Annotated in this window: 50 protein-coding genes, 1 tRNA gene, 1 pseudogene and 1 riboswitch; of the genes and pseudogenes, 17 read left to right on the top strand and 35 right to left on the bottom strand. The window is 45.1% G+C overall.

Annotated features, from left to right (window positions below):
• The coding region (locus Q4519_RS14600; RefSeq protein ID WP_303513452.1) for a hypothetical protein at nt 1-402 on the top strand (402 nt) is incomplete at its 5' end.
• A gap of 281 nt (nt 403-683) precedes the next feature.
• On the opposite strand, the pseudogene Q4519_RS14595 reads toward Q4519_RS14600, so the two are convergent.
• From Q4519_RS14595 to Q4519_RS14565, 6 genes and pseudogenes are all read right to left on the bottom strand, one after another.
• A pseudogene (locus tag Q4519_RS14595) lies at nt 684-821 on the bottom strand (IS982 family transposase); the annotation flags it as partial.
• A 21-nt stretch (nt 822-842) separates the two neighbouring features.
• Entirely contained in the window at nt 843-2,714 is a 1,872-nt protein-coding gene (locus tag Q4519_RS14590; RefSeq protein WP_303513449.1) for a diguanylate cyclase, read from the bottom strand.
• Between the two features lie 217 nt (nt 2,715-2,931).
• Nucleotides 2,932-4,248 carry an MATE family efflux transporter gene (locus tag Q4519_RS14585; protein ID WP_303513446.1) on the bottom strand — a complete coding sequence of 439 codons (1,317 nt, stop codon included), beginning with the start codon at nt 4,246-4,248 and terminating at the stop codon, nt 2,932-2,934.
• 79 nt (nt 4,249-4,327) lie between these two features.
• Nucleotides 4,328-5,242 carry an AraC family transcriptional regulator gene (locus tag Q4519_RS14580; RefSeq protein ID WP_303513443.1) on the bottom strand — a complete coding sequence of 305 codons (915 nt, stop codon included), beginning with the start codon at nt 5,240-5,242 and terminating at the stop codon, nt 4,328-4,330.
• A gap of 442 nt (nt 5,243-5,684) precedes the next feature.
• The gene (locus Q4519_RS14570; RefSeq protein WP_303513441.1) at nt 5,685-6,383 is read right to left on the bottom strand and encodes an ABC transporter substrate-binding protein; all 699 of its coding nucleotides are present in this window, start codon (nt 6,381-6,383) and stop codon (nt 5,685-5,687) included.
• A 188-nt stretch (nt 6,384-6,571) separates the two neighbouring features.
• The gene (locus tag Q4519_RS14565) at nt 6,572-7,672 is read right to left on the bottom strand and encodes an ISAs1 family transposase (RefSeq protein WP_303513438.1); all 1,101 of its coding nucleotides are present in this window, start codon (nt 7,670-7,672) and stop codon (nt 6,572-6,574) included.
• A 377-nt stretch (nt 7,673-8,049) separates the two neighbouring features.
• On the opposite strand from Q4519_RS14565, the gene Q4519_RS14560 reads away from it, so the two are divergent.
• Nucleotides 8,050-9,345, top strand: a complete 1,296-nt coding sequence (locus Q4519_RS14560; RefSeq protein WP_232801783.1) for a Dol-P-Glc:Glc(2)Man(9)GlcNAc(2)-PP-Dol alpha-1,2-glucosyltransferase — start codon at nt 8,050-8,052, stop codon at nt 9,343-9,345.
• Between the two features lie 9 nt (nt 9,346-9,354).
• A complete protein-coding gene (locus Q4519_RS14555) occupies nt 9,355-10,653 on the top strand; it encodes a hypothetical protein (protein WP_303513435.1) in 1,299 nt (432 codons plus the stop codon).
• An 82-nt stretch (nt 10,654-10,735) separates the two neighbouring features.
• On the opposite strand, the gene Q4519_RS14550 is transcribed toward Q4519_RS14555, so the two are convergent.
• Nucleotides 10,736-11,149 carry a hypothetical protein gene (locus Q4519_RS14550; protein WP_303513433.1) on the bottom strand — a complete coding sequence of 138 codons (414 nt, stop codon included), beginning with the start codon at nt 11,147-11,149 and terminating at the stop codon, nt 10,736-10,738.
• A 152-nt stretch (nt 11,150-11,301) separates the two neighbouring features.
• Between Q4519_RS14550 and Q4519_RS14545 the strand changes: the two genes are divergently transcribed.
• Nucleotides 11,302-12,450 carry a PotD/PotF family extracellular solute-binding protein gene (locus Q4519_RS14545; RefSeq protein WP_303513431.1) on the top strand — a complete coding sequence of 383 codons (1,149 nt, stop codon included), beginning with the start codon at nt 11,302-11,304 and terminating at the stop codon, nt 12,448-12,450.
• Between the two features lie 15 nt (nt 12,451-12,465).
• Here the strand turns inward: Q4519_RS14545 and Q4519_RS14540 are convergent, their stop codons facing one another.
• On the bottom strand, nt 12,466-13,119 hold the full coding sequence (locus Q4519_RS14540) for a DUF1826 domain-containing protein (protein ID WP_303513429.1): 654 nt from the start codon (nt 13,117-13,119) through the stop codon (nt 12,466-12,468).
• 1 nt (nt 13,120) lies between these two features.
• Nucleotides 13,121-13,516, bottom strand: a complete 396-nt coding sequence (locus Q4519_RS14535; RefSeq protein WP_303513428.1) for a MerC domain-containing protein — start codon at nt 13,514-13,516, stop codon at nt 13,121-13,123.
• A gap of 157 nt (nt 13,517-13,673) precedes the next feature.
• Between Q4519_RS14535 and Q4519_RS14530 the strand changes: the two genes are divergently transcribed.
• On the top strand, nt 13,674-14,042 hold the full coding sequence (locus tag Q4519_RS14530; protein WP_303513427.1) for a MazG nucleotide pyrophosphohydrolase domain-containing protein: 369 nt from the start codon (nt 13,674-13,676) through the stop codon (nt 14,040-14,042).
• 467 nt (nt 14,043-14,509) lie between these two features.
• On the opposite strand, the gene Q4519_RS14525 is transcribed toward Q4519_RS14530, so the two are convergent.
• The 19 genes from Q4519_RS14525 to Q4519_RS14435 all read right to left on the bottom strand — a co-directional run bounded on the left by Q4519_RS14525 (nt 14,510) and on the right by Q4519_RS14435 (nt 37,399).
• Nucleotides 14,510-15,715 (bottom strand): sirohydrochlorin chelatase, encoded by a 1,206-nt coding sequence (locus Q4519_RS14525; protein ID WP_303513424.1) that lies wholly within the window; start codon nt 15,713-15,715, stop codon nt 14,510-14,512.
• 33 nt (nt 15,716-15,748) lie between these two features.
• Nucleotides 15,749-19,600 carry a cobaltochelatase subunit CobN gene (gene cobN / locus Q4519_RS14520; RefSeq protein ID WP_303513421.1) on the bottom strand — a complete coding sequence of 1,284 codons (3,852 nt, stop codon included), beginning with the start codon at nt 19,598-19,600 and terminating at the stop codon, nt 15,749-15,751.
• A gap of 164 nt (nt 19,601-19,764) precedes the next feature.
• Nucleotides 19,765-20,859: a cobalamin biosynthesis protein CobW gene (cobW, locus tag Q4519_RS14515; RefSeq protein WP_303513418.1), complete on the bottom strand. Its 1,095-nt coding sequence runs from the start codon at nt 20,857-20,859 to the stop codon at nt 19,765-19,767.
• A gap of 17 nt (nt 20,860-20,876) precedes the next feature.
• The gene (gene cobM, locus Q4519_RS14510) at nt 20,877-21,686 is read right to left on the bottom strand and encodes a precorrin-4 C(11)-methyltransferase (RefSeq protein WP_232801773.1); all 810 of its coding nucleotides are present in this window, start codon (nt 21,684-21,686) and stop codon (nt 20,877-20,879) included.
• Nucleotides 21,687-21,868: 182 nt separating this feature from the next.
• Nucleotides 21,869-22,678, bottom strand: coding sequence for a precorrin-3B C(17)-methyltransferase (gene cobJ, locus Q4519_RS14505; protein WP_232801772.1), 810 nt, complete (start codon nt 22,676-22,678; stop codon nt 21,869-21,871).
• Nucleotides 22,675-23,496: a cobalamin biosynthesis protein gene (locus Q4519_RS14500; protein ID WP_303513413.1), complete on the bottom strand. Its 822-nt coding sequence runs from the start codon at nt 23,494-23,496 to the stop codon at nt 22,675-22,677. The genes cobJ and Q4519_RS14500 overlap by 4 nt, the downstream gene beginning before the upstream one ends.
• Nucleotides 23,489-24,238, bottom strand: a complete 750-nt coding sequence (gene cobI / locus Q4519_RS14495; protein WP_303513410.1) for a precorrin-2 C(20)-methyltransferase — start codon at nt 24,236-24,238, stop codon at nt 23,489-23,491. Before cobI ends, Q4519_RS14500 begins: the two co-directional genes overlap by 8 nt.
• Nucleotides 24,235-25,557 carry a precorrin-6y C5,15-methyltransferase (decarboxylating) subunit CbiE gene (gene cbiE / locus Q4519_RS14490; protein ID WP_303513408.1) on the bottom strand — a complete coding sequence of 441 codons (1,323 nt, stop codon included), beginning with the start codon at nt 25,555-25,557 and terminating at the stop codon, nt 24,235-24,237. The genes cobI and cbiE overlap by 4 nt, the downstream gene beginning before the upstream one ends.
• The gene (locus Q4519_RS14485; RefSeq protein WP_303513406.1) at nt 25,557-26,243 is read right to left on the bottom strand and encodes a precorrin-8X methylmutase; all 687 of its coding nucleotides are present in this window, start codon (nt 26,241-26,243) and stop codon (nt 25,557-25,559) included. Before Q4519_RS14485 ends, cbiE begins: the two co-directional genes overlap by 1 nt.
• A complete protein-coding gene (locus Q4519_RS14480) occupies nt 26,236-27,072 on the bottom strand; it encodes a precorrin-6A/cobalt-precorrin-6A reductase (RefSeq protein WP_303513404.1) in 837 nt (278 codons plus the stop codon). Before Q4519_RS14480 ends, Q4519_RS14485 begins: the two co-directional genes overlap by 8 nt.
• On the bottom strand, nt 27,069-28,226 hold the full coding sequence (locus Q4519_RS14475; protein ID WP_303513402.1) for a cobalt-precorrin-5B (C(1))-methyltransferase: 1,158 nt from the start codon (nt 28,224-28,226) through the stop codon (nt 27,069-27,071). The genes Q4519_RS14480 and Q4519_RS14475 overlap by 4 nt, the downstream gene beginning before the upstream one ends.
• A 4-nt stretch (nt 28,227-28,230) precedes the next feature.
• The gene (locus Q4519_RS14470) at nt 28,231-29,628 is read right to left on the bottom strand and encodes a cobyrinate a,c-diamide synthase (RefSeq protein ID WP_303513400.1); all 1,398 of its coding nucleotides are present in this window, start codon (nt 29,626-29,628) and stop codon (nt 28,231-28,233) included.
• Between the two features lie 21 nt (nt 29,629-29,649).
• Nucleotides 29,650-31,518, bottom strand: a complete 1,869-nt coding sequence (locus Q4519_RS14465) for an AAA family ATPase (RefSeq protein WP_303513398.1) — start codon at nt 31,516-31,518, stop codon at nt 29,650-29,652.
• Entirely contained in the window at nt 31,519-32,232 is a 714-nt protein-coding gene (locus Q4519_RS14460; RefSeq protein WP_232801763.1) for an energy-coupling factor ABC transporter ATP-binding protein, read from the bottom strand.
• Nucleotides 32,223-33,011 carry a cobalt ECF transporter T component CbiQ gene (gene cbiQ / locus Q4519_RS14455; RefSeq protein WP_232801762.1) on the bottom strand — a complete coding sequence of 263 codons (789 nt, stop codon included), beginning with the start codon at nt 33,009-33,011 and terminating at the stop codon, nt 32,223-32,225. The genes Q4519_RS14460 and cbiQ overlap by 10 nt, the downstream gene beginning before the upstream one ends.
• Nucleotides 33,008-33,586, bottom strand: a complete 579-nt coding sequence (locus Q4519_RS14450; protein WP_303513393.1) for a hypothetical protein — start codon at nt 33,584-33,586, stop codon at nt 33,008-33,010. The genes cbiQ and Q4519_RS14450 overlap by 4 nt, the downstream gene beginning before the upstream one ends.
• Nucleotides 33,583-34,212: a cobalt transporter CbiM gene (gene cbiM, locus Q4519_RS14445; protein WP_303513390.1), complete on the bottom strand. Its 630-nt coding sequence runs from the start codon at nt 34,210-34,212 to the stop codon at nt 33,583-33,585. Before cbiM ends, Q4519_RS14450 begins: the two co-directional genes overlap by 4 nt.
• Nucleotides 34,213-34,399: 187 nt before the next feature.
• Nucleotides 34,400-35,233 (bottom strand): DUF4198 domain-containing protein, encoded by an 834-nt coding sequence (locus tag Q4519_RS14440; RefSeq protein WP_303513388.1) that lies wholly within the window; start codon nt 35,231-35,233, stop codon nt 34,400-34,402.
• Between the two features lie 126 nt (nt 35,234-35,359).
• Nucleotides 35,360-35,602, bottom strand: a riboswitch (cobalamin riboswitch).
• A gap of 150 nt (nt 35,603-35,752) precedes the next feature.
• A complete protein-coding gene (locus tag Q4519_RS14435) occupies nt 35,753-37,399 on the bottom strand; it encodes a methyl-accepting chemotaxis protein (protein WP_303513386.1) in 1,647 nt (548 codons plus the stop codon).
• Between the two features lie 150 nt (nt 37,400-37,549).
• Here Q4519_RS14435 and Q4519_RS14430 point away from each other — a divergent pair, with 150 nt between their 5' ends.
• Complete coding sequence (locus Q4519_RS14430) at nt 37,550-38,308, top strand: potassium channel family protein (RefSeq protein ID WP_303513383.1); 759 nt, start codon at nt 37,550-37,552, stop codon at nt 38,306-38,308.
• Between the two features lie 3 nt (nt 38,309-38,311).
• Here Q4519_RS14430 and Q4519_RS14425 read toward each other — a convergent pair whose 3' ends face one another.
• Nucleotides 38,312-39,805, bottom strand: coding sequence for a CYTH and CHAD domain-containing protein (locus tag Q4519_RS14425; protein WP_303513380.1), 1,494 nt, complete (start codon nt 39,803-39,805; stop codon nt 38,312-38,314).
• A 177-nt stretch (nt 39,806-39,982) separates the two neighbouring features.
• On the opposite strand from Q4519_RS14425, the gene Q4519_RS14420 reads away from it, so the two are divergent.
• The 3 genes from Q4519_RS14420 (at nt 39,983) to Q4519_RS14410 (ending at nt 42,730) form a co-directional block, all read left to right on the top strand.
• The gene (locus Q4519_RS14420) at nt 39,983-40,663 is read left to right on the top strand and encodes a TIGR00153 family protein (RefSeq protein WP_232801755.1); all 681 of its coding nucleotides are present in this window, start codon (nt 39,983-39,985) and stop codon (nt 40,661-40,663) included.
• A 22-nt stretch (nt 40,664-40,685) separates the two neighbouring features.
• Nucleotides 40,686-41,954, top strand: coding sequence for an inorganic phosphate transporter (locus tag Q4519_RS14415; RefSeq protein ID WP_232801754.1), 1,269 nt, complete (start codon nt 40,686-40,688; stop codon nt 41,952-41,954).
• Nucleotides 41,955-42,118: 164 nt separating this feature from the next.
• A complete protein-coding gene (locus Q4519_RS14410) occupies nt 42,119-42,730 on the top strand; it encodes a TIGR04211 family SH3 domain-containing protein (protein ID WP_232801753.1) in 612 nt (203 codons plus the stop codon).
• 102 nt (nt 42,731-42,832) lie between these two features.
• Here Q4519_RS14410 and Q4519_RS14405 read toward each other — a convergent pair whose 3' ends face one another.
• Nucleotides 42,833-43,825 (bottom strand): general secretion pathway protein GspB, encoded by a 993-nt coding sequence (locus Q4519_RS14405; protein WP_232801752.1) that lies wholly within the window; start codon nt 43,823-43,825, stop codon nt 42,833-42,835.
• A 1-nt stretch (nt 43,826) separates the two neighbouring features.
• A complete protein-coding gene (locus Q4519_RS14400; RefSeq protein ID WP_282561127.1) occupies nt 43,827-45,635 on the bottom strand; it encodes an ExeA family protein in 1,809 nt (602 codons plus the stop codon).
• A 545-nt stretch (nt 45,636-46,180) separates the two neighbouring features.
• Between Q4519_RS14400 and Q4519_RS14395 the strand changes: the two genes are divergently transcribed.
• Nucleotides 46,181-47,419, top strand: coding sequence for a multifunctional CCA addition/repair protein (locus Q4519_RS14395; RefSeq protein ID WP_303513374.1), 1,239 nt, complete (start codon nt 46,181-46,183; stop codon nt 47,417-47,419).
• An 85-nt stretch (nt 47,420-47,504) separates the two neighbouring features.
• Here the strand turns inward: Q4519_RS14395 and Q4519_RS14390 are convergent, their stop codons facing one another.
• From Q4519_RS14390 to folB, 3 genes are read right to left on the bottom strand one after another with little or no spacing between them, the layout of a single operon-like run.
• On the bottom strand, nt 47,505-48,302 hold the full coding sequence (locus tag Q4519_RS14390) for an undecaprenyl-diphosphate phosphatase (RefSeq protein WP_303513372.1): 798 nt from the start codon (nt 48,300-48,302) through the stop codon (nt 47,505-47,507).
• Nucleotide 48,303: 1 nt separating this feature from the next.
• The gene (gene folK, locus Q4519_RS14385; RefSeq protein WP_303513369.1) at nt 48,304-48,810 is read right to left on the bottom strand and encodes a 2-amino-4-hydroxy-6-hydroxymethyldihydropteridine diphosphokinase; all 507 of its coding nucleotides are present in this window, start codon (nt 48,808-48,810) and stop codon (nt 48,304-48,306) included.
• Entirely contained in the window at nt 48,810-49,193 is a 384-nt protein-coding gene (gene folB / locus Q4519_RS14380) for a dihydroneopterin aldolase (RefSeq protein WP_303513366.1), read from the bottom strand. The genes folK and folB overlap by 1 nt, the downstream gene beginning before the upstream one ends.
• Nucleotides 49,194-49,325: 132 nt before the next feature.
• On the opposite strand from folB, the gene plsY reads away from it, so the two are divergent.
• Nucleotides 49,326-49,973 carry a glycerol-3-phosphate 1-O-acyltransferase PlsY gene (gene plsY, locus Q4519_RS14375; RefSeq protein WP_303513363.1) on the top strand — a complete coding sequence of 216 codons (648 nt, stop codon included), beginning with the start codon at nt 49,326-49,328 and terminating at the stop codon, nt 49,971-49,973.
• Nucleotides 49,974-50,008: 35 nt separating this feature from the next.
• Here plsY and tsaD read toward each other — a convergent pair whose 3' ends face one another.
• The gene (gene tsaD / locus Q4519_RS14370; protein WP_303513360.1) at nt 50,009-51,028 is read right to left on the bottom strand and encodes a tRNA (adenosine(37)-N6)-threonylcarbamoyltransferase complex transferase subunit TsaD; all 1,020 of its coding nucleotides are present in this window, start codon (nt 51,026-51,028) and stop codon (nt 50,009-50,011) included.
• A 170-nt stretch (nt 51,029-51,198) separates the two neighbouring features.
• Between tsaD and rpsU the strand changes: the two genes are divergently transcribed.
• The 6 genes from rpsU to Q4519_RS14340 all read left to right on the top strand — a co-directional run bounded on the left by rpsU (nt 51,199) and on the right by Q4519_RS14340 (nt 56,946).
• Nucleotides 51,199-51,414 carry a 30S ribosomal protein S21 gene (gene rpsU, locus Q4519_RS14365; protein ID WP_119912023.1) on the top strand — a complete coding sequence of 72 codons (216 nt, stop codon included), beginning with the start codon at nt 51,199-51,201 and terminating at the stop codon, nt 51,412-51,414.
• Nucleotides 51,415-51,427: 13 nt separating this feature from the next.
• Nucleotides 51,428-51,871 carry a GatB/YqeY domain-containing protein gene (locus Q4519_RS14360; protein WP_303513351.1) on the top strand — a complete coding sequence of 148 codons (444 nt, stop codon included), beginning with the start codon at nt 51,428-51,430 and terminating at the stop codon, nt 51,869-51,871.
• Nucleotides 51,872-51,967: 96 nt separating this feature from the next.
• A complete protein-coding gene (gene dnaG, locus Q4519_RS14355) occupies nt 51,968-53,737 on the top strand; it encodes a DNA primase (protein WP_303513348.1) in 1,770 nt (589 codons plus the stop codon).
• A gap of 68 nt (nt 53,738-53,805) precedes the next feature.
• Nucleotides 53,806-55,653, top strand: a complete 1,848-nt coding sequence (rpoD, locus tag Q4519_RS14350; protein WP_282561128.1) for an RNA polymerase sigma factor RpoD — start codon at nt 53,806-53,808, stop codon at nt 55,651-55,653.
• A gap of 399 nt (nt 55,654-56,052) precedes the next feature.
• A tRNA-Ile gene (locus Q4519_RS14345) sits at nt 56,053-56,129 on the top strand.
• A gap of 181 nt (nt 56,130-56,310) precedes the next feature.
• Complete coding sequence (locus Q4519_RS14340) at nt 56,311-56,946, top strand: hypothetical protein (protein WP_303513345.1); 636 nt, start codon at nt 56,311-56,313, stop codon at nt 56,944-56,946.
• The last annotated feature ends 258 nt before the right edge of the window (nt 56,947-57,204 follow it).

Genomic DNA, 57,204 nt, shown 5'->3' with positions numbered 1-57,204 from the left:
AAAGACCCTGCGATTAGAGAGCAAGCACTAGGTTATTTAACCACTGCCGCAAAGCGAGGTTATGCGCCCGCGATGATAAAGATATATAACTTTCATAAATACATAGGCATGGACAAGGCTAAGATACAGTTAAGGCACGCGATGGAGCTAGGCTATGCCGAAGGCGCCTTTCATTTAGCATTCATCAATGAAAAACTTAAAAACAAAACCCAAGAAAACTGGGAAAAAATATACAAATACTATCAACTAACCGACAAATTAGGGGGGAGAACAGATCACGGCTACCTAAAGAACAAAGCTCAACTCCCTCAAGCTGTGGTTGCAATACTAGATCAAGAAATTACTGAGTTCTTAACCAAAGTCAAACCCAACCGCTTTTACGATGAAACCAACTTATATTAAGGCCACAGCTTGAATCATATCGCCCATGCTAATTACCTTTCTAGGTGCCATTTGCTCTCTCAAATCTTTGTGCCTTGGACCATAGGTAAAGCAATATCCCCCTCTGGCAGGATAGATAATGGGACCCCTTCTCATAAGTCGTAGCCTCTAATGGCTAGTAGAAAAATAATTGGAGTTCAACATGATGAAGACAGTTGCTGGTGTAGATTTAGCCAAGAGAGTGATTCAAGTTTGCGTTTATGCGAACAAAAAAATGCGTTCTAATACAACCTGAGATCTGCTTAAGCAACTACTAATGTATTTAGCTCAACATCAGTTAGATTAAGGTGTGGCTTGTTGTCTTTCAAACAATAGGCCACCAATCCGGCTATTAAATTCAGCATAAAGCCATTCATGCTCCGGTGTCTTGAGTGCTCAATAGAGTAAACAAACATTTTTTGCTATTGCAATATTGTTACTTCACAGCGACCTCGACCATTCTCTTTAGCTTTGTACAAAGCCTCATCCGCTATTTTTAACAGCATTTCCACGGTAACATCATCACTATACTGGGTGACTACAACGCCCATACTAAAGCCCAAGTTTAGTTCTGTGGGTAACCCACTGGGTTTTCGTTCTTTATAACACTTGGCTAATCTATCGAATAACGGCTGAATATCTTTCACCTCAGCTTTTGGTAACACCACTAACCACTCTTCGCCACCATAACGCCCCACCATTTCATAACGGCGCAAACATTGGCCAGCCATATTAGCAAAGTAAATTAGAACTTGGTCTCCAACATCATGGCCATAGGTATCATTAACTTGCTTAAAATGATCAAGATCGATAATAGCGAGCGCTAACTTGGTGTCATCTACTTGAGCTTGGTTATAACTGTTACGAGCAAAATCGAGGATACCGCGACGATTAGCGATTTTGGTCAGATCATCTTTGAATGCTAACGCCTTAAAGCGACGTTTTTGACTACGCTGGATCCGAGTTTGACGAAAGGTAAAGCCTAAAAATACCAAAACTAGCACCAATGTTAACGCCAGAATAAGCCGAGACTGATTTTGGCGAGCTAATTCCGATTCTTTTAACTTGTTTTCTTGGCGTAATAATTCGTTACGCGATTTTTCAAAACGTACGTCATAAACAACCTCGAGGCGTTGTAAAGATAGTTTTTTCTTTGTTTCAAAGTCTTCCAATAAATAGTCAATATGACGGTAATAAATCTCTGATGACTTTTGATAATCACCCAGCTCAGCATAGAGCTCACCTAATGTTAAATAAGGAAATCGATCATCTTCAGAGCCCGCATCGGCCATCATTAATTCAACTTCGGTCACATAAGCTCTTGCTACATCATGCTCACCCGCTTTGGCATAACACATGGCTATATTTAATTTTATTCGCATTCGCATATACAGGGCGCCGCTGTCTAACAACATTTCATTGGCTTCCAGTAATAAGGGCAGCGCGTCTTGATACTGTGAATTGCGCATCATTACCTGCCCTAGTTGCGCAGTGGATAAAGCAATACCTACGTTATCCTCAAGCACAACACTAAGCTCTCGTGCTTTAGAAAAGTAATGAATAGTTTGTGGCCAATTCTCCAAACCTGAAAAGGCAGCGCCAAGATTGTAATAGAAAATTGACAAGCTAAAGTTGTCTTTCAGCTCTTCTGCTAGCTCAGAAGCATGCTCATAATACTCAATCGCTTTACGGTAATTTTTTAGCTTGGAATAAATTATGGCTAAATAACTATGTGTGGTCATAATACGAACTTTATCGTTCAAGCGCTCAAAAATCACTTGAGCTTCATATAAGCGCTCAATCGCCTCTTCAAATTGCGATTCCAGCTGCATAATGTAAGCGTAACTAATCAAAGTATCGCCCTGTAGCAACTCATCATCGAACGTTTTCGATAAAGCTAAATTTGCAATGGCTAACTCCATCGCTTCTTTCATTTGTCCTTCCATCGCCAACAAAGCAGCTTGTAAACTGTTAATTCTTAAGTTGTCATGGCTAGAGTTAAGTTGTTGGTTTAAATCCTTGGCGGAATCCAAATAAGTTTGAGACTGGGACATCTCTTCAAGAGAAAGATAAGAACTGGCAAGTTGAATATAACCTCTGACTTGACCTGCTAGATACTGCTGGTTTGTATGCTGTTTTAATAGAGAATGCGCATGAGATATTTTTTCGTGGGGAGACAGTGAACTATTTTCCAGCTTTTCCCACTCCTCTAGTGAGGCAGCAAAACTAAAGCTGGAACCAATTAATAATGCTATCAAGCTTAACTTAATACAGAAACGGCCTAGCAAACTCAAATTATTTCCCCACTTAAGTCAATACAACAACCTCACATATTACCTTAAGGCCACTAAACATCCAGCAAGTTAAAGGAAAAAGGTCTACAGTAAGTCTTAGCCCCCTTTTAATATAGGCTTAACACTATGTAAACGCTTAGTAAAATAATACCAAGTAAATAATACTGCTAACGAAACCCCCACCCCATCTGTTAGCGGAAAAGCCCACCAAATACCGTTAACACCTAGCATCTGTGGCAACCACAAAAATCATCGGTAACAGCAGTAAATAGGTCCGACCCGACTCTAACAACATCGCCGGCAGCGCTTTGCCCATGGCTTGAAAAATAGTGCTGCACATCATGCCAGCAGCCACACTAAAAAAGCCAATAAAAACAATGGATGAAATGCTACTAGCGGCCTCAACAAGAATAAGATCCGAAGTGAATAAACTGAACAACCACTGTGGTCGCAGCACTAACAGCAAAGTGACTAGAGTTGTCCATACTGTGCCTATCGTAATAGCCGTTAAAAGAGATTGCTTTACACGCCCCCACAGTCCAGCACCATAGTTAAAACCAGCCAAGGTTTGCAGGGCAATTGTCATCCCCAACAAAGGTAAAAATAACAACATAAAACTGCGGATCAGCAAACCATGAGCGCTAATTAGCAAGCTCGCTTGGTCGCCACTGTATTTTGTCACCGCAAAAATAGTCACCGCGATAGTAAAAGCAAAGCCGCTATGAGAGAGAAAAATAGGGAAACCTAAACCGAGCACGCGCTTATGAACGCTTAAATCAAAACGTAAATACTGCGATGTGATTTTCAACCTATCTTTACCACACAACTGGAGCCTTACTGCTAGGCCAAATGATAATAGCATTGCCAACACGGTAGCCCACGCGGCCCCAGCAACGCCCCAGCCAAAACCAAAAATAAACAAGGCATCAAAGGTAACGTTAAGCGCGGAGCCAAATAACATCACCTTCATCATATCGAGTGGTTTGCCCGAAGCACGAAAACTCTCGGTTAACGTGCCCGAGGTGAAGCTAATCACGGTAACAAGCAATATAGGCAACAAATAGGTATCAGCATCGGCTAAAAGTACCTGAGGTAAGGCTAGCAAGGTATAAATAGGCTCGCGTAGTAAGTAAATAAGCACGCTTAACAGCAAACCTAAACTCATGGCAAAAACCAAGCTACTGCAAAATACCTGACTCGCACCTTCCTTGTCGCCACTGCCTAGACGCCTAGAAATAATCGATGCCATACCACTACCTAACATAGCGCTGACACTAATAACAAACATGTTAACTGGAAACACTGCCGACACCGACGCCATCGCATTTACGTCCACTCCTCGGGTAATAAACACCGCATCAACAAAACTATATAAACCGTTAATTAATAGCGCGACAATGATAGGCATTGCCAATTTCATGAATTGCGTTGAAATCCCGCCCGTTAACAGCGGATTAGGCTCACTAAGAGCCGCCTCTGGCACATTGAGTCGCAAATCGTCATCTGCGGTTAAGGTTAAATCGGTATTGCTCATCATTCATTCCTTGCATTTATACCAATGAAGTTGGCTAAAACTGGCCTTACTGAGCAACAGAGTTCGTGTTAAGGCGAGACTAATGTACTTTCACCAGCACCTCGAGTTTCATTATGTCTTGATCACAATTTATCTCTAGATAGCGCTCAATGACATATTCATAGGTGATTGTTAACCGCGTTTGAGGAAAATACTCGCTCAGCAGCCATAAATAAAACGTCTGCATTTCACTCATTTTGCCATCATATTCAATCAACAAATAACGGCCTTCGGCTTGGGTTCTGACACACATGCCTGCTTGCTTGAGCATATTAATATCGGCAACTGCATAGGCTGACTCATAACGACAAACCTCAGTTGGGGTTAGCCAAACATTGTCGAAACAAAACCCTGCCGTCTTACCATGCTCAATCGCTATATCATTAAACGCTAACCATTCACGCATTTGGCTCCAAGCATCCATAATCCCTTCAATAGCATAACCTTGGGTGTTTGCAATAACGCCATAATGGGTTGCTGGCAGTGATACCACTTCAATGCGTTTGATATTTGCCCTAACTCGCTCACTCTCTTGCTCTGAGAGGGAACCATTGTATAAAAGCGCAGGGCTTATCTCTTTTCCGTACTTGCTAAAAAGTTTTCCATTCTTGCTATCAATGCCGAGCGCCCCTTTACGATGCTGAGACGCAGAAAAGCCAAAATAAGCTTGAAAAGCTTTACTAAAGTTTGCTGGGGATGAAAAACCACAACATTCACTCACTTCAGTAATACTAGGCTGGTGATAACGCAATAATGAATGAAACGCTTTTTCTAGACGTTTTCGGCGTACAAACTGGTTAAAAGGCTCATTAGTGATACTCTTAAACACTCGATGAAAATGAAATGCTGACAGATGGACGTGATTAGCCACCTCTGCGATGCTCAAAGGCGACGCAATGTTTGCCAATACGTAATTAACCGCTTGATGAACACGCTGTTGATCTCTAAGCAGCATAGAGTGACTTCCAATGATGACAAAAAACTAAAGCAAAGATCTTAGCGTGGTAACGATACCTAGGGTCTGTTGATCTTTGCTGGTTAATTTTTGTTCGAGATAAAAGCGTTTTGAGCAAGGCGAGCAGTGTGTAGCTTAGCATTCTAAGTAAATACTGCTCAACGATGGGCAAAACGCTTTTAGCCTAATCCGTAGGACAGCGTTTGTTGGGTATTTCTACTGCGTTATCGCCTTTTCGTGTAGCTAGCTACACCACAAAAGCGCTGCCTTGTATAAATACCCAACAATTCGCTGCAAAAACAATCACGAAAGATCAACAGACCCTAGGCAACTTGAGTTATCAGAGGGGCTTTATACTTTCAAGGTTAAGGGTTGAAGGATTGAGCGCAACGAGTGGAATACTGGCCCAGCGCCCTAAAGGAATACGGCGCGACAAAGAGATTTATTTTAAATCTTGAACAAGCTTGATCTGTTTATTTAGTTGCATCATAAATTGGGGATGTTTAGCGACGTAGCTTTTTGCAATGTAAATTCCAAAAGGTTTACTTAATTGTACTTGCCGACGGTAATCCGACACAGAATATTGCTGCCGAGCAAGCTCATTTGTAAACACCCTCTCTGCTAAAAATACGGCATCAATGCGTTTCATATCAAGCAGCATGGTTGGTAAATCAACAACCTCATTAGCTTTAGTCAACACATTATAGCCTTCCATTAAAAGCCAATGGTTGGTATTAGAGCCTAATAATGTCGCCACTTGTCCTGAATGTTTAAACGCTTCAGAGGTTGGATCTCGTAAGTCATCTTTACGCATAAACCAAGCCCAGTGGTTCATCAATAGTGGCTCACTAAACACTGCAATACGGCTGCGCTCGGTATTTTCTGACGCCAAGAAAAAGCCATCGGCTCGGCCTAACCTTACCTCTTCAATGGCACGAGCATAGTTAGGTACCGTACGCAATTGATAGTCGGTTTTTAGTCGAGTAAAAACGTCTTCCACCAGCTCTACCCCTAAACCAGAAATCTGACCATCAACTTCACTAGTATAAGGTGGGAATTGCGGCATCACTAAACGTAAAGACTCAGATTGCGCAGTATTCGATAACAAAAAAATAATACTGAAAAATATCCTAATTCCCATAAGCCCTCAATTCTGCTTAGCCCAAGGATAAGAGTATATACCCAATCAACTTGAAGATGCATGTTCAGAGCGCCGACGTGTTTTTATTTGCCGTAAAAAATGAAAACAGCCCAGAGAATGCCAAACTAGTGGCTATCGCCAAATGTATCCCCACCTTTTGCCCAGGGTGGGAGCATACTTTGCTCAATTTATAACCCAAAGAAAACTCTTGCCCTATAATCATCGTTCCAACTCGCTTTCTTCAGCTTCACTTTTTGGCTCGGAGAGCCACAATCGCATTGCTTGAGCATGTTCATCACAAAACGTCTGAACAGCGCAATGTTTTCAACTGCGCCATCTAAAGTGATACGAGAGCTATCTTCTTTAAAAACAACATCTAAAACATAATATTGGCTATTCTCAATACGCCAATGCTGGCGAATATAGTGTCCCAGAAGTTTGTGGTTTGGTGACAAAGAACTAATGTAGTAAGAGGTATCTACAGTGCCTTTACCGTTGCTCACGCGATGGCGCTCCACGGCTATAATGCTTCTTACCGTTGGCCATTTTTTCGCAAGGTCGTCGGGCAATTTGGCTTTTAGCTGAAACACGTACCGCTCTTCGCGCCGACCATGTCTTTTCTCTTTGACTTCGGTAACTATTTTCTCTTTGCCTGCATCAAAAACCGCTTGGAACTGCTCTACAACAGCCGCTCTAAGCTTAGGCTGATTGTTCTTAACTTGGACAACAACATGCGCTTGCTTTTCTTTGATTTTCTCTAGTGTTTCACGTTGGCAATGCAGTGCATCAACGGTGACAACGCTACCTTTTACATTAATAACATCAAGCATTTGGCGAACAATGCTTATCTCACCATTTTTAGTTTCAGTTGGTTTTTGGCTCAGAACGAGACCGCGCTCCGTGTCGTAAGCCGTGACCAACTGCAAAGCTGTTTTCTTGTCGTTACGATAGGAGCCACGCAGAACCTTACCGTCAAATGCGATAATGGGCTTGTTCTGAGTAGTTCGTTGTTCGTTTATCCAAAGAGCCAAAGCTTCAAGCAAAGATTCGGCAACGACGGAGCGCAAGATACGAGCAATCGTGTGTCGGCGAGGGATACCGTGCTCGAATGGTCTATATTTTCTTAACCAGTCGAGCTTTTCTTCTCCAAAAAATTCAATGTCTTGCCAGCCTTCGCATCCCGATGTGATAGCGCTGATCACGAGGAACATAACATCGATAAGGTCGTGTTTCTGATTGATGTCCGACCGAGTATCTTCTACAACAGATAAGTGTTCAATAAGGTTCAAAATGTCTGTGTTGCTGAGGGTTTGACACTATTAGATCACATTAGCGAACAAAGTGCGATCCCGCCCTGACCTTTTGCCAGTGTTAACATAACGAGCAAAATAATCGCGAATAACCTTTTCTTGTTGCAGATACCAGTAAAGCCAATGAAGATCAGGAAAAATCTAATAACACTATCGGCCACTTACTTCAAATAATTCTCATTATAATCGGTTCTACCCATTTCATTTACTTAAATAAAAAAACTATACATATCTAATTTTATAACTTGTTCGATTTCTCAGTTTTTATGCTAATGCATAAAATTCACTGGATTTAGATGTATTATTGCTAAAAAATATACAAAACTTTATTAATTCACTTTTTCAAGGATGAAAAAATGGAAATTACAGCCCAGTATTCACAACCTGTGAGTACTAATCGCCATTGGCAATTTTTTATCGCTTTTAGCTTATTGGCGCTCGTCGCGCTAGCAATACACAGCCAAATGTACACCTATAATATCGGCCTAATGATTGATGAACATCCTCATTATGGTCAAATTGGTATGTTCCTGCGCGGCGATTTTAGCCAATATCCCAGCCTAACAACCATCCCCGGCTATCACGCCATCATGGCATTTATTGGTAAACACTTACACTTGTCTGGTCCTAATCATATCCGTTTAATATCGCTGTTAACCGTATTGGCCTCAGTGGTAGTGATGTATTTTTGTCTCCGTAAAACCGCGCCCAAAGCAGCGTTACCTAGGTCTCTCGCCTTCTTCTTTTTACCGGTGATGTCCCCTTACAATTTCTTGATTTATACCCATAGCTTGTCGATGCTAACCATCATTTTGGCGGTATATTTTTATTTAGATAAACGGCTATGGTGGTGCGCGGCTATGTTTGCGCTGAGCTTGTTAGTGCGTCAAACCAACATCATTTGGGTAGCGGCCATTGCCATGATGTTTGTTTTCGATACTTGGCGGGAACAAGGTCAACACGTTACCTTCCAGTTAAAGAAATGGTTGATTAAACTGCTGCCTTTTATCGCTTTGTTTAGCGCCTTTTCCGCCTTTGTTGTTATCAATGGCGGCGTAGCGATTGGCGATGCGAATAGCCACCCGGTTGGTATGTCGGTAGGTAACTTATATTTTTACATGTTTTGTTTTTTCTTGGTGTTTTTACCCATTATACTGCGCCACAGCAAACGTTACGTAGCGGTATTAAAACAAAGCGCAACCTTAAAGCTCGAAATAAAAGATCGCGAATACCAAGTTCCAGTCAGTTTAGCTTGGTTAGTGGCTGCGTTTTTCATCTGCTACATGCTGCTGTTTAAAGTAGTGCATCCTTATAACTTTGTGCCCGGCTTTGCCCATAACACCATTTCTCTTTATTTTACCTCTTCGCTATTACTTAAAGCGACTTGGCTACTGCCGATACTGGCAACCGTGGCCGGTGCATTTGTACTTAAGTTAAGTCGCCCGTCGGCTTATATTTTGTATCCGTTTTTTGTTGCCCTGCTGCTGCTGCACCCGATGATTGAGCACAGATATTACATACCTGTCATGGGATTGTTGTTGGTATTCTTATCTGACCAAGGCAAAAGAATAGAGTGGCTTCAGCTCGGTTATTTTGCTTTACTCTCGGCCTTGCTGGTCTGGGTTAAATTTAATCTTGGCTTATTTCCATAGGGTTGACCGATGTCCTTTATTTTATCGATTGAATTTCTTAGTTTATTTTTAATTGTTGCCTGTGGCTTATATATCGCCTGGGCGGCATGTCATCAGCTCAGTTGGCTAGGGGCTGCGCAAACCGACATTGGTATGCCAATCAATGGGCAAGTTGTGCCTTGGCGGGCTAGCTGGCAACGCAACCTCACTTTACTAATACAAATTATCTGTGTGGTATTACTGAGCCGACTGATTGTCTATCTCGTCGCCTACTTAGCATTTATTGCCATGAAGGATAATGGCGGTGGCTTTAGTGACTTGTTCAAACATATTTGGTGGCGCTGGGATAGCTTTCACTATATGAACATTGCCGATAACGGCTATGCGGCAGAAGGTAAAGACAGGTATCTACTGGTTTTCTATCCTTTATACCCAGCATTAATTGCGGTAATGAAGGGCTTTGTTGCCGACACCTTTTATGCTGGGGTAACCGTTTCCTTAATTAACCTAGTTTTGTCGTGCTTCTTTTTATTTAAGCTGGTATTAAACGAATTCGAGGATGAAGCAATTGCGTGGAGAGCGATTAAATATTTATTATTGTTCCCATTTTCATTTTTCACCGCCATTGTTTACACCGAAAGTACATTCTTATTAATGAGTATTGCCTGCTTTTATTACATGCGCCAAGGCTATTGGTGGCAAGCTGGATGCTTTGGTTTACTGGCCGCGTTAACGCGCAATCACGGTGTTTTATTACTCGCTCCAATGGTGTTTGAGATGCTGCGGCAACATCAGCAGCAATGGCCGAGTGATTGGCAGCAAAGAATCAAGTTTATTGCTCCAAAATTACTGTCCCTCGCACTTATTCCAACCGGGATCTTGCTCTATTTAGTATTAAATAAATGGGTAACGGGAGATTGGTTTCGCTTTTTAGATTACCAAAAAGAGAATTGGCATAATGGCTTTGGCTATTTCGCGCAAAACATATCTGGCATTTTTGAGCGTATCCAAGGCACTAATTATAAGATGGTGGCAGGCACTTGGTGGCCAACCTTCATCGGCTTTTTTCTTGCTATCGCTTTAATCGTGACCTCCATACGCAAAGTGCCCAGCGCTTATGTTATCTATAGCTTTTGCTACTTACTGATTTCTTATTCGCCGACTTGGTTACTCAGTGGCCCAAGGTATTTAATGGGGTTGTTTCCTTTGTTCATCTTTTTGGCGCTGTGGGCAAGTAAGCACAAAAGCTTAGAAAGCCTACTAGACATTAGCTTAGGGGTGTTTCTAGCATTATTTACTGTGTTGTTTTTCCACTCGGTAGTTTACTGATAAAAAAGCAAAAATAGCCCACTGCAGGTGGGCTATTGTTAGATTTGATAACTCCTCGACATCAATACTCTAGCGCCAATTATCACGGCTGTTGAGCCACGCCTTGCTGCACTTGTTGCCACTGTTTTATCCCTTGCCAACGCGCTCTCGCGCATCGCTGTCCAAGTTTTTCAATTAAGTAATAAGTAGCTAGTGAAATCGGTATTAATAAGCCAAATACCCAAGCAAATACCTCTAGCTTGATCCCATAATTTGGCAAATCAAGTGCCTTCATCACATTGATTACCCAGTAATGATTGAGGTACAGGGAATAAGATAGCGTACCTAAAAAGGCAAGTCGTGAGTGTTTGAACAACCAACTCACTATCCCGCCTTGCCAAGCAAAACAAAATACCAGTGCGGCAAAAATAAAGGGACTATTAAAGTCCATTTTGGTGCGCATCGGCGCTAACAGCAGCAGGTATGCATTGGCAGAAATAAAAATGGCGTCAGCCAACCATCAGTATTAGCGATTTTAATCGGGTAAAATCAAGTTAAAGGGAAAGTCAGTTCACGATTTTAAAATGCTCGCAAAACAAGCGCTCTGTATGTCTGTACTATAATTACCAACACGAGAGATGATGATAGTCATTAATAAGGTTTAAGCATATGCAATGGCGTAATCGTATTGTCAGTTTGTTCATGATGTTAAGTTCAACTTTAGCCGCCCCTTCTTTTGCAGATGTCGTTAAACTTAACTTTCTTGAATGGGGCTATTTGCCCATTGGTTACGAAGCTCGCTTTCAAGCCTATGCCAAAGCACGAGGCGTAAACGTAGAGCTAAGCTCAGTGACTCCTTATATCACCGACTTTGACAGTATTTATGGTGCCCTAAGAACGCAAAAAGCCGATGTGGTAATGCCAGCAAATTTCTTTTTAAAGGCCCATCATTCACCCCTGATAAAATTACTGCTGCCTATCGATAACTCACTCTTAGCCAATTTTCAGCAGCTTCGGCCGATATTTCAACAAACCCAATACGACAAAGAAGGTGAGCAGCATTACGCTATTGCCCATAGCTATGCTTTGTTTAGTCTCGCGTTTGACCAAGACCAATTTAGCCAGCCGCCGACCAGCTGGAGCCAACTTAATAACGCGGATAACACCGGTCAGTTTCGTGTGTATTGTGACCAATTTGAGCCGGTATTAATCTCCAGCATGCTGGCCTTAGGTGAGTCACCCGCTTTATTTGAAAATGGTCAAATCATCAAAGATCATGCCTTGCAAGAGCGTGTGCAAAACACCCTCACTATGCGCTTAAAAACCGCGCAAGGTTTTTGGGGCAATCAAGAAAATAACTGCGCTGATCTGCGCCAACAAAGCTTAGCAACCACTTGGGGGTTGGAATTGGTGAAGTGCAATAAAGAAAATAACCAGCGCTGGAAAATAGCGGTAGCCGAAGAAGGCCCCATTTACTCCCTTGATACCTTGGCCATCGGCAAACACCTAGTCGATCAACCAGATAAACTGCGCGCAGCCTATCTACTTATCGACTTTTTAATCAGCCAAGATCAGCAAGCCTTAGTATTACAAGGCGTACCGACCGTTCAAGGGGTGAACCGATTGCTAAATCGTGAGTTCACTGCCGAAGAGCAAGCCGTGTTACCCGATAAAGCGCTACCTGAGTTTGATGAAAGGCTGTTGATCCCGCCACTATCGGCCAATATCAAAAACCGCTACAAACGTATGATGATAAATGCGTTAGAAGCCTCTGACACACAAAATTTAAGTAAAGAGTGTAATTGGGATATCCATTAAGCCGTAACTTTAGCTTTAGATTAAATCCAGTGTCAGCACCAGTCGCTTATCATTAGGGTTGATAGCCGGTGAGCGGTGAATGACGCCTAGCCCTTCATTGTCCGGCCAAGCATCGCCTTTTAGCAATAAAACATCACCCACATCAGCACTAAATACATCACTATCGGCGGCATAAAGACCAGATGCTTCATCTGATTTACCCTTGCTAGCACGGCCCAATTTCGCCCGATTCGCATCGCCATTTTCTAACCATTGCGTACCCGTAATGCTGTAACTACACACCAAACGACACACTACTTTGTCTGTATGAAATTTTGGACACATCGCCTGCGATAAGGTTTTTAGGCGCACGCCTATATCAGGGTTATCAAATAAACAGTCCAGCATCTGCGCAAGCTGTTCGATATCTTGAATAAATGCAATTTTCCCCGCGCCTTCAGGTAACCATCTTGATAACGCTTCTGCTAATTCATCAAGGGGAACAGATCGTGCTATCGCCACCCCTTGCTGGTTAATTTGCGCCACGTATTCCAGCAAATTTGGCACTAATGAACGCTGCCAGCAAGTTAAGTTGATATGAGGTTCAAATATCGCTGTTAGAATCTCAATATCTGTCGATGCTACATAGCTAAGCTCTTGATTAAAAGTCGCATATTGTTGAGCTAACATATTAACTCCTCACCACGGCTGTCGCAGGCTCTTGCTGCGCGGGAATCGTATGCATACTCAGCACATGAGCCAAAATCAGGCATACCGAACCAACCAAGGTAAACCCCAACTCTAATGGTCCATGCACAAACAAGCCCGATATTAAATTGGCCGCCCCCAACACACCCAACACGGCGATCATCGGGCTACGCGTTTGCTGCCATGCTTTAGGTAGACTTAACAAAGCTAAAGACAAAGCAAATAACAAGAAAATCCGATGTGGCCACTCCGAACTTAACGCTGAGCCAAACACATCATATCCCACTAATACCAGCAACGCAGGCGTCAACAAACAATGCCCCAAACACAAACCGGAAAACACCACCCCAAGCTTATCTTGCCATGGCTTTCTACTCATTAGCTTAAATCCTCAATCTTTAACTGTTAGCACACAAAATAAATTGTTATAACATAACAAAAGTGTATGCAATTGAGTATTGATAAGCAAGTACGAATCGTTAACATAACCAACTTATAGCAATACCCTTCGCAACCCATTAGGCAATAAAACCAACATGAAATCATTTGATGCATTACTTGAGCTAGCCAAACGTAAATCCGATTTTGACCAAGACAATGCGTGGTTTAAAGGCTCGAGCACCTACCTTGACGCGATCAAAAAAGAAGTGGATGAAGTAATTGAAGAAATACCCAAGTCACGTAACAACTATTTAGAAGACGAGCTAGCTGATGTGCTGTGGAATACCCTCAACAGCTTACTGGCATTGGAAAAAGAAACGGGCATTTGCACCATTAGCGTACTTGAGCGTGCAGTGAAAAAATACCGCCAGCGCATGGCTGGCATTGAAGCTGGTGTGAGTTGGGAGGAAATTAAAAATGAACAGAAACAGGCGTTAGCAGCCGAAACACCAGTAAATGATTAACACTCATCAATTCAATTAACGATGACTAGAAGTAGATTTGACGTCTTAATTCATACGAAAACCAGCAAGTATCAGCGCCCTGTACTTGCTGTTTTCGCGGTATGACTAGTGCTTCTTGTATGTTGAACTTATTGATTCATGTTTTTTTGGGGCCTGAGCTTGCTCAGGGAATTTGTGATATTCGCTGAGCAAGCTCAGCTCCTACCAAGTAACTTAATCAACGATGCGCTAGCGCGGTTTCTTTGCAGCCGTTATCAATGCGCTCTTTTTCCTCATCGAGTACGCTTTGTGGGGGAGTTATGTTCATAAAACAGCAAGTATCAGCGCTCTGTACTTGCTGTTTTCGCGGTATGACTAGTGCTTCTTGTATGTTGAACTTATTGATTCATGTTTTTTTTGGGGCCTGAGCTTGCTCAGGGAATTTGTGATATTCGCTGAGCAAGCTCAGCTCCTACCAAGTAACTTAATCAACGATGCGCTAGGGCGGTTTCTTTGCAGCCGTTATCAATGCGCTCTTTTTCCTCATCGAGTACGCTTTGTGGGAATTGACTCATAAAACAGCAGCAGATGCCCTCGCCGATCATGGTTCTTGGCCCTAATGGGTGGGCGATGTGTTTGTAGACGCCGTGGCTATGGCCGTGTGAATGATCATCAGAGTGACTGTGCTCATGTGAGTGCGAATGATCATGTGGGTGCTCATGCGAATGGTTATGCTCGTGAGCATGATCCGCGGCATTAGGGTCTTGGTATTCAGCGTGATGATGATGCACATCCACTTCACCCGCAGCAAGACGGCGTTTAAAAGAAGCCATCAAACCTTCTTCTGCTGTGCCTTGCTCCATGATTTCGCGGACACGCACCTCAAAGGCGTCAATCACCTTATCGTGATCATTTAAATAAGGTGTTTTAATAAACTCAACACTTGGGTTTTCTGTCGCAACTTTATCTACATAACCAAAAATACGTTTGATTAACCGGCCCGTGAATAAGAAATACGGTGCCACCACAACACGCTTGTAGCCCAGCTTTAATAACTTTTCTAAACCCACCCCAACTGAAGGATAAGTGACGCCAGAATAAACCGTATCGGCCCAGCCAAAGCCCATATTTTCATTAACAATACGGGTTAATTTCGCCGCTTCGGCATTAGCTTTGGTATCTGAAGTGCCACGCCCTACCACCACCAACAAGGTATCGTAGAGGTTTTCAGGTGGATCATTGGGGTCTAATCCTAAGGATTCATAAATCCGCGCCTGAAAAGCCTCAATCATGGCATCTTGTAAACCCAGTTCACTGCCATAGCTGACTTCCAAACCAGCTTGTTTTTCTTGAAACGTAGTCAGTACAGATGGGATATCATTCTTAGCATGGGTAGCCGCAAACAACATACCCGGCACCGCATAAATATGATTCACCCCTTGCGCCACTAAACTGTTTAGCCCCATGTGAATATTGGGTGCCGAGTATTCTAGAAACCCGTACTCCACGGGCAAATTAGGAAAACGCTTTTTTAACCCAGCCGCCACCCGCGAGAACTCCACTTCGGCATCTTTATCACGACTGCCGTGACCACATACCATGATCCCCGCTTTTTGTTCACCTTTAGGGGACACGCGCTGATGTGAATGACTATGTTCATGGCAATGATGATGTAAGTGTTTTTGCTCTGACATGCTCTTACTTCCTTATTTTTTAATAATATAAATCTAACGAACCAGCTCTTGAGCTTCGTCGCATTCGAGTAATAAATCTTGTAACCGCTCGCGGTATTCGTCCGCGTCTTGCCATAAACCGCGCTGAATAGCCTCTAACAAACGCTCGGCCATTTCGCTCAAGGCGTGGGGATTATTTTGCTGTAAAAACGCACGATTTTGTGGCTCAAACAACAAGGTATCTGTTACTTGCTGGTATTGATAATCTGCAATCAATCCCGTGGTGGCGTCATAGGCAAACAGGTAATCAATACTGGCACTCATCTCAAATGCACCTTTATAACCGTGCTGCTGCATACCTTGGATCCACTTGGGATTAAGCACCCGTGAGCGGATCACTCGATTAAGCTCCTCTTTTAAGGTGCGGATCACCGGCTGCTCTGGGTTAGCGTGATCACTATGATATATAGTCGGCGCTTGCCCTGAAAAGCAGCTCACTGCATTACTCATCCCGCCTTGAAATTGGTAATAATCGTCTGAGTCCAATAAATCGTGCTCGCGATTATCTTGGTTATGTACCACTACTTCTAACTGGCTCAATTGATGGCGAAACGCTCCTTGCGCTAATTTACCTTCACCATCTTGACCATAGGCATAGCCGCCCCAATTCAAATATGCGTCAGCTAAATCGCTGGCTTGTTCCCAGCAACGCTCATCAATTAAGCCTTGTAAGCCAGCGCCATAAGCGCCAGGTTTAGAGCCAAATACCCGATAACTGGCTTGCCGCTGCGCCTCTGACTCACTCATGCCTTGCGCCACTAATTGCTGAGCTCGAGTGGCTATGTTTTGCTGGATAAGGTTGCCATTGCCAGGCTCTTCAATGGCCGCAATTGCCAACACAGCCGCATCAAAAAGCTTAAGCACGTTAGCAAATGCGTCACGAAAAAAGCCTGATACCCGTAAAGTGACATCTACGCGTGGGCGGCCTAGCTGCATACAAGGGATCACCAAAAAATCCACTACGCGATGACTGCCATTGGCCCAAATAGGTTTGATGCCCATCAAAGCAAAGGCTTGAGCAATATCGTCGCCGCCGGTGCGCATAGTCGCGGTGCCCCAAACCGACAAACCAAGCTGACGCGGATAATCGCCATGCTCTTGTAAATGACGCGTGAGTAAGGCTTGCGCCGACTTTTCACCAATCGCCCACGCCGCTTTAGATGGAATTGCGCGATTATCCAAAGAGAAAAAATTACGTCCGGTCGGCAACGTATCTAACCGCCCTCGACTGGGCGCCCCACTTGGCCCAGGCGCAATAAATTCGCCGCGTAAGCCTTGTAGTAACGCGTTAATTTCTTGTTCGACGCTTTTCTCTAGTGCGGCTTTTACTACGGTTTTAGCGTAAGTGAGTAAGGCTTGTGTTGCGGGATAATCATTTAGCTCATTCAGCTCAGCCGAGCCCAATACATAACGTTTTACCCATGCCAGGGCTAGCAGCTCTAAGCGCTCACGCGTATCGGCGCAGCTTCGCCATACTTGTTTAGACACTTGCTGCAACGGCGCAGGCTTGATGTCACTCCAAGGTGTGCAACCTGCCGAAAGTGGATCAAACAACGCGCCCCCCTGGCGTAGCTCAAAATCCAATACTAAGTTATGCATAATACCTCGGCTTTGATGGCCACTGCCTGTAGGCAAACGCAGCAACGCAACCAAGGTATTAGCGACTTTTTCAGGCTCGGGTAACTCGCCCAAAATATGTAAGCCGTGGCGAATTTGCGCTTCTTTAATGTCACATAAATAAGTATCTAACTCAGCAAACACTTGATCTTGATAATCGAGATCCGTTAAATCACCAGCGCCCGCCACTTGCGCTAATTCGTCTAAAATATGGGTAGTTTTTAACTGTTCAATAATGGCTTGGCGCAACCAAGTTTCACGGCGAACATCCATGCCCATCGCTTGATAATATTCATCTACCAGTCCTTCGAGTTCAGCTAGTTCACCATAGGTTTCAGCACGGGTAAGAGGGGGCATTAAATGGTCAATGATCACCCCTTGCGTGCGACGCTTCGCCTGCGAGCCCTCACCGGGATCGTTAACAATAAAGGGATAAAAATGCGGCAACGGCCCTAAAATACAGTCTGGCCAACAAGTATCCGCTAATGCAGAGCCCTTGCCCGGCAACCATTCTAAGTTACCGTGCTTGCCCACGTGGATAATGGCATCTATTTGATATTCATGGCGTAACCAAAAATAAAAGGCTAAATAGTTATGAGGCGGCACAAGATCGGGATCGTGATAATTAGCGGCTAAATCAATGTTAAAACCGCGCGCCGGTTGAATGCCGATAAAGGTTTCACCGCAGCGATAACCCGAGATCATTAACCGCCCTTGACGATACTTAATGTCCTGCTCGGGCGCGCCCCAACGATTTAACACCGCCTGCTGTGACACCAAGGGCAAACGCGAAAAGTGACGCTGATAATCGACAACCGAAATACTTTGCCAACAACCTAGTGAATGTAAGGTATTAGGGTTATTGGTTACAGCTCCGAGCAAGATTTCAATCAAAGCGTTACCCTGCTCAGGCAAATCACCCAATGGGTAGCCCGCTTGTTTCAATGCGCGTATAACATTAACTGTAGAGGCCGGCGTATCTAAGCCAACACCATTACCAATACGGCCATCTTTGGTCGGGTAATTAGCAAGGATCAGAGCAATGCGTTTTTCATGGTTTGGCTTTTGTGTTAACTGGCAATACGCCTTAGCCAGCTGCGCCACAAATTTGGCACGCTCATGGTGTAATAGATAACGGATCACCGATATTTGACCGCGTGGATCATAGTGACTTTCACTTTTAAAACTCACCGCTCGGCTCAATATTTTACCGTCCATTTCTGGCAACACGACTTGCATCGCCAGATCGCGACTACGTAACCCTAAACTGGAAGCGTGCCAATCTTCTGCTGTGGTGCTGGCTAATACCAACTGCAATATTGGCACCTTTACATCAAACACTGGCTCAAATTCATTTGGGCTCACCGTTAGTGATGGTGATGTAACCGTGTTATTAGCAAAACCTGTAGTGTTGAGCATCAGCTGTACCTTGGCTTGACTTAACCAGGTATTTACTTGCTTTAAACTTGCTGCGTCTTTTAATGAAGTCACCACCAGTGGCAGCACTTTGCAGCCCGATTGTTGCAACACCTCAATCAGCTGATCGAACATCTCACTATTAGCCGCTTGTAAATGACTACGATAAAACACTAACGCCACTACTGAACGAAACTGACCAGACAACTGCTGCCATTGCGTAAAGTTAAGTTCAGCCAGCGGCTGGTGCGGCCAGTAAATAAAGCAGCTCGGCAACACCTGAGGGGGCAACCATGAAAGCGCTAAACCAAAAAAATTTACCGCCAAATACGCCAATAAGGACTGACTATTCACTGCGCCACTTTCACGTAGAAAGCGCCAGCACATTTGCAATGCTATCGCCTCGACATTACTGTCTGCAGCCAATTGAGGGTCGGGAGAATCATCGCCCGGCACCAACAATAAACGACGGTTAGGTTTAGCCTTTGACCAAGCCACTAACCGTTCAACGCCATAAGGCCAATAGTTTTTCCCACCCAGCAGCGAAACCACCACCACCTTGGCCTGCTCTAGTACTTTATCTTCATACAAATCATAAGCGGCAGGTTTGACCAATTGCATCCAATTAGCCAAACGCACACTGGGTAGGTTGGCTCTATCAGGTCGAGACGTAAACAATGCTAAGCCCTCACTGAGCGCTGCCAGCTGGCTATCGGCTGCCGATAGAATCACGATATCAGCCGTGTCTTGCCCTAAATCGACAATGCCTTCTTCGTCAACAAATCCGCCCGGCTTAGCCGCTAGTAAATGCATGAATAATCTCTAACCTCAATTTTGTTGCAGTTTTTCGTCATCATATAAAGTATGTTTTATCGCAACACTTCGTTTTCAAAGATGAAAACGCAAAGCGGATAAGGACATATGCGCTGCGGCTTGCGAGCAAAACACATACAATATTGCTTACTTAAATTTCAGACCTATGCTGACACTGCATCCGGTGCTAAAGCCAGCGTCAACTCAGCTTCTATATCGGCCTTATTAATGCCTTTACCGATAAAAACCAGTTGAGTGAGGCGCGCTTCATCGGCCTGCCATAAGCGATCAAAATGCACATCTAAGCGCTCACCAACGGCTTGTAATACTTGACGCATCGGTTTGTTTGGCAAAGCTGCAAAGCCTTTGGCACGATAGATAGCATGCTTGCCAAGTAGGTCGGTTAAAATACTTTGTAATCGCCCACCATCCACTTCTCCTAAGCTCACCACAAATGAATCAAAGTGGTCGTGGGCGTGATCATGATGGTGGCCATGGGCATGATGCTGGTCGTGATGGTTATGTACTTTATCAATATGAGTTTCGGTGGCTGCACCAACCCCCATCACTAAATCCAGCGGTAAACCCGCTTGGTTGCTATACAAGGTTTTCACTGCCGCAGGTACTTGGGCTTGCACCACTTGTTTCACCAACTCAATTTGCGCGTCACTCAATAAATCGGTTTTACTCACCACCACCAAATCAGCAGCACTTAACTGGTCATCCAACAGCTCTTGCAAGCTTGGGTCGTGATCTAAACTATCGTCGGCAAGGCGCTGAGCTTGTACTTTAGCTTCATCATCAGCAAAGCGACCCGCAGCAACCGCTGGACCATCGATCATCGAGATCACCGCATCCACAGTGCAAAATTCTTTTATACCAGGCCAGTTAAAGGCTTGTACCAAAGGTTTTGGCAACGCCAAGCCTGAAGTTTCAATTAAGATATGGTCAATGTCAGCTCGGCGCGCAACCAGCTGCTGCATCACAGGTAAGAACTCTTCTTCAACCGTACAGCAAATACAGCCATTGGCCAGCTCGTAAATACCGTTTTCACCTTGCAACACTGCACCAGCTTCGTCTTCACAATCAAGGGGGCAAGAGCGCAGTAATTCTGAATCTATGTCTAGCTCACCAAACTCGTTGACGATCACGGCAATGCGCTTACCTGCTGCATTTTTTAATACATGAGACAGTAAACTGGTTTTACCACTGCCTAAAAAGCCGGTCACGATAGTGGCGGGAATCTTATTTAATTGCATAGTATTTTCCTTAATCTTTATTTGCCCGATAGCAGGGTTTGTGTCAGTTGATCCATATCTTCAATCACCCCTTTGCGGCGGCGAAAGATATTGGGCTTATCTTGTTTGTATAAATATGAGTCGGCAAAATCGTCGGCGTTAAGCACATGGCCCACTAAAATCAGCGCCGTTAACTTAAAACCTTTGGCTTCCACCTGTTCAGCAATGTCCTTTAGAGTGCCGATCACCTTATCTTGATCAGGCCAAGAGGTGCGATAACACACAGCAACGGGGCAGTCCTCACCATAATGGGGGAGCAGTTCAGCAACGATCTTACGAATTTGCGTGATACCTAAGTGAATAGCTAAGGTCGCACCACTTTGCGCTAACTGTGGCAGTCGCTCACGCTCAGGAAACGGCGTTTTCCCCTCATAGCGCGTCATGATCAGGGTTTGTGAAATACCCGATAGCGTTAACTCTTTACCAAGATAGGCCGCCGAGGCCGCTGTGGCACTGACGCCAGGGATCACTTGGTAATCAATACCATGTTGTTCAAGACGACGAATTTGTTCGCCAATCGCACCATATAAAGCGGGATCGCCGCACTGCAACCGCGCCACATCCTTGCCCGCTTGATGGGCATTGATAAAGTACTGCTCCATTTCATCAAGATTGATTTTGGCGGTATCTACTATCAGCTCAGCGCTATCTTCTATCTCGGCTAACACTTGACGCGGGATCAAAGAGCCCGCATACAACACCACCGGGCACTGTTTTAAAATACGCGCGCCCTTAATGGTCATTAATTCAGGATCGCCCGGCCCTGCGCCAATAAAATAAACTGTCATCTTCTGTCCCTATTTTTATGCGTCAGCGATAACGCCACGACACACCAAGAAGAAAGATTATTTCTTCGCAAAAACGCTACGAGTACATCCCTGTAAGCTTGGCTTTTTTCATCCATGAAAAAGACATTTTGCTACGAAACAATCTCTCTTCTAGCCATTAATTACTTCGCTATCTATGCCTATTACAGCTTTTTCTTATAGCCTCTAGGGGTATATACCCACTCTTTCTCACCGTTCACTATGTGGCGCGATTCACTGTTGCCAACACTGACTAAAGTGAACATATCCACGTCTTTGGCATCGAGCTGATCCAACGTGATAATACGAATATGCTCATCGGGGCGTGTTAGCTGGCGACCAATTAACACAGGTGTCGAGGCGGGGCGATATTGCAATAAAATGTCGCGCGCGGTGTTTAACTGCCAATCGCGCTTTTTCGATACCGGATTGTAAAACGACACCACAAAATCCCCCGAACCTGCGCTATGAATGCGCTTTTCGATGGTCTGCCAAGGCGTCAATAAATCCGACAAACTGATGGTACAAAAATCATGGCCTAGCATAGCGCCGACGCGGCTTGCCCCCGCTTGCATCGCTGAAATACCGGGGATCACTTCAATCTCCACATCCAACCATTGCGGTGAGTTTTCTTGGCCTGATAACTGTAAATCCAGCAACTCAAACACTAAGGTCGCCATCGCATAAATGCCAATGTCACCGCTGGAAATCAACGCGGTTGCTTTTCCGCTGGCAGCTAAATCAAGGGCTAGGCGGGCGCGGCCAATTTCTTCTCCCAAGGGCAGATCGTGGTGAATTTTGCCTTGGCACACTGCGCCTAGTAAATCCAAGTACAAACCATAAGCGACCAAGTCACTGCTGGCTTGAATCGCAGCTAACGCCCGTGGCGCCACTAATTCACTGTCGCCTGGGCCGGTGCCAACCACGAACAACTTGCCTTTTGGTTTATCGATTGGATTTGCTAGCTTACTCATAAGGTTGAATTCTCTTGTGATACTTGAAGGGGGTAAGCCCGCGCAATGGCGCAGGTGGCTTTGCTGGTTTTATGTTTGATTAATACTAATTCGGCTTGATCATTCGCTTGCAGCTGCGCCTGCATTAATGCTGCTGATTCCGCGACACCATAAACGCCAACAGTGTTAAAAATATACTCAGATTTCGAATCAAGCAGGTGTTCAACTTGACGCAGAGCAGCAGCCGAAAACGTTATAAATGGCTTGTCTAGCTTTTTAGCTAGACTTATCAGTCCAGCTTCATCATGTTTAATATCTATGCTAGTAATGGCACTAACTTGCGCTAACGATAAGCCTGCTTTATCTAAACAGGCGAGTAACAGGCTTTCTAGCTCAACTTCGGGGCAATGCCGCTCGCAGCCCATGCCAACGGTATAAATTGGCGCGAGGTACGGCTTTGCCGTCGTTTGTACTAGCTGAGCAGCTTGTTTACCTGCTTGGCACAATTGATTTAATAACGCCACCACCTCACTGGCAAACTGATTAGCACCACCTTCGTGGCCAGACAAAAGTGGGATAACAAACTGCCCTAACTCATCCAGTACCAACACCGGCGGATCGCTTAACTTATCTTGTAACACCGGCGCTAAGGTACGCACCACGATGCCAGTAGCACAGATAAAAATCAGACTATGGCCTTGCACAAACGCTTGTTGCACTGTGTGCGCAAACGGCTTGGGCTTGTAATAAATGTCACAAGCTTGTTTAGCCGCTAACATACCAGCCAGCTCCTTGGCTAATTGATGTCCCGTTTCGGTGAGGGTGATAATTTTAATCATTTATCACCTCTACCGAACCAGCACTCTGGCCACGATGCTGACGCTGATTTGACGTGACGATAAACAAAGAAAAATACGGCCCAACTTCACGTGGTAGCAAAGCAACATTGGGCTCAAGCCACTGATTATCGCGGCCAACATACTCTAAATACTGCGCCTGCTCGATTCGTCCCGTAGCCTCAAGGGCCGCCAAAATTTTCACTCTGGCTTGCCCCGCCTTCATGATCACCACACTATCATGCTCAAGTAACGCGGCTTGCAACTTCGCCTGAGCATGACGACCACTGAGCACAGCGAATGACTCGCTCAGCATGGTTAACGGATGCACTAAAGTGGCCGCCGCAGCATTGATGGATGAAATACCCGGAATAACTTGGCAGCTAAAACGATCTTTAATTCTGTCGAGTAAATAAGTAAATGAGCCAAAAAATAGCGGGTCACCCTCACACAAAAAAGCCACCGATTTCCCCTGCGCTAACTGCGCACAAATTGCCGCTGCGCCAAGATCGTAAGCTTGATTCGCTAAGGTGCGATCGGTTAAAAAAGGCATAGGGATAGGCAATAATTGTTGCTGTTCACGGGGCTGAACAAACGCTTCTCGAGCTATCTTTTTTGCTTGCGATTCACCCTTATCATTAACCAAAAAACACACCACATCGGCGCGTTCAATGCAGCGCAGCGCTTTTAAGGTGAGCAGCTCTGGATCGCCGGGGCCAACGCCAACGCCGTAAAAAACACTCATAAATTGACATCCTTTGTTAGCGCTGGCGCAGGGTTAGCAACTTTAATAAAACTAAACAAGCTCACCGCTAGGTTCGGGCGATACACCAGCTGCCCCACTAAGCGTTCGCCTTTATTCACTGCAATTTGCACTGTTTCAGCTGAGCAATCTTGCGCGTCATCACGTAGTTGGAAAAACTCAACACATTGACAACGAGTGCGCTCCATCACTGCGCTCACCACTAATTGGCCTTGCTCGGGTAAATTCGCCCAGACTTGCTCAAGTAACGTGGCCAATTCACCATCACTACCACCAATAAACACCTTGTTTGGCGCCGCTAATTCGGTTTGTGTAAACACCTGTGGAGCTCGGCCAAACACAGTGTCAAGATTAGTCACCACGCCAAAGCGCTCGCGGTTTTGTTGCAAGCAGTCAAAGCGCGCGGGGTGGTGTTCAATGGCGATCACCTTGGCCTTTGGCGTCCAGTAGCTCAGTTCAATAGCTACCGAGCCACAACCTGCGCCGATATCCCAAATCACATCCTGATGACTAGGTTGTAATAAAGACAAAATAGCCAAACGCACTTCGCGCTTGGTTAACATGCCCTTGCCTGGGCCCTTATCGGTAATAAATGCCTCGTCTTTAATACCGGGAAAACTGGGTAAATAAGTGGCTAGTCTCTGCTCGCCAGTAGCAATAAAACTTATGTGTAACGATGAGAATTCAGTTTTTACTGTTTCATCAAGTAATTGCTCAAGGCTGAATTGGCGAATGCGCTCTTGCGCATAACCGAGATCTTCTAATACCGTGATTTGCGCTTGGGTAAAACCCAACGCCTGACATTGCTGCGCTAAATGCAGCGGCTGACTTTGGCCATCGGTTAAGATCATAAGCTGCTGCTTAGCGCGAATAGTACTGCGCAGTTTTGCCAATGGCCGCCCATGTAAACTCAGCACATCAACATCTTGCTCGGTTAAACCAAGGCGATGACAAGCCAATTGAATGCTAGACACGCCGGCAAAATACGTCAGTTGCTCAGGCGGGTATTGGCGTGAAAACCAGCTACCGATGCCATAAAACAAAGCATCGCCCGAGGCCAACACCACCAGCTGGTCATCCTTACGCGCTTGGCTAAATAGCTGATCTAGTGCTGCCCTTAGCTGGTTGAACTTGGGCAACTCAAGGCTCTGAGAATCTAAGCTAAGTAAAGACTGCACCGTCGCGATTTGCCTCGCCGAGCCCATCACCCAAGTAGCTTGCTGCAACGCTTGCTGCGCTTGTGGGGTTAAGCAAGCTTGCTCGCTCGCACCCAAACCTATGATATTAATAGGCACAAGCATCAGTAACGCTCGCCATGATTACAACGCAACAGGGCATTACAACTGGCGCTGGATACCGCGCTACCACCTTCACGGCCCAGCAAGGTAATACATTCAATACCTAGATCTTGGTGTAAATGCCATAAGGCTTGTTTTGATTCTGCCGCGCCGACAAAGCCAACTGGCATGCCAATAATTAACGCGGGTTTCGGTGCGCCTTGTTGCAACATTTCTAACAGCCGAAACAGCGCCGTGGGCGCATTACCTATCACCACCACACTGCCAGTAAGGTGAGGCCGCCATAATTCCAATGCCGCCATGGTGCGAGTTTCGCCGCGCAACTTAGCCAGTTCAGCCACTTCGGGATGATTTAAAAAACACAGTGGCGGCTCAGAAATCATGCGTTTGGTGATGCCCTGTTTCACCATTTCCACATCGCATAAAATGGCATTATTACTTGCTAGTGCAGCCATACCCGCAACACATGCCTTGGCGCTAAAACGCACTTGCGGGGCTAAATGCACGAGTCCTAAACTATGAACAATGCGCATCACAACTTGTTGCTCGGTCGCATCAAAGGCAGAGAGATCCGTTAATTCTCGGATCAACTGAAAGCTTTTCTGCTCAATGGCGACGGGATCCTGAATGTAATCAAATCCAGCCTCATTGCGAGGTTCATTTAATAAATGACTAATAGTATTAGGCATCACTGGCTTCCTGCTTTGATGATGGCGTTGATAAATGTTCACTCAACCAAGCCTGCACAGCGTAGATACATGCTGCTGGCTCGGTAAATTGTTGGTTTGCTTTGGCCAATACTGGCCGCTGGTGCATTAACACTGGTATTTGCGCTTCGCGCGCAGCAACTAACTTGGCATAAGTCGCGGCGCCACCGCTGTTTTTACTGATTAGGCAATCGATTTGATATTGTTGGAATAAATCACGCTCATCACTAAATGTGAAAGGGCCAATAGCATGGATCCACACCACGTTATCTGCTAATTCGAGGTCTGGTTTAACTGCGGTGCGCAGCACAACCAACTGACACGCTCGGCTCAAGCTATTAAGATCCTCTTGGCTAATACGCCCAGCACTGACAAATACGCGCTGATAACACTGAGCCTGAATAAGTAAAGCGGCCCAATCACGAAATTCATGCCAATCATCATCTTGATGTTTAGGCCAATCAAGGCGATGAAAACGCCAGCAAGGAATGTCCAGTCCATTGGCCGCTTGCACTGCGGTATTACTCATTTGAGCGGCAAAGGGATGGGTGATATCTAGAATAAGTTGTACATTGCGGGCTTGGCAAAAAGCACTCAAACCGCCCAAGGCACTAAAACCACCAACGAGAATTTCACAGTCTAATGCGGGCCGACGCACTAACCCCGCAACACTATAAATCACTGGTACGCCAAGCTCGGTTAAGGCTGCAGCCATTTTTCGGCCATCAGCGGTGCCGCCTAAAATAAGTACCTTCATTTTAACGCCCTTATTTAAGCTAAGTTTTTGAGTGCGAAACACATCATTTTTCATTGCTGTATCCCATTATCAGAGCTGAGGTTATGAATCCAATTAGGATTGCCTAACATCACCGCTAAACCCTTCGAACAAGCAATAAACTGACCGCGCCTGTTCACCGCCCACACCTCAATCTCAACGGGATCGGTGACCACAGATTGGGCAAATTGCTGCGCCAGTACACACATAGCATGAGCTAAATCGATGCCTTGTTGCTGACATAATTTCAGTACCTCGATACTCGTATTGGCACCTAAAATAGCTTGCTGTAATGTTTCATCAGCGCCAAGGGAAGCGGCAACACTTGCCATATGCGGAAAATCGATGCTGGATACGCGACTGTTTAAATCCAAGTGGCCGTTAGCCAATTTAGTGATCTTACCAAAGCCGCCCGACACACTGAGTTTATGGATCTTACCTTTACGCAAATACTTCAATAGCGCGCCAGCAAAATCGCCCATTTCAATAAGGGCTATTTCCGGTAACTGGTAATACTCGGCAATCGCCGCTTCACTGCCACTGCCAGTGCTGGCGGCAATGTGGCGGTAACCATTGGTTGAAGCAACATCAACACCTTGATGAATTGAAGCTATGTAAGCTGCACATGAATAAGGCCGAACTATGCCAGTGGTACCTAAAATGGACAAACCACCGACTATACCAAGGCGCGGGTTCATGGTTTTTTGCGCCAACTCTTCGCCTTTCTCCACCCCGACATGCACAGCAAAGCCGCCTTGGTATTGATAGGTTTGTGCAAAATGAAGCAAGTGTTCGACCATCATTTTACGTGGTACCGGATTAATGGCGGGCTCACCAATGGTTAAGGCCAAACCATCTCGGGTAACCGTGCCCACGCCTGCTGCCGCATAAAATTGCACGCCTGCGCGGGGCGTTAGATACAGTTCAACAAAAATCAACGCGCCGTGAGTGACGTCAGGATCGTCACCCGCATCTTTGATGGTGGCGGTGCGCATCCCCTGATCAAGTGCTTGGTAGCTCTCTATCTGCAAGCTCACCACTTGACCTCGCGGTAAATTAATATCAACCGCAGCTTCTTTTTTGCCTGTAAGTAGCGCACGCGCCGCCGCCACACAACAAGCGGTAGCACAAGTACCAGTGGTTAAACCGTTGCGAAGGGGGGCTGGCTGCTCTGCGCTTTCTGGCCACATAAAGTTACCCTAACCCCAGTTTAATCGGCTCGTTAAAAGCCCCAAGAAAAAGGGCGGCAACAGCGGTTGGATTAGCAGGAAAAAACAAGTGTAAATAACTGGCGGTGAGTTTTTTACTGCGATAAATCGCCTCACCATCGGCACTGTGGCGCTGACGCTGACAATAAGCCAGCGGCGTATCTGTACCTTGCGAGCGAGATCTATGATGGGCGTGACCGCGAATATCCCCTTCAGGCAGCAAAGCGGTTTGCATTCCTTGGCAGCCGCGCTTACCACGCATTAAACCTTGGCCAGCAAGTAGGCCTAACATAGGCCACATTTGCTCATCTAGGTCAGTCAATGATTCTAAGCAATATAAAAAACCGCCACACTCAGCCAAAATCGGCTTATTGGCGTGATAAAAACCTTTAATGGCTTGGTGCATTAATTGGTTACTTGAAAGCGCCTGGGTATGCAGTTCAGGATAGCCGCCAGGTAACCACAAGGCGTCCACTTCGGGTGGTAAGCAGGTATCGTTAAGCGGCGAGAAAAAAGCGAGCTGCGCGCCCATTTGCTCAAGCAAAGCAAGATTAGCATCGTAGATAAAGCTAAACGCAGCGTCGCGCGCAATGCCAATCCGCACTTGGTCTAGTGTTTTTGGTACTTGCTCAATCACGGCAAGCTCAGCGTCAGCAACGGGATAAAACGCTACCTGATGGGCAAGGCTAAATAAGTCAACCTTCGCGCCACTTTGCTTGGCTCGCGCAGCGCCATCCACCAGCCACTGACAACCTAATTCAAAAATGGGCTCAAGTTGCTCATACACCTCTTGCGCTTGCACTAAACCCAAATGACGCTCAGGTAAGGCAACTGTCGGCTCATTAGCTAAACAAGCTAACAGTGGCACGTCATCAGGCAGGGCTTGTTGGATCAGCTCTGCGTGGCGCGCGGTGCTGCAGTTATTGGCAATTAAGCCTAAGGTTTGGTAGTCATCGCGATAACGCGCTAATCCAGTAGCAATCGCCGCAGCAGTTTGCGCCATGCCTTTTACGTCCATCACCATGGCAATGGGAATATTAAAGCGCGCCGCTAGATCGGCGCTGGAAGGATCACCATCAAACATGCCCATCGCGCCTTCAACTAAGATCAAATCAGCCACTTGCGCGGCGGCAAATAATTGTTGCTGACACCACGCCTCGCCCGCCATCCATAAATCGAGTTGCACCACGGGTTGACCACTGGCTTGGGCTAAAATTTGTGGATCTAAATAATCTGGGCCAGTTTTAAAGACCCGCACCACCTTACCTTGATTAGTAAAATAACGCGCCAATGCGGCGGTGATGGTGGTTTTACCTTGGCCTGATGCCGGCGCAGCTAAAAATAGTGCTGGCACAGAAATTGAGCGTTCGTTTATCGGATTCATATTCATCGCCATCGTCATCGATTATGCCTGCAGCGCTAAATAATGCGCCCCCAATTGCTGAGCCAAGACGGGGCCGCGACCGCGCTTTATTTGCCCTGGGTTTGCGCCCTTTTCGGTATCAAGCCAATAGGTTGTGGCGCCAAGGCGAATATCATCAAGCTGAGCGCGACTGCGACCATCACTAATGACGTAACAAATCACTTGCAACAAGGGCTGAGTACGAGCTTGGCGAGCGATATATTGCTGAGCATGAGCGAGGGCTTCACGCAGCGGAGTGCCCCCCGCCAGCTGAATTTGATTGAGGGTACCAAGCACAGATTTAGGCGCTCTGCCCGCTTTAAGCCATTGCTTTATTTGCTGATTGCCAAAACTAAATAAGGCCAACTGCGCCCGCGAGCAATAAGCAGCATGAGCAATATCAACACAAGCAGCTTTGGCTAATGCGCTCACTTTGGCGCTGATAGTCGAGGCCGAACTATCGAGTAGAAGCAAGTGCAACTGCGACGCGCCTTGTGACTGTGGTCTGCGAAATAACCGCTGCGGTGGCCACGCCTTGGCGCTGAACTTGAAATGCTGGCCCAGCGTCGCAAACCAGTTGATGGCGCCCGCTGAACCGTTTTGCTTATTGCGGCCATCTCTATGCCCCATGACGCCATAACTGTGTTTCGCGCTGTGCTGTAGTCGAGCTTGCTTAACTGAGGCGCGAGCAGATTGCGCATTAACCTTGGTCGTTATCTGTTTTAATTGCGATGCGCTAATCACATTATGGGCTAATGGCGGCAATGCCACTTGCACTTCACTCATTTGCCCCCAATCACCTGCGCGAGCCTTGCTTTCCCCAGGGGGCGCTTTACCTTGCGGCGATGAAAGCGGATCTTTACTTGCCGAGCTGCTCTCTTTAGTTGAATCAGGACGCTTAAATGTGGATTGCGGCGCTGAATTTTGCTCAGACGGCACCTCGCCTTCCCCGTTAGACGAGCCATTTGTTGAACTATTCTCTGAGCCGTTAGCATCATTATTGTCATGACGGCGATGAGCGAGTACAAACGGAGCCACCACCGCGATATCAGTTTCATTTACCGTAACTCGCCCTTGCCAGGCAGCATGAGCACCAGCAGCTCGGTGCATCACAATGTCAGCGCGCATACCATCTACTTGCGCATCCATACAACGCTGAGCGATACAAATACGTGCTTTTTGATCGCAGCGCACATCGGCTAAGATTTGCTGGGCCGATTGAATTTGCTGCTTAAGAGTCTGTTGTTGGCTTTGGTATTGAACAATAAAGCTGTCGGGATCAGCTTCAAAGGCTTCACGCGCGGCGACAATGGCAATGCGCTGCTCAAGGGTAAATTGATTATCAAGACTCACCATTAAACCAAAGCGGTCTTGCAGCTGAGGGCGTAATTCCCCTTCTTCCGGATTCATGGTGCCAATTAAAGTAAAACGCGCTGCGTGACTTTGGCTAATACCATCGCGTTCAATGTGGTTCACGCCACTGGCCGCCACATCCAATAATTGGTCGACTAAGCTGTCGGGCAATAAATTCACTTCATCACAATATAGAATACCGCCGTTGGCTTTATGTAGAAGCCCCGGCTTTAGCACTACTTCACGTTTATTTATTACCTGCTGCAGATCTAAACTACCAATCAGCATTTCCTCACTGGCACCGAGGGGTAAATTAACAAAAGGAATAACCTGTTGCTGCGGTGCAGGCAACACCCCCACCAGTGCCCGGGCAAGAGTGGATTTGGCACAGCCCCTTGGCCCCGCCACTAACACACCACCGATGGCAGGATTAATAGCAGCTAAAATCAACGCCAACTTAAATTCGGATTGACCTTGTACGGCGCAAAAAGGAAATTGAGACAAGGTAAGTTGCGTCATTTAAGCCACCTTTTCCGTCTTTTCCGTTAACTCTGTAGCGCTTTTGTAATCACTATCACTTAATTTACCGCTAGTTAACACCACACTGCGGGTGCTGATTTGCGCCAAAAAGTCGTGATCATGAGACACAATCAACATCGCCTGCGGCAAGCCTTTTAAGGTGTCGATTAAGCGCTGACGCGCCGCTGTATCTAAGGCGTTAGTTGGCTCATCGAGTAACAACACCTTGGGCGTCATAGCCAATACACTGGCTAGACTAATCATGCGTTTTTCGCCGCCAGAAAGCTGGTGAGTAATACGACAGGCAAAATGTTCTAAGCCTAATTGATGCAGCACTTGCTCGGCGCGCAGCTTAGCTTCAATGCGGCTAAACCCCAGATTTAACGGACCAAACATCACATCTTCTAATACCGTGGGGCAAAATAATTGATCGTCAGGATCTTGAAATAAAAACCCTGCTTGAGCACGTACATCAACAAAGGATTTTTCGCTATCGCGCGCCGTGCCAAATGCAATAACCTGGCCTACTAGTGGCTTTTTCAAACCCACTAATAAATGTAATAGCGTGGTTTTACCTGCCCCATTATCACCCATCAACGCCACCCGTTCGCCTTGATAGAGCGAAAAATTAACCTGGTCTAACACCGCTGGACGCCTTGGGTAAGCAAAGCTCACCTTATCCAAAGCCAGTAATGGTACGTTATTTATTTCCATATAAAATTCATCCCAATCAAGATGGTGAGACTGAACAGAGCTAAACCAACAAACAGGCGATCCCTGCGTTGCCATTGCATCTCATGATGCAGGTATAACTTGCCTTGATAGCCTCGGCATTTCATGGCATTAAAAATACGCTCGGAGCGCTCCAATGAATGAATTAATAACATGCCGATTAAGTAACCTATGGTGCGCCAAGTGTGGCAATTACAACCCATAACAAACGCCCGCGCCCGCATCGCAAGGCGCATTCGCGCGTATTCTTGATTGATCACATCGAGATAACGCAAGGTAAATAACATTAAATGCACTAACTTTTCCGGCACTTTTAATTTGGCAAGACTTTGCGCCAACACCACTGGGCTTAGGGTCCCGACCAAGGCTAGCAACATTAGCATCACGCCATTGGCTTTGAGCGCTATCATCAGCCCATGCTCTAGTCCTTGCCAACTGGCGCTAAGGCCAAAACCTTGCCAAATTGGCGTACCCGGCGTGGTAAAAGGCAATAAGAAGATCAAACAGATCATAAAGAGATCCATCGCCAGCATGCGCTTAAAGGTACGTCGTAAATCGAGTCTAGCTAACATCGCGACCAATAAAGCCACACCTAGGCCGGTAATCAACGGCAAAAACACTTGGCTCAATACCAACACAAAAGCAAACCCGAAGGCAGCTAACACCCGTAAGCTAGGATCGAGTAAGTCCACTACCGAGTCTTGGTGCGATAAACTTTGCCCGCGCCATGAGGTGGCGCTGTGATCCAATAATTGGCTCATACTTTGGCCGACTGGCGATAACGAAAATACATGCCCAGCCCAACTAAACCTAAGATGTAGCCTAAACCGCCTAATATATCGGTGAGACCACGCTGCGCTTGCAGGGCGGCGATTTCTTTGCGCAACGGAGTAACTTGCTTGGCGACTGCACGTTCAACCAGATTGGCAATAACGTGAGGGTTTTGTTCAAAACTGGGACGTTTTTCTGCTCTGGTGTCACTCAATGCCGAAGTTTGTGGCGCTATCTGAGTTAGCCCTAGACCATCAGGTAATTCATTGGCGGGCAGCGTTAAATTTAAAACATGTCCAGCGCCTAGCTCAATATGAAAATGGTGGTCTTGCTGCTGCGTAGCCTGAAACTGAAATATACCTTGATCGTCAATTATAGTGCTGCCAAGGGGATGGCTTTGCGCATCAGTGATAGTAACCACCGTGCCTTCATGAGCCATATCACCATTGGAAAAACCCGCTTCGCCTTCGATTAAGCTACCAATGGCATAAACGCCACCCACCACTTTATGAGCATGTACTGACGTAATAAAACCAGCCAATAAGATTGCAATGAATAGCTTCATCTTACCTCCTGCAACCTTGGTTGCGCTTTAACACCCAATAATTCAGGTTTAACTTTATGTAATAAATACACCGCAGCACCAGAAACAAAACCTTCAATTAACATCACAGGAACATGGGCTGGTAAGGTGGCCTTTGCCACTAAAATAAAGGCATCGCCAGAAAGAGCCAAAGCGCCCGCCACCAGCAAGCTGGTAATAGCCACGGCGCCAGCGCCACCTATCGCGCCCCAAATAGCCGCTCGATTACTGCTACCAGAGCGTATCCCCCAATAGCAAATGGCATACATAATGAGACCGGGAATCGCTATATTGAAAGTGTTAACCCCCAGTACTAGCACGCCACCAAAGCCAAAAAATACCGCTTGTAAAATAAGCGCGACAAACAAAGCTGGAAACGCCGCCCAGCCTAAAACAATGCCAATTAAGCCATTCATGATCAGGTGAACACTGGTAAACCCTAAGGGCAAATGGATGTAAGAAGCGATAAAAAATACCGCCGACAACATGCCCACTTGTGGCAAGTTATCGTAGTCCATACGTTTTAACCCAATGCCTACGCCAATGGCGGTTAACACGCCCCCCAGAGCTAAAACGGGTATTGAGAGCGCGCCATCAACTATGTGCATATTTTTCCTTTGCCTGCATGTAGACATAGAAAAGGGGCTATTTCTTCGCAAAACCGCAGCAAGTACATCCTTGTATGCTTAGCTTTTTCATCCATGAACAAGATATTTTGCTACGAAACAATCCATTTTCTATCACTCATGCATCATTCTAAAATTAAGAACGCTGGCTTTCTTAGCCCTAACGAACCTATTTTATCGCGTGCGCTTGCACCCAGATCACAGCATCTTGCGAGAGCTCTTTACCTTGATAGGTTTTTTCTGGGCCCACCCCCAAAGCTGCGAAGCCCCATTGCCCTGCTTTTGGAATACCAAAGGTAAAAGTGCCGTTGGCGTCAGCAAATAGACTAATAGTGGTAAAAGCATCGGCTGGTGGCGTAAATGTCGCTTGCTCGGCAAATTTATTCGCGCCCATATCGGGTTGATAGTTTAAGAACTCGACTTCGATTTCGGCAAATGGCACCGACTGGCCATTGGCTTTCACCACACCGGTGAACGTACCGCCTTCATAGATGGCATAAGGCTTAGTAAGGGGCACAATTTCTGCAGGTAAACCCAGTTCGTTCGACCAATCAGTAGGTAAACTGCCTACATTGACTATGGTTTTACTGATCTGCTGAATATAAAGATTTTCTTCTTTTTCAAAATACGGCGATGGCGTTAATACGAATACATAATCACCAAGACCGCGTAAAGTCGCGCTGGCTTCATAGGCTAGACCCGTATCAACAGCACTGCTCCATTGGATCGGCTTAACTTGCTTGGTTAGGTCGGTTTTCTTACCTTTTTTAACCACATAAAAAGACTGGGGCGCATCAACGGCCATCACATGACCACTTTCAGCAGGGTGTGTAAACGGCATTTTAAAGGTGATATCACCACCTTTATCACGCAGCAAATCTGGGGTGTAAAGCATTTGAAAATGGGCGTGAGCCGAAATGGAATAACTCGTAGCCAGAGTTAATAAAGACAGACTTAGCCAACGTCCTTTCTGTTTAGCCTTAAAGCTTTTACTGGTAAACATTTTGATTCTCCGTCTGAACATTGTTTGCAGGCGGAGTTGTGGAGGAAACGATAAAACAAACGCAGTAAGCCTATTTAAGCTCACTATCATTACCATTTGGATACCGTCCGGTGAAGCCCTCCGCAACACCTAGTTAATCTATTGGTTTGGTATCCGGACTTATCAGCAGTGACTTGTATGTCACCTCAAAATGTCGCCTTCCCATCTAGTTTTAGCATTGAGCAAAAACAAAACAGTGGCCTTAGACACTTTGTTAACTGAACTACCGTTGCGGGGGCAGTGTTGGCATTGTGAGTCATAATCAACTCAGGCACCATCTTCCCAAACCGATGAAGACTTAAAAATAAAGACTCATCGGCGCTGTGCTGTTCACACAACATCCAATAGAGCGCGCACATTATCGCGGCAGCTGAATGATGTCAATTTTTGTTCGTAAATAGCGCTCAGCTCCATGTTTTTCATGACAAATAAAAAGCTCCCGAAGGAGCTTTAATAACAAAAATCACAACGTGATTGAGCTTATACTTTAAACGTCTTAATCGTCGCATCCATTGTTTGTGCATGAGCAGCAATAATGTCTGCCACTTCATTAAGCTCTTTTAATACAGTAACCGAACCTTCAACTAATTCTTTCACTTGGCTTAGATTTTCATTCATTTCAATAGCAACACCAGACTGCTGTTCAGAAGCCGTGGCAATTTGGCTATTTAGATCGGCAATGCTATGAACCTGTTCAGCAATGAAGTCAATTTTCTCCCCCGCTTGGCTAACTTGCTCAACACTGCGCTGTGCCTCATCAACACTGGTTTTCATTAAGCCAACCGCCTGACCAGCACTGGTTTGTAATTGCTCGATCATACGCTGAATTTCTACCGTCGCATCTTGGGTGCGCTGCGCCAAGTTACGTACTTCGTCGGCTACCACCGCAAAACCACGCCCTTGCTCACCGGCTCGCGCCGCTTCAATAGCCGCATTTAAAGCCAACAGGTTTGTTTGTTCGGAAATGCCACGAATGGTGTCGACCACAGTGCCAATACTCCCCACTTTACCTTCTACTTCATTTACCGCAGTTGAAGAGGCATCAATATTACTTGATAACGAACTAATAATGCCGATAGTGGCTTCAACATAACGATTACCATCAAGGGCTACCTTATTAGCATCTGTGGTTGCTGATGAAGCAATGCTAGCATTATTTGCCACTTCTTTTACTGTCGCGGCCATTTGACTCATGGCTGAAGCTAACTCATCAATTTGACCAAACTCTTCTTCTATCGAGTCTTGTACCGCTTCCATACAGATGGACAATTGCTCTGATACATCGTTTAGTTGATCGGAGGTCAATTGCTGTTCGGACAGAAGAGCTTTCCAATTACTGGCAGTTAAGCGCACCGCGGCCGCAATTTCGCCAAACTCATCTTTACTATTCAGGGTGATATTTTCACGTAAATCTTTATTCGACATTCTATTAATGCCAGAAACCAAATGCGTTACCTGTTTCGACATGGTGTTGGCAGCCCAAACCAAAATGAAGACAAATACCACCACCATAATTAAAGTTTGTAATAAACCACGCTTGATCGCGCCATAGTAAATGCTATCAACTTGCTCATGGTTAACAGCAGCGGCAATGCTCCACCCCCAAGGCTTAAACCCACGAGTATAGACTTCAAGCTCGTTACCTTGCTTAATCGCGCTAAACCCACCTTCACTTTCACCGGATGACAAACTTAACTGAGTTTGCACATTTCCCGGACTAGCGGCATCGAATACACTGGCAAGTTTTTTCCCGACCATACTCACTTGGTCAGGATAGAGTAATGCCACCCCGGCAGAGCTGCCTTGAGCAGATATCACCCAATAATGGCCATTATTACCCCAACGCATTTTATTTAAGGTATCCAAGGCGTATTGCTTGGCCTTCTCTTCTCCACCTAATTGGGCTTGGGCTTCAAATGCCCCCTTTAGCACACCATCAGCTACTGCAAGTTTTTGTTGCAGCTCACTTTGGCTTTGCAGTAGCACCTCAGAGCGAAGCTGGCTGGCGTCGAAAAACAACTTGCCCGTTAAAAGCAAGGTGCTAAACACCATTAGCAACACCATTTTTGGCATCAGCTTTACATTAGCAAATACTTGCTCTAACCAATTTAATCGAAAAGCAGTCATAGGGAACCTCGAATACGAGAAATAGAATAAAATATTATTATATTGTCAATTTATGCGTTAATTTAACTAGTCCAATGACTCCAAACTACTTGAAGTCTGTAAACTAATCGACCAAGAATATCCATACTTTAGAACTAGGTTAAAAAAAAGATGAATTCGAGCCCCACGAAAACAAAATCAGTCGGCCCCTTAGACATCGCCATGATGATTTTATCTTTAGTCACTATTACCTTAGTGCTGCTGCGAATGACCTTTGACCTAGACCAGGAAACATCAACTCTATTTTATAATTTAGATAATAGTATCTGCTATGTACTACTGGCACATTTAAGCTATGGTTTTTTAAAAGCCGATGACAAAAAACAATATCTAAAAATACACTGGATTGACTTTTTAGCGTCAATCCCGATGACAGAACACTTACGCTATGCCCGCTTACTGCAAATTGTACGTATAGCTCGCTTGCTGCAACATAAGCCCAACTTATTACACCACCTAAAGAGCCATTATCAAGAGACGACCATCGCCTCAGTTATTTTATTACTCGTGATCCTACTGGTCGCAGGCTCAACCACTATATTAATGCTCGAATCAACTGCGCCAGATGGCAACATTAAAACCGCTGGGGATGCATTTTGGTGGACAGTGGTAACAGTATCAACAGTGGGGTATGGCGACCATTACCCAGTAACAGAATGGGGTAGAACAGTCGCCATGGGACTTATCGTCTGTGGGGTGGGAACATTCGCAGCAGTAACAGGCTTAATGGCATCATTTCTTGCGCCAACTAACAAGTATGAAAATGAAGTTCATAACTATCACTTGTTGCATGAAATTCAGCAGCTAAGGGAAGAAGTAGCCAAACTTCAGCAACAACAAACGACTGGCTCAAGTAAAAAGCCAGATTAACGATTACCAATAGATAGGATGAATAAGTGCTTGTTGACGAGATTGCTCCATGGCCAGCAACAAAGATCCCTCTTTTCGCTTAAGCCATTTTAGGATCTTTTCTTGTGCTTCTTCATCTTGTTCTGTTTCGAGGTAGTCATAAATAGGTTTAAGGGATTTAAGCTCTTCCATGCCCTGTAAAATATCAAGCCAAGGAAAACGAAAATCATCTCGTCTTTGTGGCTCAGAATCGCCCCCCAAACACAAGCCAACCATTAAATTTCGACTTAATAACCCTTGTAGAGCGATATATTGAGAACTACTAAGCTCTGATGCTTGTACCAAAGGTGAGCTTTGTAATTCCTGCCAACTATTATCTAACGCTTGCTTAGCAAATTCAGCCATCGTGGGATGCTCTGCTGGGGGCGTCATTTTTGATAAACCAACTAACCATGCCGAGATATTCAGTACTAATTTGCAATAACGCTCACTGGTAAACAGTCGCTTCATTTGCTTGTAATGCGGTAACGATTTTAATTCCGCCTTCAACTGCTGGCGCAACGGCTTAATTTTTTCTAACTTCTTAATATAACTACCCTTATCAGCCGTTAGGTTCGATAAGGCGTAATAACGATCAATACACTTAAGCTTACTACTCAACCAATTTAAATCAGCCAACCAAGTTACGCGCAGCGCTTTCGGTAAATATGGCGAAAATAACAGCAAGCCTTGATGCATTAAATGAACCCCATCGCGCATATTGGATAATGCAGGCATTTGATGTTGAAGATAAAGGTGCTCGTGATATTGCCAATACTGCAAAGCAAAACTAAAAACTTGCTGTAAGCCCGTAAAAACAGTGCTCGTAGACGCTATCGGGGCAAAAGATAACGCGACTGGTGGAGGGATATCGCCACTGGCGAGCGCAAAGCCACGCTGCGCTTTGCTTACATTGACTAATCTGGCGCCGGGTAAGGTTGCAATATCCTGCCCAAGTTGAAACAACAGACCTTCATGACCTTTCAGCAACTCTAATTCGATTTCACAAATTCTTTCCGTTTGCCCTTTACTGTGAATTTCACCTAGGTCAAAAGCAACTTCAACGAGTCCTTCACCATTAATATCAACCACCCAAGTTTGCCGTGTAAAGTCATTACTAAAAATAGGGATCAATGCTTGTTGTATATCACTAAGGGATAAATCTTCTGGCCAAATGTCCCCTTTGAATCTCGCCAATTCAGGCTGAATACCAGCAATAGGTTCATTGTATTCTGGTCGCTGATGCAGCCCTCCAACCACTGAGCCTTGCAACTTTATGGTTTGCTCATTTTTACCATCGTGACTGCGCACTCTTAAACCAATTCCACGTTTTTTTAACAAACGTTCACTGGTATCAAAATAAACGTTTTGTAAATCATGCTCATTTTGAGTACAAATTTGGTAGTTTTTCAGCAACTCCGGTAGTTTTTCGCCAGCTTTACGAGAGACAAAAAACTTTATTTCAACTTCAGTATCCATATGATTTATAAGTGTTTCACTTTAATTGAACGCCAATGAACTAATTATGATTCTATACAAAAATTGACTTTAACGGGTATTTACGTGGTTTAGCTGTTTTCATGCCAGCCAACTTACGTTAACATGCGCTCCAATCTATCCATCGTGTGTTTTTTCACCGAGAACAGGTAATTGGCTATGCCAGTAAATACAATACTAGGACTATTTGCAAAGTCCCCAATCAAGCCTCTACAAGAGCATATCAACAAAGTTCATCACTGTTGTAAACTTCTCATTCCTTTTTTTGAAGCGGTTAACGTTAATGACTGGGAAGAAGCAGAGCGACGACGAGCTGAAATTTCACAAGCGGAAAAACAAGCCGATGACCTCAAACGAGAGATTCGTCTGAAACTTCCTCGTGGAATTTTTATGCCGGTTGAACGCACCGACATGTTGGAGTTACTCACCCAACAAGACAAAATTGCCAATAAAGCAAAAGATATTTCTGGTCGCATATTAGGCAGGCAGCTGACGCTACCAGCTGATACGCAGGTGGACTTTATGGCTTATGTGAAGCGTTGTATCGATGCAACTAATCAAGCCAAAAAAGCCATCAATGAGTTAGATGAGTTACTTGAAACAGGCTTTAAAGGCCGTGAAGTAGAACTCGTTGAAGAAATGATCCACCGTTTAGATGAAATCGAAGACGATACGGATCGCCTACAAGTTAAGTTACGCCGTCATTTTCAACAAGTAGAAGCCCAATACAACCCTATTGATATGATGTTTTTGTATCAGATTTTAGAATGGGTGGGTGATCTTGCCGATCAAGCGGAGCGTGTTGGTGCGCGCTTAGAGCTAATGCTAGCTCGTTCATAAGTTTTCAAAGAGTAGTAATATTATGGAAATAATAAGCACTTACGGCACAACACTGGTCGTACTAGCGGCCATTTTTGGCTTTTTTATGGCTTGGGGTATTGGTGCCAACGACGTGGCAAACGCCATGGGCACCTCTGTCGGGTCCAAAGCACTAACCATCAAACAAGCGGTCATCATTGCGATGATTTTCGAGTTTGCTGGCGCTTATTTAGCGGGTGGCGAGGTAACGTCGACCATTCGTAAAGGCATTATCGATTCGGCGGCGTTTGTTGAGCACCCTGATTTATTGGTGTTTGGTATGATATCGGCGCTTTTAGCCGCAGGTTTGTGGCTACTTATCGCCTCTTACTGTGGTTGGCCAGTTTCAACTACCCACTCTATTATCGGTGCCATAGTTGGTTTCGCAGCAGTGGGGGTTAGCCCCGACATCGTGTCGTGGGGTAAAGTTGGTGGCATTGTTGGTAGCTGGATTGTAACGCCCTTGATAGCAGGCTTAATCGCTTATGCTATTTTTATGAGTGCGCAAAGGCTCATTTTTAACACCGACGACCCACTACGCAATGCCAAACGCTATGTACCTTTATACATGTTCTTAGCAGGCTTTATGATGTCACTTGTGACCATCAAAAAAGGCTTGAAGCATGTTGGTCTTCATTTTGAAACTTTGGAAGCCTACGGCCTTGCAATTATTGTCGGTGTTATCGTTGCTTTAGTCGGTAAATACTTTATTAGCCGCATTAATATTGACCCCAAAGCCGATAAAAAAATGCACTACACCAACGTAGAAAAAGTATTTGCTATTTTGATGGTTATTACCGCTTGTGCGATGGCATTTGCCCACGGCTCAAACGATGTAGCCAATGCAATTGGTCCGTTAGCCGCTGTGGTTAGCATTGTTGGCAACAATGGCGAAATAGCAAGCAAGGCACCATTAGCGTGGTGGATCTTACCTCTTGGTGGTATTGGTATCGTATTAGGCTTGGCCATTTTTGGTAAGCGCGTTATTGCAACGATTGGTAACGGCATTACCCATTTAACACCAAGTCGTGGTTTTGCTGCAGAATTAGCCGCAGCCACTACAGTGGTGATTGCTTCAGGTACTGGCTTACCAATTTCAACGACGCAAACATTAGTTGGTGCGGTATTGGGCGTTGGTATGGCTCGTGGTATTGCGGCACTAAACCTTGGTGTGGTTCGCAGTATTGTGGTGTCTTGGGTCATTACCCTGCCAATTGGAGCCTTCCTATCTATTATGTTCTTTTACATGTTACGTGGTATGTTTATCGCCTAACCGTATTGAATATAGTTAAAGCGCCTACGGGCGCTTTTTTGTTTATCCCAAAAAAAGTATAAACAATGAGAATAAATAGCCAGTTTCCATTCTTTCGACTTGTTATCATGGCTTAAATTCTTAAACTTATTATCTACTTCTTTTGCAACGGTGAGAGCCAATACGTGAAATTTATTATCACTTTGTTAAGCATTTTTTCTTTGTCTAGTATAGCGCCAGCGCAAGCTGCCGTACGCTACATCGATGACAATCTTTTTATTTATATTCATTCCGGCCCTAGCACTCAATTTCGTATTATGGGTAGCGTTAATGCGGGTACCCCTGTTGATGTAAAACAATGGGACAAAGAAGCGGGTTTTGCTCAAATCGAAGATGATCGGGGCAGGATCGGTTGGGTTGATACCAATTACATCAGTGAAACCCCACCCGCCTTAACTCAACTGCCACTAATTCAGCAAGAGTTGGAAGAGACCAAACAAGTATTAGCTGAAATTGAGCAAAGCAATAATCAAGTGCTACTTGATAAAGCACACACTATTGAAGAGCAAGGTGTGCAAATTACTAACTTAATTGCCGAAAAAGACCTACTCACCCAAGAAATAGACAGCTTGAAGCTGAGTAATGAAACCTTGCAAACTCGTTTAAATAATCAAAGCGAAGACGTACAAATGCAGTGGCTTATTCGTGGTGGCGCTGTATTAGGGGCGGGGATTTTTCTCGGTTTAATCATTCCTTTCTTACCACGTAGAAGAAAGAAAGATCCACACTGGACCTGATTACATGCAAAAAAAAGCGGCTATCTAAGCCGCTTTTTAGTTTTTAGTTTTTAGTTTTTAGTATGATTAAAAAAACCCACTAACGAAACGCTAAGCTCCCGCCTAATACCCTTTCCAATCTTGCATTGAGACAATACTGAAGCTTTGATTGTCGTAGCGCATAATCACATCATCAGGGCGAATTTCTAGTAAGGTAAGATCTGGCGTAAATACACTGTCCCCTTCCTTAAATTCCGTGCCATTAAATCTCACCGAACGCTTCTCAACTAAACTTGAATAAACATGAGAATTGTAAGCAAATGTTGGAATTTTAGCTTGAATGTCTTTCGGTAAGTTACCAATAGGAATAGCTGATGCTGGCGGTTTTGGCTGCTCAACAGGCAACGGCGTGTCTGCAGCAAGCGCCCGTTTAAATTTTTCAGCAAGGTTATCTGGCACGTCTGAATAATCCATGCTGTCACTGGACTCAACGGGTTGTTCTTGTGCCTCGGGTTCATTGCCTAATGCTAAACGAATTTTTGCTGCAAGCTCAGGCGAAGTGTTAGATAGGTCTAAATCGGCTAAAGGATCGTCTGCCACTTGATTATTTGTTTGTGGTTTTACTTTTGCAACCGGAGCTTGCGATTTTTGGCTCGTTACATGAACTGGCAACGGAACTGTTTTGAATTCTTTTGCCGGCAGAAACTCAATATCACTTTGCGCTTTTTGCGCGACAACCGTTTCTTGTTCTTGCAACACTTGCACTGTTTCTAATATAGGTGCGCTTTGCTCTACCACAGCAGTGCTAGTGACCATTTCATCAATCGAAGCAGGCTTGCTTTTAAGCGTTGCCGTTGACGGGGCATTCGCCCCTTGTACCACAGTAAAATCTTCTACAGCAGTCGTTGAAACCGGTGTTGATGGACTTAGATACCAAAAAAGACCACCACATACTAAGCTAGTACTTAACACTGCAATCGCGACATATGGCCAAACAGGCGCCTGCGTCTCTTCAGCTACCGGATATTGATAATGATTACTGGCAAGAGATTGCGTTGGAATTTTAGTATTGCGCAACTCTTCAGATTTTTTTAGCGCATTGAGAATAGTTGACATCTCATCCCTCGACCTTAAGTTTCGGCATTGTATTATTCACCGCTAAGTTCAACCTAAGAATAGTTTGCACTCCTGCTATTCCATCCGCTTCAAGGTGATGTTGATCTTGAAACCGCATCACTCTATCTTGTAGTTCATAATCAAACTCACGAGCATTACGCATTGAATGGCCTAGCACACTTGCTAAACTATCATCTAACCATTGCACCGCAGCCCCTCGGGCGCCAAAGCCAATGGCTTTTTCGTAACCTGTCGGCGCTTGCCAGAACAAGGTGTAAGCCCCACTCCAATGGGCGTTAAACCACGACTCACTCACCTTAACTCGGCGCGTGTTTATCAATAATTCAAAGCCTTTTTCATCTCGCGCAATCAAGGTGGCAAAATAGACGTCGTTACGTTTATCATACATCTTAACCACTGCGGGATGGTTCATCTCTTTTAAGGTACGAATACTGCCGTTACTGTTTAAGCAATGTAAGCCAGCCGCTCGCGCGCGCTCACAGGTAGCCTGCTGTAATGGTACTTCGTAACCCCACACTTTATACAGGTTCTGCATCGCGGCCTCGGGCTCGCGACTATCCACCACCACTTTTTCTAATCGGCGCTGAATTTTTAAGTCATTTGGCGTTTGATCAACGCCTGCTTTAGCCGGTTTCTTTGACGCAACCGTTTCAGACGCCATGCTAATGGTATTATTAACGGTTGCCACTATTTGGGTTGGCTCTGCGTCACCATCAAGCTCGGTTTCTTGTTCTTCCTCTTGCTCAGTCTCTTGCGCATTCAATTGCCCTTGCGCTAGCGCTTGAGCCACCACATCATCAACATTTTCGATTAGCTCTGGTGCAGGGCTTATCTCGCCCGTCACCACAGCTAATAACTCATCCTCACTGACATTGGCAGGGCCAGACATGTAAGGCAGCGTTAATACGCCCAGTAAAACAGCCGACAGCGCAATGGCACCATAAATAAATGGCCGAGCGTTCAAGCTTTCTACCGCGCCATCGCCACGCACTTCATTAGCAACCGACTTAATCAATAGTGGCGTAATAGTATGATCACTATTAGCAAAAGCGGCTAACAATGCCCGGTCACAAATTAAATTGATCAGCCTTGGTACACCGCCACTTTGACGATGAATTTCTTTGAGGCTGGATTTACTAAAGATGGGTAACTGACAACCCGCCACTTGCAAGCGATGACGGATGTAATTACACACTTCGATCATATTCAACGGCAATAAATGATAACGCGCGGTGATCCGCTGCGCTAATTGGCGCAATTCGTCTTTTTTCAGCAGCTGTTGCAGCTCGGGCTGACCGATCAAAATAATTTGTAATAGTTTTTTGCGGTCAGTTTCGAGGTTAGTTAGCAACCTAAGCTGCTCTAATACATTGGGGTTAAGTAACTGAGCCTCGTCAATCAGTAGAACAGAATTCATGTTCTGTTGGTGATTGCTGAGTAAGAAGGCCGCAATCACATCAAATAAATGCTTTAAACTTGGCGCGTTGTGGTCGTATTCAATCGAAAACTCATCACAAATAGTCGCCAACAGCTCAAGCTCTGTTAACGCAGGGTTGAGTATAAACGCCAGCTCAGTGCGATCCGGTAGCTCTTGCAACAAAGAGCGACAAACTGTTGTTTTACCAGTGCCAACTTCACCCGTTAACAAGATAAACCCACCACCGCCGCCATTTAATCCATACATTAAATGCGCTAACGCTTCTTTATGCCGATCACTCAAATAAAGATAATCTGGGTCAGGGGCGATTGAAAAGGGACTTTCTCTTAATCCAAAAAACTCTGTGTACATAGTCTAGCTGCATCCATCCAGTGGACGCCCACTATAGCAGAGCGGGCGATTTTACCAAAACGAAGCAGGCAGAGAATTTCAGTTTTGCGCAGAGGCGCATATCTTTTCCGACTTCTCCTCGAGCTTGCAGTCGAAAAATGGAAAAATTATCTTTGCAGTAACAAACACCCATTTGAATACGCCAAGCTAATCTAGCAACTGTAAGACATGTACTAATACCTGAGCACAATTGGGTACATACCCAATCAACTTGAGGATGCATGTTTCAGAGCACTGCCGTGTTTTCAATATTAGGCTCCCTCATACAGGAATGTAGGCGCCTGTTAAATGAGCGTAACAACACGCTGGATTTTAAATCAGGGAAACACGACGGGCTCCCAATGGATAAGTTTTACACGCGTTTATGCTGTGTTATTGATTTTGATAAGGGGGAAGGCATTACCTGCAATCAATGCCTTGCCTAAACGCGTGTAAAATCTTACTGAAACCAAGCATCTTCAGGTTGATTGGGTATAATCAGAGAACTTGAGCAATGAGGATGGCTTGTGCAAATATATCTTGTTGGCGGCGCGGTTCGCGATAGCCTTTTGAACTTAAAAGTAAAAGACCGAGATTACGTGGTGGTTGGTGCAACCCCAGAACAAATGATCGCATCTGGTTATCAGCAAGTAGGTAAAGACTTTCCAGTATTCCTACATCCAAAAACCAAGCAAGAATATGCCCTTGCCCGCACTGAACGTAAAACGGGCGCGGGTTACACAGGTTTTGCCTGCTACTTCGCGCAAGACGTGACTTTAGAGCAAGACTTACTGCGCCGCGATTTAACCATCAATGCCATGGCGCAAGATGAAAATGGCCAAATTCATGATCCCTACAATGGCCAAAGGGATCTTAACGATAAAGTCTTACGCCATATTTCTCCTGCTTTTAGCGAAGACCCCCTGCGAGTGCTGCGTGTCGCTCGCTTTGCCGCCCGTTATCATAAGCTAGGCTTTACCATTGCAGCCGAAACCTTAGCCCTCATGACGCAACTAAGCCTTAACGGTGAGTTGGAGCACCTCACCCCAGAGCGCGTCTGGCAAGAAATGTCTGGTGCCTTGCTTAGCGACTCTCCGCAAGTGTTTTTTCAGGTTTTAAAAGATTGCCAAGCCCTGCCAATCTTACTGCCAGAGCTTAATAATTTATTCGGCGTGCCTGGCCCGAAAAAATGGCACCCAGAAATAGATACCGGGGTACACACGTTAATGGTGATAGAACAAGCGGCACTGCTCTCTCCAGATTTAGAAGTGCGCTTTAGCGCCCTATGCCACGACTTTGGCAAAGCCTTAACCGACCCTGACTTATGGCCCAGTCATAAGCATCATGGCATTAAGGGATTAGCGGTGATTAAAGCCATGTGTCAGCGCTGCAAAGTGCCCAATGACTGTCGTGATTTAGCGTTAATCATGAGCCAAGTGCACGGCACCGTACACCGCGCGTTTGCCTTAACTGCTGAGCAAATACTCGAGCTATTAGATCAAGCTGACGCGTGGCGAAAGCCACAACGATTTGAGCAACTGCTGCTTACCTGTAAAGCAGATTTAACCGGAAGATTAGGCTTTGAAGACAAACCCTATGCCGAAGCAGATTACTTGTTTCAAGCCTATCAAGCCGCTCAACAAGTGGATGTAAAGCCGATTGTGGCGGCGGGATTTAAAGGCTTAGAAATTAAACAGCAATTAGCTAAAGAGCGAATTCAAACGTTGAATAGCTTTATCACTCAAAACCAGCAGAATGAGCTCTAATTGGCGTCAATCTCAACAACAAAGCTCAACTCAAGGAACCATTGCCAAAATGCGCTAGTCAGCTTGGACTAGCGCCCAAATAGTATTAAGACAACACCACAAACAGCGCTACGCCTAAGCATAAGCGGTAAATCACAAATGGCATCATGCCCATGCGCTCAATAACCTTCAAAAAGAAAGTGATACAAATCAGCGCACTGAAGTAAGCTAACACCGCCCCCACCGTCATCGAGAACCAATCAACCGCTTCACCCGATGCAGCTAGCTTAAAGGTTAAATAACTGCCAGCTAAAAAAATCAGAGGGATAGAGAGCAAGAAAGAAAAACGCGCAGCTGCTTGGCGTGTCATGCCTAAAAACAGCCCAGCCGTCATAGTGACACCAGAGCGAGAAGTCCCCGGAATAAGCGCCATCGCTTGCGCTAAGCCAATAATCAACACTGTTTTCCAACCCAACTGATATTCTGTTACTTGCTGCTTGGCAATGCGATCGGCAAACCACAGTAACAAACCAAATACGATGGTCGTAGTGGCGATGACATAACCGCTGCGTAAATAGGTTTCAATAAAATCTTTACCAAGTAAACCAAATAACCCCGCTGGGATCGTCCCCAAAATAATCCACCAAGCTAATTTACTGTCTTGGTTATGCTGTTTTTTCAACACAGAGCCGGTCCAAGCCACCGCCATGGTGCTCACTTCACGGCGAAAGTATTGTACAACCGCAATCAAGGTGCCAACGTGCACCGCCACATCAAAGGCTAAACCTTGGTCTTGCCAACCTAAAATTTGCGAAGGTAAGATTAAATGCGCAGAGCTAGAGATAGGTAAAAATTCAGTTAAGCCCTGAACGATTGCCAGAACGATAATTTCAAGCAGAGTCATGCTAGTTATTCCTTAACGAAGTATTCCAAATGAAAGGGATTTTGCACAAAGATTGTGACGATTTATCATAAGCTTGCCAAAGAGATGCGTAACTTTGGCCTAATACTGGATGAATCAGCTCTGGCGCTAACTCGGCCAAAGGCCATAAAACAAAGGCGTTGTGGGGAATTTCGTCTCGCGGCAGCTGCACGCCGTCATCGGTGATCAAATCATCATAAAGCAGCAGATCAAGATCTAAAGTTCGCGGCGAGAATTTGCGTGAATTAGGCTTTCGGCCATTGTCCACCTCAATGGCTTTTAGGTGTAAAGCCACTTGTTGAGGGCTGAGCTCTGTTTGCGCGCCCACCACTAAATTATAAAAAGCAGTGCCGTTAAAACCGACGGCTTCACTTTCAAATACAGAAGAAAGTGTTAACGGGCCAAATAAAGCCGCCATGGCATCGATGCCCGCTTGAATATAACGCTCTCGTTCAATATTGGAGCCAACACTGATATAAATCTGTGCCATTACCCTTGGTTGCCTTGCGCAGACGAGCCATAAAAATCACCGCGGGTAATCTGCACGCCCACGTTAGCCGCCATCGCAACAGCGCCTGGCTTGCTCAAGGTAAGCTGCAAGCCTGGCACATTAAATTCATCTAAAATCAGCGCAGCGACACGCTCGGCCATGGTTTCAAGTAGTTCAAACACATTGCTTTGCGCATATTCAACCACTCGCTGTGACAGCACTGCGTAATCTAACGCTAAATTAATGTCATCATTGGCGGCAGCAGGGCGATTATCAAAGGCTAAAACCAGGTCAAATACCAGCTTCTGCTTAATGGTTTTTTCCCATTCATAAACCCCAATGGTTGATAAGACTTCAAGTGAGTTAATAAATACGCGATCCATTTGCATTCCTGATATGGTTGATTTTTTTGCCCGTTTAGGGCTACCGCCGCCCAATAATTAAGCGTATTATCGGTAAGCAGTAAAAAGAGCGGCGATAATAGCGCAAAAGCAGACAAGGAAAAACAGCAATTTATGACTGCCACTGTCATTATTTTTATTTTTTTAGCCTACTTGATAGGCTCAGTCTCCAGTGCAGTGTTGATCTGTCGCTTGAAAAAACTTCCCGATCCCCGCGCTCACGGCTCAAATAATCCCGGAACGACCAACGTACTTAGGCTCGGCGGCCCACAAGCCGCTGCTTGGGTATTACTGGCTGATTTATTGAAAGGCACCATTCCCGTTTACTGTGCCTACTGGGCAGGATTTGAACCGGTTTACATCGGTTTAGTCGGCGTTGCAGCCTGTTTAGGGCATATCTACCCGATCTTTTTTCACTTCAAAGGCGGCAAAGCCGTCGCCACCTCCATGGGGGCGATGTTGCCTTTGGGCATGGATGTCGCAGGTTTGCTCGTCGGCTGCTGGCTGTTGGTGGTTGCCCTTAGTGGCTATTCATCTTTAGCCGCCATTGTTACCGCCCTCGCCGCGCCGGTGTTTACCTATTTTATTAAACCCGAATACACCCTACCGGTATCGATGCTGGGCTGCTTAGTGATCCTTCGCCACCATGAAAACATCGCTCGTTTGTACAACGGCACCGAACTAAAAATTTGGCGTAAGTTTTCAATGAATAAATCAACAGACACGGACAAGCAGGAAACAAAAAAGGATGCTCAAGAGTAGCTTAAGCATCCTTTTTACAAATCAGGTTAGTTTTCTTACTTCGTCAGAGGAACAAGAGTATCAATTGGCCAACGAGGCTTAGCTTGAATACCTAACGGCTCAAATTGCCCGGCTTTTAAGCGCTGCATCCCCGCATAAGCAATCATGGCGCCGTTATCGGTACAAAATTCAGGACGTGGATAATACACCCGACCATTGCGCTTTTGCATCATCACTTCAAGTTGCGCACGCAATTGCTGGTTAGCACTGACGCCACCCGCGATCACCAATGATTTAAGACCCGTTTGATCTAGTGCACGGCGGCATTTAATCCCTAAGGTATCAATCACCGCATCTTGAAAGGCATAAGCAATATCGGCGCGAGTTTGCTCATCATCACCTTCGCGGTGAATGGTATTGGCGGCAAAGGTTTTTAAACCACTAAAGCTAAAATCTAACCCCGGCTTGTCGGTCATCGGTCTTGGAAACTTAAAGCGGCCGGGTGTGCCTAACTCAGCCAGTTTCGCCAATAATGGCCCACCTGGGTAATCTAACCCCATTAATTTGGCTGTTTTATCAAAAGCTTCACCGGCAGCATCGTCAACGCTTTCACCTAAGATTTCGTATTCACCGATGCCTTGCACATTCACCATCATACTGTGGCCACCGGAAACCAGCAGGGCAAGAAACGGAAACTCAGGGTGATCATCTTCGAGCATAGGTGCCAACAAATGGCCTTCCATATGATGTACAGCAACAGCAGGCACACCCCAAGCATAAGCTAAACTGCGGCCAATCGTTGCGCCCACTAACAATGCGCCAACTAATCCTGGGCCTGCAGTAAACGCAATACCGTCAATATCATCTTTGCTGCAATTAGCCACTGCCAACGCTTCTTTTATCAAAGGGATGGTTTTTCTGACATGATCACGTGACGCTAACTCAGGTACCACGCCACCATAATCGGCATGTAACTTGACTTGGCTGTACAAACGATGAGCTAATAAGCCTTGCTCATCATCATAAATGGCCACACCGGTTTCATCACACGATGTCTCTAACCCTAAAATACGCATATTTACTCCTCTGAAAGCGCGGCTAGTTTAACTATTATCGTCTTTTTTCACCAGAGACAATTAAACAGGGTTTACAAATGCCCCCTAATCAGATTAAAATTCCGCACCATTTTTAAACAGACTGGTCAATCTACGACCGGCTTAACATAACACCCTGAGGTGATGGGCATATGCCAGTAATAAAAGTACGTGAAAACGAACCGTTTGATGTAGCACTACGTCGCTTTAAGCGTTCATGCGAAAAAGCAGGTATCCTTTCTGAAGTTCGCCGTCGTGAGTACTTCGAAAAACCTACTACTGTTCGTAAACGCGCTAAAGCTTCTGCAGTTAAGCGTCATTTGAAAAAGCTAGCTCGCGAAAACGCGCGTCGCGTTCGTCTTTACTAATAAGGCGTTCGTAATGACCTTGAAAGAGAAGTTGCAAGACCAACAAAAAGCAGCAATGCGCGCAAAAGACAAAGTTCGTTTGGGCGCTATCCGCATGTTGATGGCCGAAATTAAGCAACGCGAAGTCGATAACCGTATTGAGTTATCTGACGATGACATTATTGCTGTGATAACCAAAATGGTTAAACAACGTAAAGATTCCATCGCGCAGTTTGAAGCAGCAGATCGTCAAGACCTTGTCGATAAAGAATCTGAAGAACTTAGTGTTTTGCAAGAATTCTTACCTCAACCTCTTACTGAGGAAGAAGTGGACGGCATTATCGCTGCAGCACTGGAATCTACTGGTGCTCAGGGAATGCAAGATATGGGCAAAGTGATGGCGGCGATAAAAAGCCAGATTCAAGGTAGAGCAGATATGGGACAAGTGAGCGGCAAAATTAAAGCCAGTCTTTCTTAATCCGTATTTACGCGAAAGCAGAACAAGCCGCGCCTTTTTCGAAAGAGTGCGGCTTGTTTATTTTAGAGCTTTTAACAAAGCTTTATTAGAGGGTTTATGTCAGGCAGGATCCCACGCGATTTTATTGATAACCTTTTAGCTCGAACCGACATCGTTGATCTCATCGACAGCCGAGTCAAACTGAAAAAAGCGGGCCAAAACTATCAGGCTTGCTGCCCCTTTCATAACGAAAAATCTCCCTCTTTTACCGTTAGCCAAAGTAAACAGTTTTACCACTGTTTTGGTTGTGGTGTGCATGGCAATGCCATTAGCTTTGTTATGGAATATGATGGCCTTGAATTTCCTGATGCCATAGAAGAAATAGCCAGTATGCATGGCCTTGAAGTGCCGCGTGAAAAAAGCGCCGGCCCAGCGCCCACTCCCGCACAAATTCAAGGCAAAAAAGACTTATACGAACTGATGGAACAAATTACCCGTTTCTATCAGCAACAACTGCGCGGTCAAGCCCATAGCCAAAAAGCCATTGATTACCTTAAAGGGCGTGGCTTAAGCGGTGAAGTTTGCCAGCAATTCGGCATTGGTTTTGCCTCTGATGGTTGGGATGAAGTAAGAAAACGCTTCGCCATCGGCAAAGAAGCGCAAGAGCAACTCATTGAAGGCGGCATGCTTATCGCCAAAGAAAACGGGGGTAGCTACGACCGTTTTCGTGACCGAATTATGTTCCCCATTCGCGATCGCCGTGGCCGTGTCATCGGTTTTGGTGGACGTGTATTAGGTGATGGCACACCAAAGTACTTAAACTCACCAGAAACCCCGATTTTTCATAAAGGCAGGGAACTTTATGCCCTTTATGAAGTCAAAAAAGCCCACAAAGACGTACAAAAAATATTAGTGGTCGAAGGCTACATGGACGTTGTAGCACTGGCACAATTTGGTATTGATTATGCGGTAGCATCACTTGGCACCAGCACCACACCAGAGCACTTACAAACACTGTTTCGCACCACCGACGAAGTGATTTGTTGTTATGACGGCGACAGAGCCGGTCGCGCGGCAGCTTGGCGGGCACTAGAAAATGCTCTACCCTTGTTACAAGATGGTAAATCATTAAAATTTATGTTTTTACCCGATGGCGAAGACCCTGACTCAATGGTGCGCCAAGAAGGTAAAGAAGCTTTTGAGCAACGCTTAGAGCAAGCCACACCTTTGTCAGAGTTTTTATTTGAAAACCTGCTACAACAAGTGAACATGGGCTCGCGCGACGGTAAAACCAAACTTGCACAGCTGGCAATGCCATTGATCGCAAAGCTACCAAGTAGCGTATTTTCTCACATGATGCGGGAAAAATTAGCTAACTTACTGGCGATCGACTTAGCCGGATTAGAAAAATTATTGCCAGAGTCAGAAGATAAAGACAACACAAAAAAAACAGTGCGCGCAACACAACAAAAAATAACGCCGATGCGCCTTGCGGTTGCCTTAGTGGTTCAGTTTCCACAACTAGCGTCTGAATTACCGCCACTACCTGAAATTTTGGAATTAAACTTAGCGGGCAGTACTCTTTTTGCACAACTACTTGAAAAGTGTCAGCAGCAGCCCCATATCACTACAGGCCAGCTTATTGAAGACTGGCGAGGCACAAAAGAAGGTAATCAACTGGCAAAATTAGCCATGTGGGACCATCATATTGAAGCAACACAAGTTGAAGCGGTGTTTTTAGACACCTTAGATAAATTGCTTTCAACTTATATCGAACAAAAAGAAGAAGCACTGCTAGCCAAAGCAAGAACGGGTCAACTCAGCCTTGAAGAGAAAAAACAGCTCAGTGAGCTCATTCAAAGCAGAAAGTTATCACCTTCTAGCTAGCATATTCAGCGCAAAGGCATTATAATCGCGCCCTTGCATTTTTGCACCAATCCTTAACCCCTAATCGGATGGAGTCTATGGAGCCAACCCCTCAGTCTCAGTTAAAACTTCTGGTTACCAAAGGTAAAGAACAAGGCTTCCTTACTTACGCCGAAGTAAATGATCACTTACCCCAAGACATTGTCGACTCTGATCAGATTGAAGATATTATTCAAATGATTAACGACATGGGTATTCAGGTAGTAGAAAACGCACCTGATGCCGATGATCTTATGCTTTCGGAAGATACCGCAGATGAGGACGCCGCTGAAGCAGCAGCACAAGCCCTCGCCTCGGTTGAATCAGAAATAGGTCGCACTACCGATCCAGTACGTATGTACATGCGCGAAATGGGCACAGTTGAACTGTTAACCCGTGAAGGCGAAATTGACATAGCTAAGCGTATTGAAGAAGGTATTAACCAAGTTCAGACTTCGGTTTCCGAGTACCCTGAAGCGATTCACTACCTACTTGAGCAATGGGACCGCTTTGAAGCGGAAGAGATCAAGCTAAGTGATATTATCTCAGGTTTCATCGATCCAAACGAAGAAGAGTCTTTAGCGCCTACCGCGACGCACATAGGTTCAGAATTATCAGATGAAGATCTCGATGATGAAGACCTAGATGACGACGACGATGACGAAGAAGAAGACGAAGCAGATAAAGGCCCCGATCCAGAAGTCGCAAAAGAAAAATTTGCCGCTCTGCGTGAAGCCCATGACAACTTATTAGCTATCATCGCTAAATCAGGTCGTCAAAGTAAAGAATCAAAAGAAGCGATTATCGTACTGGCTGAAGTCTTTAAAGAATTCCGTCTAGTGCCTAAGCAATTTGACCGTATGGTAAGCAACATGCGTTCAATGATGGATCGAGTACGTATTCAAGAGCGTCTGATCCTTAAAATGGTTGTAGACCAATGTAAAATGCCGAAAAAGTCATTCGTTGCCATCTTCCCAGGTAATGAAACCGATCGCTCATGGTTAGAAAACGCCATCGCAGAAGGCAAACCTCACAGTGCAGCACTATTAGTACTAAGAGACGAAATTTTACGTTGTATCGTTAAAATGGCATCTGTTGAAGAAGAAACAGGCCTGAATATTACCGACATTAAAGACATCAACCGTCGCATGAGCATCGGCGAAGCGAAAGCTCGTCGTGCTAAAAAAGAAATGGTTGAGGCAAACTTACGTCTGGTAATTTCAATTGCGAAAAAATACACCAACCGCGGCCTACAATTCTTAGATTTAATCCAAGAAGGTAACATCGGCCTAATGAAAGCGGTTGATAAGTTTGAATACCGTCGTGGCTATAAGTTCTCAACTTATGCAACTTGGTGGATCCGCCAAGCAATCACTCGCTCGATTGCCGACCAAGCACGTACCATACGTATTCCGGTTCACATGATTGAAACCATCAATAAACTGAACCGTATTTCACGTCAAATGCTACAAGAGATGGGTCGCGAGCCTACTCCTGAAGAATTGGCTGAACGCATGATCATGCCAGAAGACAAGATCCGTAAGGTGCTGAAAATTGCCAAAGAGCCAATCTCCATGGAAACACCAATTGGTGATGATGAAGATTCGCACTTAGGTGACTTCATTGAAGATACCACGATCCACCTACCGGTAGATTCAGCCACCAGCGAAAGCCTGAAAAATGCGACTAACGACGTATTAGCCGGCCTAACTGCTCGTGAAGCTAAAGTACTGCGTATGCGTTTCGGTATCGACATGAATACAGACCATACCTTAGAAGAAGTAGGCAAACAGTTCGACGTAACGCGTGAGCGTATTCGTCAAATTGAAGCTAAGGCATTGCGTAAGCTACGCCACCCAAGCCGTAGCGAACAACTGCGCAGCTTCCTAGATGAATAATATCTAACCTACTTTATCGATAAAAATACCAGTCAAATGACTGGTATTTTTTTACCTAACATTTAGTCACCAAACTATGGCACTAACCCAGCAACCTCACCCACCTGCTCCTGTAAAAAACCGCCTCACGGACTGTTAAACAGCATCAACAAAAGCAACTTAATTCACCCTTTGCAGCAATTTTATGCAGTCAAACCACTAAACTGACTATAAAATCAGCAAACGATTTTGCAGCAGTAGACAGAGCTTAACTAGCTATATATAATCTCCCCCGCTTAATAAGAAGAATAAACAGACCTTTTATCTTGCAGGTTTACAGCTCATTTGGCTGAACTAAGATAAGGATGTCGAGACAGAAGTTAGCGCTTCTGCAAACCTTTTAAAGCAACAATAAAATTAGGCCCCTTAGCTCAGCTGGTTAGAGCACCCGACTCATAATCGGTAGGTCCGCAGTTCAAGTCTGCGAGGGGCCACCAAATTTAGCAAGGCCTGAGAGGTTAGTAACCACTCAGGCCTTTTCTTTTTTTGGGGCAAATGTAGCGAGCGTGTAGCAAAAAACCAATCCTCGGCTCTTGTTGCATTTCAAAAATAAAACCTATTAATTCCTTTCTACACCTGATATAAAAATCAACAAAAAGAAAATCATCTAAAGGTAATATGGATATATCAATCCCAGATATTATTTCTAGCCACCCCTATGCTGCAACATTAGGATTATCTGTCGCTATCATAGGGTTACTCGTCAAGACTATCACAGGTTTAATTAGCTTCTATGAAGACATCTACCTTAAAAGGTACTTCAAGCGCCTCAAGTCATTTGACCTGACTAACATCCAAAGTGAGCAACTTAACAGCTACGTAGAGTCTATAAAAGAAGCGGAAATATTCTTCTTAGCATCAGGCATCAAAACATCCAAGCAAAATATGGCAATGCTTATGAAAATTTATGAGTTCGGCGTCATTTCTCATCACGAGCTGAAGCGCGTTGAACCCTACCTAAGGACTGATGGTGAAAAGGTGCGCATTGCAGTCACTTCAATGGATAAATTTGGATTTATCTACTCACTGGTAGTATCTATTGGTATGGCGCTCTTAGGCTCACTCTCTCTAGCTTACCTCAGCATATCTAACGGCATTGAGGGAGCAATAGTTGGAATAGGTTTATTTGGTTTTACAATTTTAACGACACTTGGCCTGTCTAAAGACTTTCTGAGTTTTAGAATTCTTCAACGCACCGTCATCAGGCTCAAAAAGATAAATATGATTACTAACCCAGATGAAAAGCTGATTTAGGAGTGATGGTAATGAAGTTCATAGGAAAAATTGATAGGTTTCTTCTAGCATTGATAACGACGAATAGTTCGCCAAGCATCGTCGACCGCTGTTATGCATGGGGTATTATATTTTTTCCATTATCAGCTTTTATTTCTCTCTCAGACATTTTTATTCCTCCAGAAGATTCTTTTACTAAGGGTGTAGTGGTACAACTATTTTGGCCACCTGATTAGAGGTGATAAGATCACCGTAACTAAGCAGGTATCAATATGTCAA

The sequence above is a fragment of the Motilimonas sp. 1_MG-2023 genome, from assembly GCF_030547455.1.
Classification (GTDB): Bacteria; Pseudomonadota; Gammaproteobacteria; order Enterobacterales; family CBDFNC01; genus Motilimonas.
Note: the sequence above shows the minus strand (reverse complement) of the source record. Positions and strands in the feature narration are given on the sequence as shown.

Excerpts from the sequence above, each read along its gene's own strand:
- Q4519_RS14585 (WP_303513446.1), bottom strand. The coding sequence starts at position 4,248 with ATGAGCAATACCGATTTAACCTTAACCGCAGATGACGATTTGCGACTC.
- Q4519_RS14580 (WP_303513443.1), bottom strand. The coding sequence starts at position 5,242 with ATGCTGCTTAGAGATCAACAGCGTGTTCATCAAGCGGTTAATTACGTA.
- Q4519_RS14570 (WP_303513441.1), bottom strand. The coding sequence starts at position 6,383 with ATGGGAATTAGGATATTTTTCAGTATTATTTTTTTGTTATCGAATACT.
- Q4519_RS14560 (WP_232801783.1), top strand. The coding sequence starts at position 8,050 with ATGGAAATTACAGCCCAGTATTCACAACCTGTGAGTACTAATCGCCAT.
- Q4519_RS14555 (WP_303513435.1), top strand. The coding sequence starts at position 9,355 with ATGTCCTTTATTTTATCGATTGAATTTCTTAGTTTATTTTTAATTGTT.
- Q4519_RS14545 (WP_303513431.1), top strand. The coding sequence starts at position 11,302 with ATGCAATGGCGTAATCGTATTGTCAGTTTGTTCATGATGTTAAGTTCA.
- Q4519_RS14540 (WP_303513429.1), bottom strand. The coding sequence starts at position 13,119 with ATGTTAGCTCAACAATATGCGACTTTTAATCAAGAGCTTAGCTATGTA.
- Q4519_RS14535 (WP_303513428.1), bottom strand. The coding sequence starts at position 13,516 with ATGAGTAGAAAGCCATGGCAAGATAAGCTTGGGGTGGTGTTTTCCGGT.
- Q4519_RS14530 (WP_303513427.1), top strand. The coding sequence starts at position 13,674 with ATGAAATCATTTGATGCATTACTTGAGCTAGCCAAACGTAAATCCGAT.
- Q4519_RS14525 (WP_303513424.1), bottom strand. The coding sequence starts at position 15,715 with ATGTCAGAGCAAAAACACTTACATCATCATTGCCATGAACATAGTCAT.
- cobN (WP_303513421.1), bottom strand. The coding sequence starts at position 19,600 with ATGCATTTACTAGCGGCTAAGCCGGGCGGATTTGTTGACGAAGAAGGC.
- cobW (WP_303513418.1), bottom strand. The coding sequence starts at position 20,859 with ATGCAATTAAATAAGATTCCCGCCACTATCGTGACCGGCTTTTTAGGC.
- cobM (WP_232801773.1), bottom strand. The coding sequence starts at position 21,686 with ATGACAGTTTATTTTATTGGCGCAGGGCCGGGCGATCCTGAATTAATG.
- cobJ (WP_232801772.1), bottom strand. The coding sequence starts at position 22,678 with ATGAGTAAGCTAGCAAATCCAATCGATAAACCAAAAGGCAAGTTGTTC.
- Q4519_RS14500 (WP_303513413.1), bottom strand. The coding sequence starts at position 23,496 with ATGATTAAAATTATCACCCTCACCGAAACGGGACATCAATTAGCCAAG.
- cobI (WP_303513410.1), bottom strand. The coding sequence starts at position 24,238 with ATGAGTGTTTTTTACGGCGTTGGCGTTGGCCCCGGCGATCCAGAGCTG.
- cbiE (WP_303513408.1), bottom strand. The coding sequence starts at position 25,557 with ATGCTTGTGCCTATTAATATCATAGGTTTGGGTGCGAGCGAGCAAGCT.
- Q4519_RS14485 (WP_303513406.1), bottom strand. The coding sequence starts at position 26,243 with ATGCCTAATACTATTAGTCATTTATTAAATGAACCTCGCAATGAGGCT.
- Q4519_RS14480 (WP_303513404.1), bottom strand. The coding sequence starts at position 27,072 with ATGAAAAATGATGTGTTTCGCACTCAAAAACTTAGCTTAAATAAGGGC.
- Q4519_RS14475 (WP_303513402.1), bottom strand. The coding sequence starts at position 28,226 with ATGTGGCCAGAAAGCGCAGAGCAGCCAGCCCCCCTTCGCAACGGTTTA.
- Q4519_RS14470 (WP_303513400.1), bottom strand. The coding sequence starts at position 29,628 with ATGAATCCGATAAACGAACGCTCAATTTCTGTGCCAGCACTATTTTTA.
- Q4519_RS14465 (WP_303513398.1), bottom strand. The coding sequence starts at position 31,518 with ATGACGCAACTTACCTTGTCTCAATTTCCTTTTTGCGCCGTACAAGGT.
- Q4519_RS14460 (WP_232801763.1), bottom strand. The coding sequence starts at position 32,232 with ATGGAAATAAATAACGTACCATTACTGGCTTTGGATAAGGTGAGCTTT.
- cbiQ (WP_232801762.1), bottom strand. The coding sequence starts at position 33,011 with ATGAGCCAATTATTGGATCACAGCGCCACCTCATGGCGCGGGCAAAGT.
- Q4519_RS14450 (WP_303513393.1), bottom strand. The coding sequence starts at position 33,586 with ATGAAGCTATTCATTGCAATCTTATTGGCTGGTTTTATTACGTCAGTA.
- cbiM (WP_303513390.1), bottom strand. The coding sequence starts at position 34,212 with ATGCACATAGTTGATGGCGCGCTCTCAATACCCGTTTTAGCTCTGGGG.
- Q4519_RS14440 (WP_303513388.1), bottom strand. The coding sequence starts at position 35,233 with ATGTTTACCAGTAAAAGCTTTAAGGCTAAACAGAAAGGACGTTGGCTA.
- Q4519_RS14435 (WP_303513386.1), bottom strand. The coding sequence starts at position 37,399 with ATGACTGCTTTTCGATTAAATTGGTTAGAGCAAGTATTTGCTAATGTA.
- Q4519_RS14430 (WP_303513383.1), top strand. The coding sequence starts at position 37,550 with ATGAATTCGAGCCCCACGAAAACAAAATCAGTCGGCCCCTTAGACATC.
- Q4519_RS14425 (WP_303513380.1), bottom strand. The coding sequence starts at position 39,805 with ATGGATACTGAAGTTGAAATAAAGTTTTTTGTCTCTCGTAAAGCTGGC.
- Q4519_RS14420 (WP_232801755.1), top strand. The coding sequence starts at position 39,983 with ATGCCAGTAAATACAATACTAGGACTATTTGCAAAGTCCCCAATCAAG.
- Q4519_RS14415 (WP_232801754.1), top strand. The coding sequence starts at position 40,686 with ATGGAAATAATAAGCACTTACGGCACAACACTGGTCGTACTAGCGGCC.
- Q4519_RS14405 (WP_232801752.1), bottom strand. The coding sequence starts at position 43,825 with ATGTCAACTATTCTCAATGCGCTAAAAAAATCTGAAGAGTTGCGCAAT.
- Q4519_RS14400 (WP_282561127.1), bottom strand. The coding sequence starts at position 45,635 with ATGTACACAGAGTTTTTTGGATTAAGAGAAAGTCCCTTTTCAATCGCC.
- Q4519_RS14390 (WP_303513372.1), bottom strand. The coding sequence starts at position 48,302 with ATGACTCTGCTTGAAATTATCGTTCTGGCAATCGTTCAGGGCTTAACT.
- folK (WP_303513369.1), bottom strand. The coding sequence starts at position 48,810 with ATGGCACAGATTTATATCAGTGTTGGCTCCAATATTGAACGAGAGCGT.
- folB (WP_303513366.1), bottom strand. The coding sequence starts at position 49,193 with ATGGATCGCGTATTTATTAACTCACTTGAAGTCTTATCAACCATTGGG.
- plsY (WP_303513363.1), top strand. The coding sequence starts at position 49,326 with ATGACTGCCACTGTCATTATTTTTATTTTTTTAGCCTACTTGATAGGC.
- tsaD (WP_303513360.1), bottom strand. The coding sequence starts at position 51,028 with ATGCGTATTTTAGGGTTAGAGACATCGTGTGATGAAACCGGTGTGGCC.
- rpsU (WP_119912023.1), top strand. The coding sequence starts at position 51,199 with ATGCCAGTAATAAAAGTACGTGAAAACGAACCGTTTGATGTAGCACTA.
- Q4519_RS14360 (WP_303513351.1), top strand. The coding sequence starts at position 51,428 with ATGACCTTGAAAGAGAAGTTGCAAGACCAACAAAAAGCAGCAATGCGC.
- dnaG (WP_303513348.1), top strand. The coding sequence starts at position 51,968 with ATGTCAGGCAGGATCCCACGCGATTTTATTGATAACCTTTTAGCTCGA.
- rpoD (WP_282561128.1), top strand. The coding sequence starts at position 53,806 with ATGGAGTCTATGGAGCCAACCCCTCAGTCTCAGTTAAAACTTCTGGTT.
- Q4519_RS14340 (WP_303513345.1), top strand. The coding sequence starts at position 56,311 with ATGGATATATCAATCCCAGATATTATTTCTAGCCACCCCTATGCTGCA.